Annotated in this window: 44 protein-coding genes, 1 tRNA gene and 1 pseudogene; 20 read left to right on the top strand and 26 right to left on the bottom strand. The window is 72.3% G+C overall.

Annotated features, from left to right (window positions below; genetic code table 11):
• Positions 1–125: 125 nt before the first annotated feature.
• Positions 126–383 carry an antitoxin gene (locus IE207_RS23335; RefSeq protein ID WP_190186228.1) on the top strand — a complete coding sequence of 86 codons (258 nt, stop codon included), beginning with the start codon at positions 126–128 and terminating at the stop codon, positions 381–383.
• A gap of 71 nt (positions 384–454) precedes the next feature.
• Here IE207_RS23335 and IE207_RS23340 read toward each other — a convergent pair whose 3' ends face one another.
• Positions 455–1,165 carry a class III extradiol ring-cleavage dioxygenase family protein gene (locus IE207_RS23340; RefSeq protein WP_190186229.1) on the bottom strand — a complete coding sequence of 237 codons (711 nt, stop codon included), beginning with the start codon at positions 1,163–1,165 and terminating at the stop codon, positions 455–457.
• A 90-nt stretch (positions 1,166–1,255) separates the two neighbouring features.
• Positions 1,256–2,776, bottom strand: a complete 1,521-nt coding sequence (gene miaB / locus IE207_RS23345) for a tRNA (N6-isopentenyl adenosine(37)-C2)-methylthiotransferase MiaB (RefSeq protein WP_190186230.1) — start codon at positions 2,774–2,776, stop codon at positions 1,256–1,258.
• Positions 2,777–2,896: 120 nt separating this feature from the next.
• Between miaB and IE207_RS23350 the strand changes: the two genes are divergently transcribed.
• The gene (locus IE207_RS23350; protein WP_190186231.1) at positions 2,897–3,892 is read left to right on the top strand and encodes a TAXI family TRAP transporter solute-binding subunit; all 996 of its coding nucleotides are present in this window, start codon (positions 2,897–2,899) and stop codon (positions 3,890–3,892) included.
• On the opposite strand, the gene IE207_RS23355 is transcribed toward IE207_RS23350, so the two are convergent.
• Together IE207_RS23355 and IE207_RS23360 are read right to left on the bottom strand one after the other, a co-directional pair.
• Positions 3,882–4,895, bottom strand: coding sequence for an ROK family protein (locus IE207_RS23355; RefSeq protein WP_373304757.1), 1,014 nt, complete (start codon positions 4,893–4,895; stop codon positions 3,882–3,884). The genes IE207_RS23350 and IE207_RS23355 overlap by 11 nt on opposite strands.
• 27 nt (positions 4,896–4,922) lie before the next feature.
• The gene (locus tag IE207_RS23360; protein WP_190186232.1) at positions 4,923–6,062 is read right to left on the bottom strand and encodes a LacI family DNA-binding transcriptional regulator; all 1,140 of its coding nucleotides are present in this window, start codon (positions 6,060–6,062) and stop codon (positions 4,923–4,925) included.
• Between the two features lie 301 nt (positions 6,063–6,363).
• Between IE207_RS23360 and IE207_RS23365 the strand changes: the two genes are divergently transcribed.
• Together IE207_RS23365 and IE207_RS23370 are read left to right on the top strand one after the other, a co-directional pair.
• Positions 6,364–7,650: a glycoside hydrolase 5 family protein gene (locus tag IE207_RS23365; RefSeq protein WP_190186233.1), complete on the top strand. Its 1,287-nt coding sequence runs from the start codon at positions 6,364–6,366 to the stop codon at positions 7,648–7,650.
• Positions 7,651–7,852: 202 nt separating this feature from the next.
• On the top strand, positions 7,853–9,919 hold the full coding sequence (locus IE207_RS23370) for an endo-beta-N-acetylglucosaminidase (protein WP_190186234.1): 2,067 nt from the start codon (positions 7,853–7,855) through the stop codon (positions 9,917–9,919).
• Between the two features lie 3 nt (positions 9,920–9,922).
• On the opposite strand, the gene IE207_RS23375 is transcribed toward IE207_RS23370, so the two are convergent.
• Positions 9,923–11,335 (bottom strand): sensor histidine kinase, encoded by a 1,413-nt coding sequence (locus tag IE207_RS23375; protein ID WP_190186235.1) that lies wholly within the window; start codon positions 11,333–11,335, stop codon positions 9,923–9,925.
• A gap of 13 nt (positions 11,336–11,348) precedes the next feature.
• Positions 11,349–12,065, bottom strand: a complete 717-nt coding sequence (locus tag IE207_RS23380) for a response regulator transcription factor (protein ID WP_190186236.1) — start codon at positions 12,063–12,065, stop codon at positions 11,349–11,351.
• A 279-nt stretch (positions 12,066–12,344) separates the two neighbouring features.
• Here IE207_RS23380 and IE207_RS23385 point away from each other — a divergent pair, with 279 nt between their 5' ends.
• From IE207_RS23385 to IE207_RS23415, 8 genes are all read left to right on the top strand, one after another.
• Complete coding sequence (locus IE207_RS23385) at positions 12,345–13,130, top strand: amino acid ABC transporter ATP-binding protein (RefSeq protein ID WP_190186237.1); 786 nt, start codon at positions 12,345–12,347, stop codon at positions 13,128–13,130.
• 87 nt (positions 13,131–13,217) lie between these two features.
• The gene (locus IE207_RS23390) at positions 13,218–14,069 is read left to right on the top strand and encodes a glutamate ABC transporter substrate-binding protein (protein WP_190186238.1); all 852 of its coding nucleotides are present in this window, start codon (positions 13,218–13,220) and stop codon (positions 14,067–14,069) included.
• Positions 14,070–14,152: 83 nt separating this feature from the next.
• Complete coding sequence (locus IE207_RS23395) at positions 14,153–14,827, top strand: amino acid ABC transporter permease (protein WP_190186239.1); 675 nt, start codon at positions 14,153–14,155, stop codon at positions 14,825–14,827.
• A complete protein-coding gene (locus IE207_RS23400) occupies positions 14,824–15,708 on the top strand; it encodes an amino acid ABC transporter permease (RefSeq protein WP_190186240.1) in 885 nt (294 codons plus the stop codon). Before IE207_RS23395 ends, IE207_RS23400 begins: the two co-directional genes overlap by 4 nt.
• A 199-nt stretch (positions 15,709–15,907) precedes the next feature.
• The gene (locus IE207_RS23405) at positions 15,908–17,518 is read left to right on the top strand and encodes an FAD-dependent oxidoreductase (protein ID WP_190186241.1); all 1,611 of its coding nucleotides are present in this window, start codon (positions 15,908–15,910) and stop codon (positions 17,516–17,518) included.
• A 32-nt stretch (positions 17,519–17,550) separates the two neighbouring features.
• A complete protein-coding gene (locus IE207_RS34180) occupies positions 17,551–17,637 on the top strand; it encodes a putative leader peptide (RefSeq protein ID WP_324610027.1) in 87 nt (28 codons plus the stop codon).
• A gap of 97 nt (positions 17,638–17,734) precedes the next feature.
• Positions 17,735–18,277, top strand: a complete 543-nt coding sequence (locus IE207_RS23410; protein ID WP_190186242.1) for a cupin domain-containing protein — start codon at positions 17,735–17,737, stop codon at positions 18,275–18,277.
• Positions 18,274–18,684 (top strand): rhodanese-like domain-containing protein, encoded by a 411-nt coding sequence (locus tag IE207_RS23415; RefSeq protein ID WP_190186243.1) that lies wholly within the window; start codon positions 18,274–18,276, stop codon positions 18,682–18,684. The genes IE207_RS23410 and IE207_RS23415 overlap by 4 nt, the downstream gene beginning before the upstream one ends.
• 38 nt (positions 18,685–18,722) lie before the next feature.
• Here IE207_RS23415 and recX read toward each other — a convergent pair whose 3' ends face one another.
• The 5 genes from recX to IE207_RS23440 form a co-directional block, all read right to left on the bottom strand.
• Complete coding sequence (gene recX / locus IE207_RS23420) at positions 18,723–19,304, bottom strand: recombination regulator RecX (RefSeq protein ID WP_190186244.1); 582 nt, start codon at positions 19,302–19,304, stop codon at positions 18,723–18,725.
• Between the two features lie 3 nt (positions 19,305–19,307).
• The gene (gene recA, locus IE207_RS23425) at positions 19,308–20,414 is read right to left on the bottom strand and encodes a recombinase RecA (protein WP_190186245.1); all 1,107 of its coding nucleotides are present in this window, start codon (positions 20,412–20,414) and stop codon (positions 19,308–19,310) included.
• Between the two features lie 159 nt (positions 20,415–20,573).
• The gene (locus IE207_RS23430) at positions 20,574–21,011 is read right to left on the bottom strand and encodes a hypothetical protein (protein WP_190186246.1); all 438 of its coding nucleotides are present in this window, start codon (positions 21,009–21,011) and stop codon (positions 20,574–20,576) included.
• 216 nt (positions 21,012–21,227) lie between these two features.
• The gene (locus IE207_RS23435; RefSeq protein WP_190186247.1) at positions 21,228–21,764 is read right to left on the bottom strand and encodes a hypothetical protein; all 537 of its coding nucleotides are present in this window, start codon (positions 21,762–21,764) and stop codon (positions 21,228–21,230) included.
• A 151-nt stretch (positions 21,765–21,915) separates the two neighbouring features.
• Positions 21,916–22,785, bottom strand: coding sequence for a S1 family peptidase (locus tag IE207_RS23440; protein WP_190186248.1), 870 nt, complete (start codon positions 22,783–22,785; stop codon positions 21,916–21,918).
• Positions 22,786–23,122: 337 nt separating this feature from the next.
• On the opposite strand from IE207_RS23440, the gene IE207_RS23445 reads away from it, so the two are divergent.
• On the top strand, positions 23,123–23,548 hold the full coding sequence (locus IE207_RS23445) for a hypothetical protein (RefSeq protein WP_190186249.1): 426 nt from the start codon (positions 23,123–23,125) through the stop codon (positions 23,546–23,548).
• 109 nt (positions 23,549–23,657) lie between these two features.
• Positions 23,658–24,431 (top strand): Clp protease N-terminal domain-containing protein, encoded by a 774-nt coding sequence (locus IE207_RS23450; protein ID WP_190186250.1) that lies wholly within the window; start codon positions 23,658–23,660, stop codon positions 24,429–24,431.
• Here the strand turns inward: IE207_RS23450 and IE207_RS23455 are convergent.
• Complete coding sequence (locus IE207_RS23455; protein ID WP_190186282.1) at positions 24,385–25,512, bottom strand: AI-2E family transporter; 1,128 nt, start codon at positions 25,510–25,512, stop codon at positions 24,385–24,387. The two genes, IE207_RS23450 and IE207_RS23455, sit on opposite strands and share 47 nt — an antisense overlap.
• A 189-nt stretch (positions 25,513–25,701) precedes the next feature.
• Positions 25,702–25,896, bottom strand: a complete 195-nt coding sequence (locus IE207_RS23460) for a DUF3046 domain-containing protein (RefSeq protein ID WP_190186251.1) — start codon at positions 25,894–25,896, stop codon at positions 25,702–25,704.
• Positions 25,897–25,977: 81 nt separating this feature from the next.
• Between IE207_RS23460 and IE207_RS23465 the strand changes: the two genes are divergently transcribed.
• Positions 25,978–26,925, top strand: coding sequence for a hypothetical protein (locus IE207_RS23465; RefSeq protein ID WP_190186252.1), 948 nt, complete (start codon positions 25,978–25,980; stop codon positions 26,923–26,925).
• Here IE207_RS23465 and IE207_RS23470 read toward each other — a convergent pair.
• From IE207_RS23470 to IE207_RS23480, 3 genes are all read right to left on the bottom strand, one after another.
• Positions 26,894–27,202 carry an AzlD domain-containing protein gene (locus tag IE207_RS23470; RefSeq protein WP_190186253.1) on the bottom strand — a complete coding sequence of 103 codons (309 nt, stop codon included), beginning with the start codon at positions 27,200–27,202 and terminating at the stop codon, positions 26,894–26,896. The two genes, IE207_RS23465 and IE207_RS23470, sit on opposite strands and share 32 nt — an antisense overlap.
• Positions 27,199–27,897, bottom strand: a complete 699-nt coding sequence (locus IE207_RS23475) for an AzlC family ABC transporter permease (protein ID WP_190186254.1) — start codon at positions 27,895–27,897, stop codon at positions 27,199–27,201. The genes IE207_RS23470 and IE207_RS23475 overlap by 4 nt, the downstream gene beginning before the upstream one ends.
• A gap of 220 nt (positions 27,898–28,117) precedes the next feature.
• Positions 28,118–28,957 carry an AraC family transcriptional regulator gene (locus tag IE207_RS23480; protein WP_190186255.1) on the bottom strand — a complete coding sequence of 280 codons (840 nt, stop codon included), beginning with the start codon at positions 28,955–28,957 and terminating at the stop codon, positions 28,118–28,120.
• 80 nt (positions 28,958–29,037) lie between these two features.
• Here IE207_RS23480 and IE207_RS23485 point away from each other — a divergent pair, with 80 nt between their 5' ends.
• The 4 genes from IE207_RS23485 to IE207_RS23500 all read left to right on the top strand — a co-directional run bounded on the left by IE207_RS23485 (position 29,038) and on the right by IE207_RS23500 (position 36,162).
• Positions 29,038–33,630 (top strand): ATP-dependent helicase, encoded by a 4,593-nt coding sequence (locus tag IE207_RS23485; protein ID WP_190186256.1) that lies wholly within the window; start codon positions 29,038–29,040, stop codon positions 33,628–33,630.
• Positions 33,631–33,798: 168 nt separating this feature from the next.
• Positions 33,799–34,479, top strand: a complete 681-nt coding sequence (locus IE207_RS23490) for a hypothetical protein (protein WP_190186257.1) — start codon at positions 33,799–33,801, stop codon at positions 34,477–34,479.
• Between the two features lie 78 nt (positions 34,480–34,557).
• Complete coding sequence (locus tag IE207_RS23495) at positions 34,558–35,361, top strand: DNA-formamidopyrimidine glycosylase family protein (RefSeq protein ID WP_190186258.1); 804 nt, start codon at positions 34,558–34,560, stop codon at positions 35,359–35,361.
• Between the two features lie 36 nt (positions 35,362–35,397).
• The gene (locus IE207_RS23500) at positions 35,398–36,162 is read left to right on the top strand and encodes an SDR family NAD(P)-dependent oxidoreductase (protein ID WP_190186259.1); all 765 of its coding nucleotides are present in this window, start codon (positions 35,398–35,400) and stop codon (positions 36,160–36,162) included.
• 391 nt (positions 36,163–36,553) lie between these two features.
• Here the strand turns inward: IE207_RS23500 and IE207_RS23505 are convergent, their stop codons facing one another.
• The 8 genes from IE207_RS23505 to IE207_RS23540 form a co-directional block, all read right to left on the bottom strand.
• The gene (locus tag IE207_RS23505) at positions 36,554–36,934 is read right to left on the bottom strand and encodes a helix-turn-helix domain-containing protein (protein ID WP_190186260.1); all 381 of its coding nucleotides are present in this window, start codon (positions 36,932–36,934) and stop codon (positions 36,554–36,556) included.
• Between the two features lie 109 nt (positions 36,935–37,043).
• Positions 37,044–37,553: a CinA family protein gene (locus IE207_RS23510; RefSeq protein WP_190186283.1), complete on the bottom strand. Its 510-nt coding sequence runs from the start codon at positions 37,551–37,553 to the stop codon at positions 37,044–37,046.
• A gap of 65 nt (positions 37,554–37,618) precedes the next feature.
• Positions 37,619–38,275, bottom strand: a complete 657-nt coding sequence (gene pgsA / locus IE207_RS23515) for a CDP-diacylglycerol--glycerol-3-phosphate 3-phosphatidyltransferase (protein ID WP_190186261.1) — start codon at positions 38,273–38,275, stop codon at positions 37,619–37,621.
• Positions 38,272–39,768 (bottom strand): 30S ribosomal protein S12 methylthiotransferase RimO, encoded by a 1,497-nt coding sequence (gene rimO / locus IE207_RS23520; protein WP_190186262.1) that lies wholly within the window; start codon positions 39,766–39,768, stop codon positions 38,272–38,274. Before rimO ends, pgsA begins: the two co-directional genes overlap by 4 nt.
• Before the next feature lie 113 nt (positions 39,769–39,881).
• Positions 39,882–40,772 (bottom strand): helix-turn-helix domain-containing protein, encoded by an 891-nt coding sequence (locus IE207_RS23525; protein WP_190186263.1) that lies wholly within the window; start codon positions 40,770–40,772, stop codon positions 39,882–39,884.
• Between the two features lie 220 nt (positions 40,773–40,992).
• Complete coding sequence (locus tag IE207_RS23530; protein ID WP_190186264.1) at positions 40,993–43,758, bottom strand: FtsK/SpoIIIE family DNA translocase; 2,766 nt, start codon at positions 43,756–43,758, stop codon at positions 40,993–40,995.
• 154 nt (positions 43,759–43,912) lie between these two features.
• Positions 43,913–44,596, bottom strand: coding sequence for a response regulator (locus IE207_RS23535; RefSeq protein WP_190186265.1), 684 nt, complete (start codon positions 44,594–44,596; stop codon positions 43,913–43,915).
• 274 nt (positions 44,597–44,870) lie between these two features.
• On the bottom strand, positions 44,871–50,411 hold the full coding sequence (locus IE207_RS23540; RefSeq protein ID WP_190186266.1) for a hybrid sensor histidine kinase/response regulator: 5,541 nt from the start codon (positions 50,409–50,411) through the stop codon (positions 44,871–44,873).
• 168 nt (positions 50,412–50,579) lie between these two features.
• Here IE207_RS23540 and IE207_RS23545 point away from each other — a divergent pair, with 168 nt between their 5' ends.
• Positions 50,580–53,162, top strand: a complete 2,583-nt coding sequence (locus tag IE207_RS23545) for a SpoIIE family protein phosphatase (protein ID WP_229873916.1) — start codon at positions 50,580–50,582, stop codon at positions 53,160–53,162.
• Positions 53,163–53,192: 30 nt separating this feature from the next.
• Here the strand turns inward: IE207_RS23545 and IE207_RS23550 are convergent.
• Together IE207_RS23550 and IE207_RS23555 are read right to left on the bottom strand one after the other, a co-directional pair.
• Positions 53,193–53,830, bottom strand: a pseudogene (locus IE207_RS23550) (HdeD family acid-resistance protein).
• A 148-nt stretch (positions 53,831–53,978) separates the two neighbouring features.
• Positions 53,979–54,054, bottom strand: a tRNA-Thr gene (locus tag IE207_RS23555).
• Between the last annotated feature and the right edge of the window lie 65 nt (positions 54,055–54,119).

The raw sequence follows: 54,119 nt of genomic DNA on the forward strand, positions 1-54,119 counted from the left end.
GCTGAGGCGGAGGGTCCGGCGGCGGAAGCCGTGGAGATCCCGAAGCAGCAGTCGGTGGAGGCCGCCGCGGACAGCGAGACCGGCGAGGGCGCCCGTACGTAGCCCCCGGCAATGGAAGGTGACCCATGGGCCTCTTTGACAATCTGAAAGCCAAGCTCGGGCCGGCCAAGGACAAGGTCGGCGACCTCGCGCAGCAGCACGAGGGCAAGATCGGCGAGGGTCTGGACAAGGTGGCCAAGGTCGTGGACTCCAAGACCAAGGGCAAGTACAGCGACCAGATCACGACCGGCACGAGCAAGGCGAAGGGTGCTCTGGGCAAGATCGCCCACAAGGACGATCCCGGTCACGGTCCCGGCGGGCCGACGCCGCCGGCGACCGGCTGAGCCGTCCGCGAAGGGGTGCGGTGGAGGTGCGGTGGACCCCGCGCCCCTTCGGCATGACGCCGTCGGGCGGATCAGGACCAGGCGGCGACGAAGTAACCCACCCCGTACGGGGCGTCCTCGTACAGCAGCCGGCCGCCGAGTCCCGCACCCTCCGCGGCGCCCGCGAGGACCTGCCAGGGCGCCCGGCCGGCGGCCTGGAGTTCGGCGGCGAGCGTGAGGTCGAGCGCGGCGAGGGCGGCCGTGTCGGCGGTGGCGAGGGCCGAAGCGGCCGCGGCGTCGAAGGCTTCGGCCCGCTCGTCGAGGTAGCCGGGCGCCTTCAGGGTCCGGCAGGCGCTGCCGTCGCCCATGACGAGCAGGGCGACCCGCTCGTCCCGTACGGCGAGGTCGCGGCCCGTGCGCAGGGCCTCCCCGGTCGCCAGGGTCTGGTCCACCGCGAGCCCCTCGACGGGCGCGGCCCCCCAGCGCGCGTGCTCCAGCAGCCAGGCGCCGACGGCCAGGGTGAGCGGCAGCGGCCGCGCGCCGGCGTCCGGTCCGTCACCGAGCCGTACGCCGGAGTCGACCCCGAAGCCGTGGAAGCCGCCCCGGGAGCCCTGGGGGTACGGGCCGTCCTGCCCGGACCCGGCGGCGCCCACCACGACCAGCAAGCCGGGGCGGGAGGCCGCGAGCACGGCGATGGCGTCGGAGCAGGCGGTGCGGGCACCGTCCAGTTCGGCGGCGGCCCCTGCGGCGACCTCCGGCACGAGGAGCGGCGGGGCGGGACAGACGGCAGCGGCTACGAGCATGATCCGCAGCCTAGCCGGGCGCGGACCGGCGCGGGGCCCTTGCGGGGAGCCCGGCCGGAGCCCGGCGCGGCGTCGGTCGGCGGCGCGGGATCAGGCGGTCACGGCGCAGCCGGAGCTGGCCGGCGGCAGCGGGGCCGGGACGCCCAGGGTGGGGATGCCGAGCATGACCCCCGCCGGCTGGGCCGGGGCGGCGTTGCGCTTCTCCCACGCGTCGCCGGCGCGGGTGCGCCGCACGGAGCGCGCCGGGCCTTCGGCGAGCAGGTGGTGCGGGGCGGCGTAGGTGATGTCGACGGTCACGACGTCACCGGGGCGGACGTCCTCGTCCGGCTTGGTGAAGTGCACGAGGCGGTTGTCGGGGGCGCGGCCGGAGAGCCGGTGCGTGGCGCCGTCCTTGCGGCCCTCGCCCTCCGCGACCATGACTTCGAGGGTGCGGCCGACCTGCTTCTTGTTCTCCTCCCAGGAGATCTCCTCCTGGAGGGCGACCAGGCGCATGTACCGCTCCTGGACGACTTCCTTGGGGATCTGTCCCTCCATGTCCGCGGCGGGCGTGCCGGGGCGCTTGGAGTACTGGAAGGTGAAGGCGTTCGCGAAGCGGGCCTCGCGCACCGTGTGCATCGTCTGCTGGAAGTCCTCCTCGGTCTCGCCGGGGAAGCCGACGATGATGTCGGTGGAGATCGCCGCGTGCGGGATCGCGGCGCGCACCTTCTCGATGATGCCGAGGAAGCGCTCCTGCCGGTACGAGCGGCGCATGGCCTTGAGGATCGGGTCCGAGCCGGACTGGAGCGGCATGTGCAGCTGCGGCATCACGTTCGGGGTCTCGGCCATCGCCGCGATCACGTCGTCGGTGAAGTCGCGCGGGTGCGGGGAGGTGAACCGGACCCGCTCGAGGCCGTCGATCTGTCCGCACGCACGCAGCAGCTTCGAGAAGGCCTCGCGGTCACCGAGGTCGGAGCCGTAGGCGTTGACGTTCTGGCCGAGCAGGGTGATCTCCGAGACGCCCTCGGCGACCAGGGCCTCCACCTCCGCCAGGATGTCGCCGGGCCGGCGGTCCTCCTCCTTGCCGCGCAGCGCGGGGACGATGCAGAAGGTGCAGGTGTTGTTGCAGCCGACGGAGATCGAGACCCAGGCGGCGTAGGCGGACTCGCGGCGGGTCGGCAGCGTCGAGGGGAAGGCCTCCAACGACTCGGCGATCTCGACCTGTGCCTCTTCCTGGACGCGGGCGCGCTCCAGCAGGACGGGCAGCTTGCCGATGTTGTGGGTGCCGAAGACGACGTCGACCCACGGGGCCCGCCGGACGATCGTGTCGCGGTCCTTCTGCGCGAGGCAGCCGCCGACGGCGATCTGCATGCCGGGGCGCTTGTTCTTCATCGGGGCGAGCCGGCCGAGGTTGCCGTACAGCTTGTTGTCGGCGTTCTCTCGCACGGCGCAGGTGTTGAACACGACGACGTCGGCGTCGCCGTCCGAGCCCTCGGGCGCCCGCGTGTAGCCGGCGTCCTCCAGCAGACCGGAAAGCCGCTCGGAGTCGTGCACGTTCATCTGGCACCCGTAGGTGCGCACCTCGTAAGTTCCCTTGACGTCCACTGCCGTGCTCCGGTCGCTGCTGCTGGTCATGGAACAAGGGTAGGCGCTCCCCGGAAGCCCTCCGGCCCGCAGGGCCGCGGGGCGGAGGGTCCCCGTGGGGGGGCGGCCGGGCCGTGACAGGACGCCGGGCGGGGTGGCAGGATCGCCGGCGTGCACCTCGTACCGCCCCGCGTGAGCCGGCGTCGCGCCCTGTGGGGCCTGGCGGCGCTGCTTGCCGTGGCCGGGCTGCTGGTGTGGTGGCTGAGGCCCTTCGGGGCGCCCGAGCCCAGCGGGAGCCTCACGTTCAGCACGGGCGTCCGTACCGGCGTCTACCACCGCTACGGCGAACTGCTGGAGCAGGCGCTCGCGACGGACATGCCCCGCGTGAAGGTGCGGCTGGAGCCCAGCGAGGGCTCCCAGCAGAACCTCCAGCGGGTGGCCGCCGGGGAGGCCGGCTTCACCATCGCGACGGCGGACGCGGTCGCCAAGTACCGGCTCGACGGCAAACCGGGGGCCGAGCGGCTGCGGGGCGTCGCACGGCTCTACGACGACTACGTGCAGCTGGTGGTGCCCGCCGGGTCACCGGTGCAGTCGGCGCGTGACCTCAAGGGGAAGCGGGTCGCGGTCGGCCAGGCCGGGTCCGGGGTGCGGCTGATCTCCGACCGGCTGCTGGCGGCGGCCGATCTGGACCCGGCGCGGGACATCACCCCGGTGTCGATAGGCATCGACACCATGCCCGCGGAACTGGAGGCCGGGCGGATCGACGCGTTCTTCTGGTCCGGCGGCCTGCCGACCAACGCGGTACGGGAACTGTCCGAGCGCTACGAGATCCGGCTCGTGCAGCTGGGCGACCTCGTCGAACGGCTCCAGGGCAGCGGCACCCCGTCCCGCTACTACCGGGCGGCGGTGATGCCGCAGGACGCGTACGCACGGGCCCGCAACACTTCGGCGGTCGCCACGCTGGCGGTGCCGAACCTGCTGGTGACCAGGGACGACAGCAGTCCCGAGCTGACCGAGCGGTTCACCCGGACGGTCATTTCGAGCCGGGACCGGATCGGGCACGAGGTGCACGCCGCGCAGCTGGTGGACCTGCGGACGGCGATCTACACCGATCCGCTGGCGTTGCACGAGGGCGCGGCGCGCTACTACCGCTCGGTCAAGCCGTAGGCGGGGCGGTCCGCCCGTTCAGCAGCATCGTCGCCGCGGCGGCCGCGCCGATCAGGCCCGCGTCGGTCCCGAGGCTCGCGGGGACGACCCGCAGGTCCCGTACGAAGGACAGGGTCGCGTAGGAGGCCAGGTGCCGCCGTACCGGTTCGAAGAGGGTGTCCCCTGAGGCGGCGACACCGCCCCCGATGACCGCGATGCCGGTCTCCACCAGGGTCGCGGTGGCCGCGATGGCGGCGGCGAGGGCCCGGCCCGCCCGGTCGAACGCGGCGACGGCGACGGGCTCCCCTGCCCGGGCGGCGGCGGCCACCCCGGCGGCGGTGGCGTCCTGGTCCCCGGCCGGAGTCCAGCCCTGGGAGCGGGCCCAGCGGGCGATGGCCGTGCCGGAGGCGATGGATTCGACGCATCCCCGGCCGCCGCAGACGCACGGCTCGCCGTCGAAGGCGACGCTGATGTGGCCGATGTGGCCGGCGTTGCCGGTGGGACCGGGGTGGAGCCGGTTGTTCAGGACGAGGCCGCCGCCGACGCCGGTGGAGACCACCATGCACAGGGCGTCGGCATGGCCCCGGGCCGCGCCCAGCCAGTGCTCGGCCGCCGTCATGGCCACGCCGTCACCCGCCAGGACGGCCGGGATCCGCGCTCCGTGGGCCGCCAGCTCCGCCGAGACCCGCGCGAGGACGGGGAACCCGCGCCAGGCGGCGATGTTGACCGGGCTGACGGTGCCGCGCGAGGTGTCGACCGGGCCGGCGCTGCCGACGCCGCAGCGGACCACCGACGGCCACAGCGGGCTCCGCGCGAGGTCGGCGACGACTTCGGCGACGGCGGCCATCACCCCCTCGGCGTCGGTCCCGCGCGGGGTCGGCCGACGGGTGGTGGCCGTCATCGAACCGTCGGGGTGCACCAGCGCGCCGGCGATCTTCGTCCCGCCTATGTCGATCGCCACGCTGAGGCCGTCGGCCGGGCCGGGGCCGCGGTGCGCGGAGGGGGCGGTGGGGGAAGTGGTCACGGCTGCGCTCCTGGAAGGGGTCGGGGTTCAGTATGCGACCGGGGCCTGCGCCGTACTGTCGCGGGGTTCCAGCCGGGGCAGCTCGCTCTCCCGCACCCGCGGCGGGCCCCCGGCCAGGACGGCGAGCAGCTCCTCGGCCGCGAGCCGGCCGAAGCCCGCCGTGTCACGGACGAGGGCGGTCAGCCGGGGATGGGTGACCCGGCACAGGGCCGAGTCGTCCCAGGCCACCAGCGAGAGCCGGGCTGGGACGGGGATCCCGAGCCCGGCGGCGACGGCGGCGCCGGCCACCGCCATCACGTCGTTGTCGTAGACGAGCGCGGTGGGCGGCTCCGGGTCGGCGAGGACCCGCCGGGTGGCGGCGGCGCCCTCGGCGTCGGAGTAGTCGGTCACCACCGACCGGACCTGGGCGGGGTCCAGGCCGTGCCGCTCCGACCAGGCACGCAGCGAGGCCATCCGGCGGGCGGTGTGGGCGAGGGCGGGCAGACCCGCGACGTGCGTGATCCGGCGGTGTCCGAGCCGGTGGAGGTGGTCCAGTACCTGTGCCATGGCTCCGGCGTCGTCCGCCCAGATGGTGGACAGGGTGGCGGGCGGCTGCGCCCGGCCGTCGGGGCCGTCCGGTCCCGACGCCGCCGCCACGGCGGGCACCGTGGCCGCCGTGGCCGCCGTGGCCGTTTGCGCCGCCGTCTGCGTCGTCTGCGTCTGCGTCGTGCCGACCATCACGGCCGGGAGGCCGAGTCCGGTCAGGAGTTCCGGCCGGGGATCCTGCGTACGCGGGTCCACGACGATGACTCCGTCCACGCGCCGTTCCGCCCACCAGCGCCGGTAGACCGCGCACTCCGCGTCGATGTCCTCCACCACCTGGAACAGGAGCGCGATCCGCCCGGCCGCCAGCACCTCCTGTATGCCGGAGACGAGTTGGAGGAAGAACGACTCCACCCCGAGGGTGTGCGCGGGCCGGGCCAGGACCAGCCCGACCACGCCGGCGCGCGCCCCGGACAGGGCGCGCGCCGCGCTGTTGGGCTGCCAGCCGAGCTCTTCGGCGACGCGCCGGATCCTGGCCCGGGTGTCCTGGGAGACACCCGGCCGGCCGTTGAGGGCGAAGGAGACGGCGCTCTGCGACACCTCGGCCCGGCGGGCGATGTCCTTGATGGTGGGTCTGCGGGCCATGACCGGCTCATCCTCCTGCGGTGGCGCGAACTGCGATGGCCGGACCGTACGCGATCCGGCCCGGACAGACCGCCTCCCCCGCAGTTCCCCTCCGATTTCGAACTGCACGCGCCGTCAGGGCAGTTCGTCCCGGAGCGCCACGCACCGAGTGGACCGGGCACGTACACGTCCCGATGCGGACGAGGCCGTCGTCCAGCAGACCGGACCGGCCCTTCCGGCGTGAATCGCCCTGTTGACTTGCCCCTGAACTCCCGGCAGTTTTCCCGGGGTCCGGTGAATTCCTCCGAACTCCGGGACCCTCATGCCCGACGGCCTTCCCCTCCCGCGTCCCAGCCGCCCCCCGCGCTTCGGCGTCAACTACACGCCCGCGCGGGGCTGGTTCCACCACTGGCTGGACTTCGACCTCGGCGACGTACGCGCCGACCTCGACTCCATCGCCGCCCTCGGCCTGGACCACGTCCGCGTCTTCCCGCTCTGGCCGGTGTTCCAGCCGAACCGCACGCTGATCCGGCCGCGCGCGGTCGAGCAGCTGGTCGCGCTCGCCGACGCGGCCGCCGAGCGAGGGCTGGACGTCGCCGTGGACGGCCTGCAAGGGCACCTGTCGAGCTTCGACTTCCTGCCCGCGTGGACCGGAACCTGGCACCGGCGCAACATCTTCCGCGACCCCGATGTGGTCGCCGCCCAGGAGGAGTACCTGACCACGCTGGCCGCCGCCCTCGCGGACCGGTCCAACTTCCTCGGCATGACCGTGGGCAACGAGATCAACCAGTTCGCCGGCGCCCCGCACCCCGACCCCGACCGCATCGACGCCGCCCAGGCCGCGCGCTGGCTGGAGCGGATGCTGGCCGCCTGCGACAAGGGCGCTCCCGGGCGGTTCCACGTGCACGCCGAGTACGACGCCGCCTGGTACCAGGACGGGCACCCCTTCACCCCGGCCCAGGCGGCCCGGCTGGGCGCGGCCACCACCGTGCACTCCTGGGTGTTCAACGGCACGGCGCAGCGCCACGGGGCCGCCGGGACGGCGACCGAGCACCACGCCGCGTACCTGATCGAGCTCGCCAAGGCGTGGGCGCTGGACCCGTACCGGCCGGTGTGGCTCCAGGAAGTGGGGGCCCCGGCCCCGCTGGTCCCTCCCGAGGGGGCGGCGCGCTTCACCGAGGCCACCGTGGCGAACGCGCTGGACTGCCCGGACGTGTGGGGCGTGACCTGGTGGTGCTCGCACGACGTGTCCCGGGAGCTGGCGGACTTCCCGGCGCTGGAGTACGACCTCGGCCTGCTCACCAACGACCACCGGGTCAAGCCCGCCGGAGCCGCGCTGGCCCGGATCGCCGCCTCGTGGCGGGGGCGCGCGCACCGGCCGCCGCCCCGCTCGACCGCGCTCGCGCTCGACGTCGGCGGGGCGGAGGCCGCGCCGGGCAGGTCGGTGTGCGGGCCGGGCGGGGCGTTCTTCGAGGCCTGGGCGGCGCTGACCGCCCGGGGGCAGCGCCCGGCGGTGGTCCTGGCCGAGCTGGCCCGGGACCCGGCGCACCTTTCGGCGCGCGGCATCACCGAGGTACTGCACGTGCACGACGTGACCGGCACCGCCTGACCCTGCCCCGCGACGCACCGCCCGAGGAGCCCCCGTGCCCGAGCCCGGCAGCAGCGCCGAACCCTTTGCACCCGAACCCGGCACACCCCGAGCCGGCACACTTGAACCCGGCACACCCGCACCCCGTACACCCCAACCCGGCACCCCCGCACCCGGTACGGCCGACGCCCGAGCCCCCCGCGCACGGCCGGCCCGGCGGGAGGTGCTCACCGCAGGGGCCGCCGCGGGCGCGGCCGCCCTCCTCGGCGCGGGCACCCCGGCCCGAGCCGCCGCCGCACCCGCCACACCGGCCCTGCCCGTCACTGCGGCCACCCCCACCCTGGCCCCGTACGCCTCCTACTGGTTCCCGGACTCGCTCCCCCCGGGCGTCCCCGGTCCCGGGATCACCTGGCGCTCCCTCACACAGTGGACGCCCGAATCGGACCCCGACCTGGCCCACAACACCGCGAGCGTCCCCCTCGCACCCCGCTTCGCCCCGGTGCCGCCGAATCCGGGCGCCCGCGCCGGCCAGGCCCGTATCGCCGCGCTGGTCTCCTTCGCGCCGACCGCGGCGAACCCCTCCCAGGGTTCCGCGACCGCCGACCACTACGCCCTCACCCACTGGGCGTACCTCGACGAGCTGGTGTTCTGGGGCGGCTCCGCCGGCGAGGGCATCGTGCTCGCGCCGAACGCACCCGTCGTCGACGCCGCCCACCGCAACGGCGTCCCGGTCCTGGGCAACGTGTTCCTGCCGCCCGTCGCGTACGGCGGCGACCTCCAGTGGACCCGGGACCTCGTCCAACGGGACCCGCTGGGCCGTTTCCCGGTCGCGGACAAGCTCGTCGCGGTGGCGCGGGCCTATGGCTTCGACGGCTGGTTCGTCAACGCCGAGACCGACGGCGGGGACAGCGCCCTCGCCACCCGCATGCGGGAGTTCCTGCGCGCGCTGCGCGCCGCGGGCGAGCCGCACGGCCTGCGGATCACCTGGTACGACGCGATGAACAGCACCGGCCGGGTCGGCTGGCAGGGCGAACTGAACGCCCTCAACCAGGAGTTCTTCGAGGACCGGGCCGGCCCGGTCGCGGACGCGGTGTTCGTGGACTTCCGCTGGGACGCGCGCTCCTTGGCGGCCTCCGGCGCGCTCGCCGAGCGGCTGGGCCGCAGCCGCCACGAGTTGTGGGCGGCCGTGGACACCGAGTCCCGGGGCTGGGACGCGCCCGTCGACTGGGACGCCATCGTCCCGCGCGGGCGCGACCACGTCGTCAGCTACGGCTTCTACCGGCCCGAGTGGACGCTCGGCCACCTCACCGACCGCTCCCCCGGCGCCTTCCACGAGGCCGACGACCGCTTCTGGACGGGCGCCTCCCTCGACCCGGCCCGCCCCGCGCCCGAAGCCGGCTGGAGGGCTCCGGCGACCGCCGTGGCGGACCGCTCGACCGTCGTCGCGCTGCCCTTCGCCTGCGCCTTCAACACCGGGCACGGGCTGCGCTGGTACGAGGACGGGAAGGTCACCTCGGACGCGCCGTGGAACCACCTCGGGCTCCAGGACCGGCTCCCGGGCCGCCGCTGGGTGGTGGACACAGCAGGGCAACGCCCCGCCGTGACGCTGGACTTCGCCGGAGCCTGGCGCGGCGGCTCCAGCCTGCTCGTGGCGGGCGGGCTGAGCGCCCCGGCCGTGATCGGCCTGCACTGCACCCGCCTGCCGCTGTCCGGCCGCACCGTCGTGGAACTGGTCCATGCCACCGAGTCGGGGACGGTGGCGGTGGAGGTCGGGATCGCGCTGCGCGAGCCCGCCGCCCCGGGCGAGCCGCTCCCCTACCGCTGGCTCAAGGCCGCGACCCGCAGCGCCGGGTACGGCTGGCTGCGCGCCCGGGCCGTGCTCGACGCGCCGCGCGGGACGACCGCGTACGCGATCGCCGTACGGATCACCCCGCGCGGGACGATGCCGGTGCGCTGGCGGCTCGGGGCCCTGTCGGTGCGCGACACCGCAGCGCAGCGGCCCCCGGCCGCCCCGAGTGCCCTGGGAGTGGACGCCTCGGCCCAGCGGGACGGCACGGCCTGGCTCCGCCTCTCCTGGCACCGGGCAGCCGGGCCGGTCCGCCACTACGAGGTGCACCGGCGCCTGCCCGACGGCGCCCGGCGCTTCCTCGGCGGCACCTGCGGCACAGCCCTGTACCTGCCCGCCGTCACCCGCTCCGGCGCGGAGCCCGCGGCGGCGTTCGAGGTCCGGGCCGTGGACGAGCTGTACGCCGTCTCCGGCGCGGCCCGCACCACCCTGCGGTGGGCCTGAGCGTCAGGAGGCGTGGGGGGCGGTGCGCGGGACCGTGACCGTCACGCGCAGCCCGTGGGGCGGGTTCGTCGCATACGAGAGGGACCCGCCGCCCGAGGCGAGCAGCGCCCGGGAGATGGACAGTCCGAGGCCGGAGCCCTTGACGTTCTGGTGGCGTCCGCTGCGCCAGAAGCGGTCGCCGATCCGCTGGAGTTCCTCCTCGGTGAGGCCGGGGCCGCGGTCGGCGACGACCACGTGGACCGAGCGGTCCTGCGCGGTGACCGACACCTCGACCTCCTCTCCCTCGGGGGTGAACTTGAGGGCGTTGTCGATGACGGCGTCCAGGGCGCTGGACAGCGCGATGGGATCGGCCCACCCGGTGACGGCGGAGGGCCCGGTCTCCGTCAGCCGTACGCCCTTCTCCTCGGCGTAGGGACGCCAGGCGGCGACCCGTTCGGCGGTGAGGGCGCCGATGTCGGTCAGGCTGATCTCGGCGGTGGCGTGCTCGGCCAGCGCCAGGTCCAGCAGGTCGTCCAGGACCTGCGTCAGGCGTTTGCCCTCGGTGCGTACGGAGGCGATCTCCGCGTTGCCCTCGGGCAGTTCGAGGGCGAGCAGCTCGATCCGCAGGAGCAGCGCGGCGAGCGGGTTGCGCAGCTGGTGGGAGGCGTCGGCGACGAACGCCCGCTGCTGCTCCAGTACGTCTTCCACGTTGTCGGCCATCTCGTTGAACGAGTGGGCCAGGCGCTGGAGTTCCGGCGGGCCGCCGGCGGCGGCGACGCGGGAGTTCATCCGTCCGGTGGCGATGCCGTGGGCGGCGGCGTCCAGGGTCCGGACGGGCTTGAGGACCCAGCTGGTGAGCCGCAGGGCGGCCCCGAACGCCAGCAGCATGGCGGCGGCGAGACCGCCCGCGATCAGCAGCCAGCCCTGCAGGATCCGCCCCCGCAGCTGGCCGGTGGGCGATTCGGTGGCTACCACGGCGACGACGTCCCCGTCGAGGACGACCGGGGAGGCGACGAGGAGTTTCCCCTGGGTCTGCCAGGGCCACACCTGGCCCGGGTCGTGGCTCCGGCGTCCGGCCAGGGCTTCCTCGAAGGCCCGGCGGCCCTCGCCGGACTCCGGGAGCTGCCACCAGCCGGGGGCGCGGACCATGGCGTTGTCGTCGCGGTAGAAGATGCCGACGCGGATGCCGTACAGCTCCTGGTAGCGGGCCAGTTCCAGCTGGAGGGTCTCGCGGCGCTGGCCCGCGCCGGGGGCGGCCGAGCCCTCGGAGTCGATGACGAACTGGGCGAGGGCGGCGAAGCGGGCGCTGTCGTCGATCCGGTCGACGACCACCTTCTGCTGCTGGCCCGCGGCCAGGCTGACGGCGAGCGGGAAGCCGAGCGCGAGCAGGACGCCCGCCATGAGGACGATGAGCAGGGGGAGCAGTCGGGCGCGCACGACGGGATTTCCGCTAGGGGGCGGCCGGGGCGACGAGCCGGTAGCCCACCCCGCGGACGGTTTCGATGAGGGCCGGCATGCGCAGCTTGGAGCGCAGCGAGGCGACGTGGACTTCGAGGGTCCGCCCGGTGCCCTCCCAACTGGTGCGCCACACCTCGCTGATGATCTGCTCGCGCCGGAAGACGACCCCGGGGCGCTGGGCGAGCAGCGCGAGCAGGTCGAACTCCTTGCGGGTGAGGGGGACGTCGGCGCCGTCCACGGTGACGCGGCGGGTGGGCAGCTCGATGGCGACGGGGCCGAGCCGGACCACGGACGGGGCGCCGGTCCCGGTGGCGGCTGCCTCTTCGGAGGCGCCGGTGCGGCGGGCGACGGCATGGATGCGGGCGAGGAGCTCGCCGGTGTCGTAGGGCTTGACCACGTAGTCGTCGGCGCCCATGTTCAGGCCGTGGATGCGGGAGCGTACGTCGCCGCGCGCGGTCACCATGATCACGGGCGTGGCGGTGCGCTTGCGGATCTTGCCGCACACCTCGTAGCCGTCCTGGTCGGGCAGGCCGAGGTCGAGCAGGATCACACCGTAGGGCGGGGCGGAGGGCTGGGCACCGGGCGGCAGCAGGGCGTGGAGGGCCTCCTCGCCGCTGCGGGCATGGGTGACCTGGAAGCCGTGCCGGGCGAGGATCGCGGACAGCGCGGCGGCGACGTGGTCGTCGTCCTCGACGAGCAGCAGTCTCACGGGGCCCCTTCCTCTGTTGGTCCGTGGCGCACGGCGTGGCCACCCTGCATCCACGCCGATGCAGACTCCCACGTCAAGAGGGTTCCGGTCTTGCGAGTCTTCCGTTATGCACCCGGTACGCGTAAGAAGAGGCGCGCAAGGGAGCGGATCGCGGTCGCCCACGGAGCGTATCCGGGCGAGGCCGGATCGTTATGCTCAATTCTCCCTCAGATGTGATGACGGTGTGAGTTCCCCGTCACTACTGTCCTCCCAACCGACGGAGGACGGAGCAAGAAGCCGATGAGCGGAGTATCAGTGACCAAGGACGTGCAGGACGCGGCCGGTGCCGCGGACGACCTGGTCGTACTGAGCAACGTCAACAAGCACTTCGGCGCGCTGCACGTGCTTCAGAACATCGATCTGAGCATTGCCCGCGGTGAGGTCGTCGTGGTGATCGGTCCCTCGGGATCGGGCAAGTCCACGCTGTGCCGGACCATCAACCGGCTGGAGACGATCGATTCGGGGACCATCACGGTCGACGGCAAGGAACTGCCTTCCGAGGGCAGGGAGTTGGCGCGGCTGCGGGCCGATGTCGGCATGGTCTTCCAGTCCTTCAACCTGTTCGCGCACAAGACGGTGCTGCAGAACGTGATGCTGGGACAGCTCAAGGTCCGCAAGACGGACCAGGCGGCGGCGCTGGAGAAGGCGAAGTCGCTGCTGGACCGGGTGGGGGTCGGCTCGCAGGCGGACAAGTACCCGGCGCAGCTCTCCGGTGGCCAGCAGCAGCGCGTGGCGATCGCCCGGGCGCTGGCGATGGACCCGAAGGTGATGCTGTTCGACGAGCCGACCTCGGCTCTCGACCCGGAGATGATCAACGAGGTGCTGGAGGTCATGCAGCAGCTCGCCCGGGAGGGCATGACGATGGTGGTCGTCACGCACGAGATGGGCTTCGCCCGCTCCGCGGCCAACCGGGTCGTCTTCATGGCGGACGGGAAGATCGTCGAAGAGGCCGCGCCGGAGCAGTTCTTCGCCAACCCGCGCAGCGACCGTGCCAAGGACTTCCTGTCGAAGATCCTGCACCACTGACGGTCCTTGTCTGGTAGTGATCCGGTGGCGGCCCGGATCCACGTGTCGCTCGCCGTCCAACAACGTCTGATCCGAGGGAAGTTCACGATGAAGCTTTACAAGGCCGGTGCGGCCGTGGCCGCGGCCGTCGCTCTCGCCCTGACCGCGACCGCCTGCGGCGGCGGCAGCAGCGACAAGTCCTCCGGCGGCGACTCGGCCGGTGGTGGCAAGGGCAAGATCGTCATCGGCATCAAGTTCGACCAGCCGGGTGTGGGTCTCAAGACCCCGGACGGCAAGTTCACCGGGTTCGACGTCGACGTCGCGACGTACGTGGCCAAGGAACTCGGCTACGAGGCCAACCAGATCGAGTTCAAGCAGGCCGTCAGCTCCGAGCGCGAGAACCTGATCGCCAACGGCGACGTCAAGCTGGTCGTCGCGAGCTACTCGATCAACGACAAGCGCAAGGAGAAGGTCGACTTCGCCGGCCCGTACTTCCTCGCCCACCAGGACCTGCTGGTCCGCGCCGACGAGACCTCGATCACCAAGGCCGAGGACCTCAACAAGAAGAAGCTCTGCTCCGTCACCGGCTCCACCTCGGCGCAGAACGTCAAGACCAAGCTCGCTCCCGAGGCGGACCTCCAGCAGTTCCCCGGCTACTCCGAGTGCCTCACCGGCCTGGAGAACAAGGCCGTGGACGCCCTGACCACGGACAACTCGATCCTCGCGGGCTACGCCGCGCAGGAGAAGAACAAGGGCAAGTTCAAGCTGGCCGGGCTGAGCCTGAGCAACGAGAACTACGGCATCGGCCTCAAGAAGGGCGACAAGGACCTGCAGACCAAGGTCAACGCCGCCCTCAAGAAGATGGTCACCGACGGTGCCTGGGACGCGGCCGTGAAGAAGAACTTCGGGCCGGCCGACTACAAGAACGAGCCTGCCCCGCAGATCACCGAAGGCAGCTGATTCCCCGGTGGGGAGCGTCGCCGCCCGCCTGCCGCGGGCGTCGGCGCACCCCACCGGCCATCCTGGGGAGAGCGCAGGGCAACGTGTTCGACTTTCTTGATTCCGGGCAGTACGACCTGCTCGGAGCCTTCTGGGTGACGGTTCAGCTCACCCTCTACTCGGCGGCGGGCTCCCTCATATGGGGCACCGTCCTGGCCGGGATACGGGTCAGCCCGGTCCCGCTGATGCGCGGCTTCGCCGCCGTGTACGTCAACGTGGTGCGCAACACGCCGCTGACCGCGCTGATCCTCGGCTGCTCACTGGGCCTCAGCCAGACCCTGGGCATCACGCTCGGCGGTGACACCTTCAAGGAGACCGGCTTCCGGCTGGCCGTCCTCGGCCTGACCGCCTACACCGGCACCTTCGTCTGCGAGGCGCTGCGCTCCGGCATCAACACCGTGCCCGTCGGGCAGGCCGAGGCCGCCCGCGCGCTGGGTCTGAGCTTCTTCCAGGTGCTCACGCTGATCGTGCTCCCCCAGGCCTTCCGGGCGGTCATCGCCCCCCTCGCGAACGTGCTGATCGCCCTCACCAAGAACACCACGGTGGCGGCGGCCATCGGCGTGGCCGAAGCGGCCCTGCTGATGAAGGAAATGATCGAGAACGAGGCGCAGGCGCTCTTCGAGGTCTTCGCGGTGTTCGCCTTCGGCTTCGTCGTACTCACCCTCCCCACCGGCCTGCTGCTCGGCTGGGCGGCCAAGCGAATGGCGGTGAAGCGATGAGCACCGTGCTGTACGACACCCCCGGCCCGAAGGCCAAGGTCCGCAACTGGATCTACTCCGCCGTGTTCATCGTGCTGCTGGGCCTCGCCCTGTGGTGGGCGCTGGGCCTGATGGCGGACAAGCACCAGCTCGACGGCGACAAGTGGAGCCCGTTCGTCACCGACGGGCAGGTCTGGACGACGTTCCTGATCCCCGGCCTGCTGGAGACGCTGAAGGCCGGTGTGATCGCCATGGTGATCGCGCTTCCGCTCGGCGCGCTGTTCGGGATCGGCCGGCTCTCCGACCACGCCTGGGTGCGCGTCCCGGTCGGGGCGGTCGTGGAGTTCTTCCGCGCCATCCCGGTCCTGATGCTGATGCTGTTCGGCAGCGCCCTGTACGTGCAGTACTCCAGCGTCGAGTCCGAGATCCGGCCGCTGTACGCGGTGGTCACGGGCCTGGTCCTGTACAACGCCTCGGTCATCGCGGAGATCGTCCGCGCCGGCATCCAGTCGCTGCCGCGCGGACAGACGGACGCGGCCAAGGCGATCGGCATGCGCAAGGGCCAGACGATGGCCTACGTCCTGCTCCCGCAGGCCGTGACGGCCATGCTGCCGGCGCTGGTGAGCCAGCTCGTGGTGATCCTCAAGGACACCGCGCTCGGTGGCGCGGTCCTGGGTTACGGGGAGCTGCTGTCGATGAGCCGGCAGATCTCGGCGAACTACAGCAACACCATCCCGAGCCTGATCGTGATCGCGGCGCTGTTCGTCGCGGTGAACTACGGCCTCGCCTCGTCCGCCTCCTGGCTGGAGGGCCGGCTGCGGCAGTCGAAGAAGAGCACCGGCGCGGTCGTCGGTGTGGCGGAGGCCAGCGACCTGGCAACCGGCAACAACAGCGTGGGGTGACTCCCGGCCGACGCGGACCGAGTGCCCGCTGACGGTAAGTCCGCTGATGCGAAGTCAGTCATAGTGCGTAGCCTGTGTGGTGCGGCGGAATCCTCCGCCGCACCACACAGTGCTGTCCGGACCGGTGTCACTTGACGCAGGCACTTCCAGTCGGTTGCATACGTTGTGTGATCACATACCGGACATCGGGAGCCGCATCATGGACCCGGTGATCGTCGTCGGCGCGGGGCCCGTCGGGCTGTCCCTGTCCCTCGCCCTGGCCGGCCAGGGCGTGCCCTCCGTCGTACTGGACGAAGGGCCCGGCAAGGACGAGCCCCGGCCGGCCCGTTCCGTCGTCCTGCACGCCGACACCGCCTCCATGGCCCACCGGCTCGGCTGTACGACGCTGCGCGACGAAGGGGCGTACTACGCGGCCTGGCGCACGATGCGGCGGGGCCGCGACGCCCGGCGGATCACCTTCGAGGACCACCCGGCGCCGCTGCACCTGCCGCAGCACGCCCTGACGCGCGGACTGCGGGACGCCGCCGCCATCCACCCGCTGGTCCGGCTGATCACCGACACCCGGCTGGACGCCCTGGAGCAGGACGGCCGCGGGGTGACCGCCCACACCCAGGGCGCCGAGACCACCTGGTGGCGCGGAAGCCACCTCGTGGGCTGCGACGGGGCCCGCTCGACCGTACGCAAGCTGCTCGGCATCCGCTTCCCCGGCCGGACCGCCGTCGAGCGGCACGCCGTGGCCGCGCTGCGCACCGAACTCCCCTGGCCCGGCGAGGCCTTGCTGCAGCGCGGCGCGACGGGCGAGGTCACCGCCCGGCCGCTGCCCGACGGGGTGTGGCGGCTGGACTGGCTGCTCCCGCCGCGCGGAGGGCTCGTCACCCCCGACGCGCTCGTGACCCTGATCCGGGACACCCTGGCGGCGTGGTGCGGGGGCACGACTCCCCCGTACGACCTGATCGACACCGGTGTGCACACCCTGCACCACCGGCTCGCCCGGCGCTGGCGCGACGGCCGGGCCTTCCTCGCCGGGGACGCGGCGCACCTGCTGGGCGCGCTCGGCACCCAGGGGGTCGAGGAGGGGCTGCGGGACGCCGAGAACCTGGCCTGGAAGCTGGCGCTGGACTGGCACCAGGGGGCCTCCGAGGCACTGCTGGACAGCTACGAGGACGAGCGGCGCCGGGCGGTCGCGGCCCGGCTGCGCGTCGCCGACCAGGCACTGCCCGCCCTGCGCGGCGGGGGCGGACTGCGCGGCGGGGGCGGACTGCGCACCTACCTTCCCGGAGCGGCGCGTTCCGCCGAGAGCCTGCTCACCGACGGCCACCTCGGCCGGGGTGCGCTGGGCGGGGAACCGGCGTACGCCCCGCCGGTGGCCGTACGGGAAGTGCCGACCGCCACCGAACCCGGCGCTCCGGTGGCGAACGTACCGGTGACCGCGCCCGACGGGTCGACGGTGCCGCTGCGGGACCTGCTGGGGCGGGGCCGGCTGCTGGTGCTCCTGGTCGCACCCGGCACCGGGGTGTGGGACCGGCGGCACTGGCTGGGCGCCGGGCTGATGCCCCGGCTCGCGGCGGCCGTCAGCGCCCTGCCCGTCCGGGCGGAACTCCTGGTGGCCGACGGCTACCCGGGCGCTGCGGCACACACCGTGCTGCTGGTCCGTCCCGACGGCCATCTCGCGGCGACCTTCGCCGGGGTGCGTCCGGCGGAACTGTACGAGGCGGCCGACGCCGTCCGCTGCGGCGCCCCGGCCGCGGCGCAGGACGCCGCGCCCCCGCTCAAGGAGACCTCCGTCACCCCCACGGGCGTGATCGATTGACCCCGTGCCCGTCTCGTGCTTCACTCGCGGGCATGACCGGCATCGACGTACGCCTGTGGCGGAGGGTCCACATGGACCTGCTCCGCTACGCGGGCTGCGTGTGTCGCCCTTCCTGCTGATTCGCCCCTTCCTCCGCGCCGCCCCCAGACCCTGGTCCCGTGTCCTTCCGGGACCGGCGGCGCGCACCTTCGCGAACTCCCAGGACGGTCATTCCTCATGTCTGCGCCCACGCACGCGCCTGCCCCTGTCAGTGCCCCCGCTGCTGCCTCACCGACGACGGCGGAGCTGCTCGCCTTCGTACTGCGCACCGCGGCCGACCCCGAACTCGTCGCCTCGCTCCCCCTGGACCCGGAAGGACGCACGTGGATCCGGCTGGACGGTCCCGGCGGCAGCGAGGCCTGGCTGATCGGCTGGCCGCCAGGCACCGGCACGGGCTGGCACGACCACGCCGAGTCGCGGGGCGCGTTCGCCACCGCCCGCGGGAAGCTCACCGAACGCTCGCTGGCCGTGCGCCTGCCGTCGGAGGGCTGGCGGAGCCTGGAGCTGGCGCCGGACGTGGACCGGGGCCGCGGCGTTCCGGCGGGCGCGGGGCGGGGTTTCGGTGAGCACCACGTGCACGAGGTGCTCAACGAGTCGCGGACCGAGCACGCCGTCTCGGTGCACGCGTACTACCCGCCGCTCCCGCTGATCCGCCGCTACAGCCGCACCGGTCCGGTGCTCCGGCTGGAGCACGTCGAGCGTCCGGCGGATTGGCAGTGAGCGCCGCACCGCAGGGCATCGACGCCCTCGTCGACCGGCTCCGTACGACCTACACGCGCCTCTCGCCGGACGAGGCACACGCCGCTTCGCGGGGAGAAGCACTCCTGGTCGACATCCGCTACCAGGCACTGCGCGAGCGGGACGGGCTGATCCCGGGCGCCGTGGTCGTCGAGCGCAACGAGCTGGAGTGGCGGCTCGACCCCCAGGGCTCCCACCGCCTTCCCGAGGCCACCGGACACGACCTGCGGGTGGTGGTGATCTGCAACGAGGGCTACGCCTCGACGCTGGCCGCGGCCTCCCTGCACGCACTGGGCCTCCACCGCGCGACCGACCTGACGGGCGGCTTCCAGGCCTGGAAGTCGGCCGGCCTCCCCGTCACCCCGGCGAAGGACGCCGCGCGGGCCTGACTTCGGGGCCCGGCCGGGCAACCGGCTGCCCCGGGGGTTCAGCCCCCGGGGCGTTCTTCCCCGTCCATGCCCTCGCCGTCCGCACCGTTCTCGTTCTCGGTTTCCAGCGCGCGGCGGACCACCCGCAGGGCCATGCCTTCCGGGTATCCCTTGCGCGCCAGCATCCCGGCGAGGCGCCGGATCCGTTTGTCCCGCTCAAGGCCCCGGGTCGCCCGGAGCTTGCGCTCCACGAGCTCCCGGGCCGTCTGCTCCTCCTGCGCGGAGTCCAGCTGTTCCAGGGCTTCCTGGACGAGGGTGGCGTGCACCCCCTTGGTCCGCAGCTCCTGGGCGAGCGCCCGGCGGGCCAGTCCCCGGCCGCGGTGGCGGGACTCGACCCACGCTCCGGCGAAGGCGGCGTCATCGATCAGGCCCACCTCCTCGTACCGGGAGAGGACCTCCTGCGACACCTCCTCGGGGATGCCCCGCTTCTCCAGGGCGTCCGCGAGCTGCCGCCGGGTACGCGGCATCCCGGTGAGCAGGCGCAAGCAGATCGCCCGCGCCTGCTCTTCGGGACTCTGGGGCGGCAGCTCCTGGCGGCCCTCCCGGCCGCCCTCCCCGCCGCCCCTTTCCTGCTCCCGCACGGATCAGCTCTTGGCCACGGCGGCCTTGGCCGTCGTCTTGGCCTTCGCCGCCGGGGCGGGCACGGCCGAGGCGTCGGCGGGCGCCTGCGCACCGGCTTCCGCGTCGGCGTCCTTGCGCACGCCGACGCCCAGCTTCTCCTTGATCTTCCGCTCGATCTCGTTGGCGAGATCGGGGTTGTCCTTGAGGAAGTTGCGGGCGTTCTCCTTGCCCTGGCCCAGCTGGTCGCCCTCGTACGTGTACCAGGCACCGGCCTTGCGCACGAAGCCGTGCTCCACGCCCATGTCGATCAGACCGCCCTCGCGGCTGATGCCCTGGCCGTAGAGGATGTCGAACTCGGCCTGCTTGAAGGGCGGCGCGACCTTGTTCTTGACGACCTTGACGCGGGTACGGTTGCCGACCGCGTCGGTGCCGTCCTTGAGGGTCTCGATGCGGCGGATGTCGAGGCGCACGGAGGCGTAGAACTTGAGCGCGCGGCCACCGGTGGTGGTCTCGGGCGAGCCGAACATCACACCGATCTTCTCGCGGAGCTGGTTGATGAAGATCGCGGTGGTCTTCGACTGGTTGAGAGCACCGGTGATCTTGCGCAGCGCCTGGCTCATCAGACGGGCCTGGAGACCCACGTGCGAGTCACCCATCTCACCCTCGATCTCCGCACGGGGCACGAGCGCCGCGACGGAGTCGATGACGATCAGGTCGAGCGCGCCGGAGCGGACCAGCATGTCCACGATCTCCAGCGCCTGCTCGCCGGTGTCCGGCTGCGACAGGATGAGGTTGTCGGTGTCGACGCCGAGCGCCTTCGCGTACTCGGGGTCGAGCGCGTGCTCGGCGTCGACGAAGGCGACGGTGCCGCCGGCCTTCTGCGCGTTGGCGACGGCGTGGAGAGTCAGGGTGGTCTTACCGGAGGACTCCGGTCCGTACACCTCGATCACACGGCCGCGGGGCAGCCCGCCGACGCCGAGCGCGATGTCCAGCGCGGTCGACCCGGTGGGGATGACCTCGATGGGGTCGTTCGGCTTGTCGCCGAGGCGCATGACCGCACCCTTGCCGAATTGCCGTTCAATCTGTGCGAGCGCGGCGTCGAGAGCCTTCTCGCGGTCGGTGCCTGCCATGGGTTCCACCCGGTTTGCTTGAGTCGATCGCTTCACGCCATTGACGCTAACGCCTGCCACTGACAATGCGCTCCCACGCCCGGTTCGGCTGTGGATAACCCATGAGAATGCGTGTTCGATTTTCCTGTCAAGCCGACCGGGCCGCCGACCCGGCCCGGGTCACTTCACTTCTGCCGCGACCTTCCACGGCACGATGACGAGGGGGCAGGCGCGACCGGGGTCGGGGCGGCAGTGGCGCACCGCGGTGATCGTGCTGATGCCGGGGCCCGCGGCGTGGAAGACGGCGCTCGCACCGCCGCTCGGCGTCGTGCCGCCAGCGGTCCGCCGCAGCACCAGGGGGACGGCGGCCACCGGAACGTCCCAGGAGTAGTTGAGCCCGCCGCTGCGGTAGCCGGTGAGCCTGACCTCCACGTCGTCACCGGGATTCAGGACCACGTTCCGGCCGTCGTCCACGTTCGTCAGCGTCACCCGCGTGGCCATCGCGGCCGGACCCGCCGAGGACGGACGGGACTGGGCGGCGGCCGGCACGGAAGCCGTGACCGCGGCCAGGAGCACGCCCAGGCCCAGCGGGACAACGGCGCACTTCGACGTCTTCATGATCTCCCCGAGGGCAGTCGGACCGGGCGGAGCGGTCTCCGCCCGCGAGAGCCATGCTCACCCGCGGACAGGGGAAGAACCGTGGACAACACCCCCGAACAGCCTGATCGGGTGACTCCGTCAGGGAGCCGGCGATCGGCCGGGCTGTCCGGCCGGGCCGGCGGTGAGGACGTTGCCCGCCCGCCGGAGCGTCGTGCCGGCCGCCCGCCGTCGACGTCAGTCCTGGTCCGCGCCGGCCAGGGCCTGCGTGATCACACGCGTGGCGAAGTCGCGGTCGTCGGTGAGCCGGTTGATGTGCTCCGCGAGCAGCAGGGCCGTGGCCTCCAGGGCGTTCATCTCGTCCCCGGTCCAGTCTCCGTACTGCTTGCGCCACAGGTTGGGGCTCAGGCCGGTGGCGGCCGCGACGACCAGGCCGGTCATGGTGGGCACGACCTCCGGGCGGACGCTCTTGGGCATCATCCGCATCGAGGCGACGAAGCCGGGAACCACGTACTCGATGACGTCCCTGTCGTGCTTCTCGTAAGCCATCCGCAGCCACTGCGTGAACATGTAGATCAACGTGCAAGTGCCGTCCACCAGGTCATCGGCTTCCTTGCGGCCCAACGACGCGGTGAACTGGTCGATCAGCCGCCGCTGTTCGGGGTCGGCACCGTCCTTGCCCCCGTAGACGGTTCTGAGCCGCGAGTCGATCACCATCAGCGCCGTGCCCACATCGCCGGCGGGAGCGTACTGGGCGTCGCAGGGCGATGGCACAGGATTCCTCCTCGGGTGACCGTGGGCAACGCGGCGTGTCCGTACAGTAGCCCGCCGAGGAGGAGGCGGGCTGCCGAATGCCGACGCCGGCCCCCGGCACGGCGCGGCGCCGCCCCCGCCGCGGGAGGGCGGCGGGGGCGGCGGGCAGCGGTTACGGCTTGGGGAGGGTGCAGCCGGGGCGGGTGAGGTCGATCTTGTTGCCGGCGCCTATGCAGGGGACGATGATGTACGTCTCCTGGGCGTAGTTGATGCCCTGGCGGACCGTGACCACGCCGTTCTGGTCCACCTCGCACGGGTTGTTGTCCGTGCAGCGCTCGCCGTCCTCGTTGCCGGTGTTGTTCACGGCGACGACCTTGCCGGTCGTGGTGTCGATCACCGGCGAACCGGAGGTGCCGCCGATGGTGTTGCACGACGGGGTGTAGCGGACCGAGTCCTTCCAGGTCCAGGAACCTTCCTTGAGGCGGTAGGCGAACCCGTCGACGTTGCAGCTGTAGGTCCGCTTCCAGTAGCCCGAGACGACCTTGATCGGCGTCCCCTGTACCGGGTGGGCGTCGTTGAGGGTCAGCGCGCTGATGCCGTACTGGCTCTGGATCTGCGCGTACGTCGAGGTCAGCTGGTAGATCGAGATGTCGGTGTCGGTCATCGTCGCGTACGCGACCTTGTTCGCCCGCAGCGTCGCCACCCTGCCGCCGCTCGCGCCCAGCAGCGAGAACGAGCGGGTGGACGACTGGTCCTTGATGACCTGGCCCGGCTGGGGGAAGCCCGTTTCCAGGCAGTGCCCGTTGGACAGGACGAGCGCGGGGTCGTTCGGCTGCGAGCCGGGGGCGCGCACGACGGAGCCGGAGCAGTTGCTGAGCGCGACCGTTCCCGCGTAGTTGACCGTGACGGCCTGCGCCGCCCGGTCCTGCGAGAAGGCCGGTGCCTGCGGGGCCGCGTCCCGGGGTACGGAGGCCACGGCCGGTGCCGCTCCCGCTCCGATCAGCAGCAGGGAGAGCACGGCGCCGGCGAGAGGCTTGTTCATGTGGGGGTTCCCCTCTGGTGACGATGCAACCGAAGATCCTTCGGTTGTCATGCGCATTGTTGGGACCTCGCGCCCAACCCACAAGAGGGCATGGCCCGTTGGGGAAACCCGCTATCACCGGGGCAGTTGGCCACCCGCTGGCCGAAACCACACCCCGACCGTCCCCCACACCACCCCCAACTGCCCCAAGGGGCCCATCCGGTGACGAACACGGGTGGGTGCGGCATACCCGCCCCCATGGGGCCGCGGCCGGACCCGGTCCCGGACTCCCCCACACCCATCGGTACTCTGCGGTGCCCCCGATGACCGAGGGCGCTCATTCCGCTTTGGAGGAACCATGGCCATCAAGAAGGCCACGATCCAGCAGCAGGTGGCCGAGGCCATCGCCCAGATCAACCCGGCCGACCGGCCCATCGTCACGATCCAGGCCATCGCCGGCCCCAGCGTCTGGCTGATGAGCATGCTGGGCCTGATCGGCCAGATGTTCCTCACCTACTACTTCGTCACGGTGACCGAGCAGGCCGTGGTCCTCCACAAGGCGAGCCGGATGAGCAACCGGCCGCAGGAGATCGTCTTCGCCATACCGCCGGCCCAGGCCGTCGGCGCGGTCACCGAAGTCAAGCGCAACGCCGTCTGGAGCTCGTTCCGCTTCCAGCTCCCCGGTCAGGAGCGGCCGACCCGGATGAACGTGCACCGGCTCTGGCGCAACGAGATGGACCAGCTGATCGGGCTGCTGACGGGGCAGAGCCAGCCGGTCGCCTGACCGGCCGTGGCGGTGGCCGGATCCCGCCGGATCCGGCCACCGAAAAACGCACTCACCGAGTGACAACCCAAGGTTGACAGTCCTTCGACTGTCAACCTACGGTTGCATCATGACGAACCCTCCCGTGGAACCAGTTCGCATGACCAGCCCGGTACGCCTCGACGACCTGATCGAGGCCATCAAGAAGGTCCACCCCGACACCCTGGAGCAACTCAGCGGAGCCGTCGTCGCCGCCGAGCACCTCGGTGACGTCGCGGACCACCTCATCGGCCACTTCGTGGACCAGGCCCGCCGCTCCGGCGCCTCCTGGACCGACATCGGCCGCAGCATGGGCGTCACCCGCCAGGCCGCACAGAAACGCTTCGTCCCCAAGGCCGACAAGGCGGGGGACGGGGGCGAGGGAACCGAGGCCGACGCCGGCCAGGGTTTCGCCCGCTTCACCCCGCGCGCCCGCGGGGTCGTCGTGGCCTCGCAGAACGAGGCCCGCGCCACCGGCAGCACCGAGATCCGCACCGAACACCTGGTGCTCGGCCTGCTCGCCGAGCCCGAGGGGATCGCCGCGCTCGTCCTGAGCGGGCAGCACGTGACCGAGGACGCCGTACGCGCCGCCGTCACCCCGCTCCTGCCCGAACCCGTCGACCCGGCCGAACTGCCGGCCCTGACCCCCTTCGACGCCGGCGCGAAGAAAGCCCTGGAGCTGACCTTCCGCGAGGCCCTGCGCCTCGGCCACCCCTACGTCGGCACCGAGCACATCCTGCTCGCGCTCCTCGAACTGGAGAACGGGCAGGGCGTGCTCAGCGGCCTCGGCCTGGAGAAGAGCGCCGTCGAGGCGGCCGTCACCGACGCCCTGGAAGCCGTCGTCGGAGGGACGCAGGAGGAGTAGCGGCGGAGTCGGCGCCGGCTCCCCGTCGCCCGCCGTCGGGGGTGTCGGCGCCCTCCGTCACCTCGTAGCGCTTCACGTACGCGCCGAGGAAGGCCTGGAGCGTGGCGACGGCCGGGATCGCGATGAGCGCCCCGACCGCTCCCAGCAGTGCGGTGCCCGCTATGACCGAGCCGAAGGCGACCGCCGGATGGATGTCCACCGTCTTCGCGGTGAGCTTGGGCTGGAGCACGTAGTTCTCGAACTGCTGGTAGACCACCACGAATCCCAGCACGTACAGCGCGTACCAGGGCTCGACCGTGAAGGCGATCAGCATGGGCAGCGCGCCCGCCAGGTAGGTGCCGATGGTGGGGACGAACTGCGACACCAGGCCGACCCACACCGCGAGCGCCGGCGCGTACGGCACCTGGAGGACGGCGAACACCACGTAGTGGGCGATGCCGGAGATCAGTGCCATCAGCCCGCGCGAGTAGAGGTACCCGCCCGTCTTCGCGACGGCGATCTCCCACGCGCGCAGCACCTCGGACTGCTTGGCGGGCGGCAGTACGGAGCACAGCGCGCGCCGCAGCCGCGGCCCGTCGGCGGCGAAGTAGAAGGAGAACAGCCCGACGGTCAGCAGCTTGAACAGGCCGCCGAGCACGGTGGCGGACACGTCGAGCACTCCGCTCGCGCTGTTGCGCACGTACTTCTGCAGCCAGTCCGAGTGCAGCAGGCTGTCCTGGATCTCCAGCCGGGACAGATCGGTGTGGAACGTCGTGTTGACCGATCTGATCACGGAGTCGAGGGTGCGGGGGAAGCCCTCCACCATGTCGACGATCTGACCGGCGAGCATCGAGCCGAGCAGCGCCACGAATCCGGCGGCCGCGACGAACACCCCGAGGAAGACCAGGAAGGTGGCGAGTCCGCGGCGCATGCCGCGGGCCGCCATCCGGGACACGGCGGGCTCGACCGCGAGCGCGAGGAAGAAGGCGATCAGGATGTTGACGAGCAGCCCGATCAGCTGGTGGAAGGCCCAGCTGCCGAGCTGGAAACAGGCGACGAGGGCCAGTACGAGGATCACCGCGCGCGGCAGCCAGCGGGGCATCCGGGCCCCGGCCGTCGCCGTGGTCGCCGCTCCCTCGTCCGCCGCCGGCCGGTCGGCCCGGTCCGCGTGCTCGGGGTGATCAGGGTGTTCGCCCGCTTCGGGCCGTCCGGGGGTCGTCGTCTCTTCAGTCGCTGCCACGCACCCCAGTCTGACCCACCCCGCACCCGGACGGCCCGGCCGGGCTCCTGGTCAGCGCAGTGAGGCGGGCACGTCCATCGCCGAACACACCGCGCGCCACACGTCCTTGGCTTCCCAGCCCGCCTCCAGCGCCTGGTGGACGGTGCGTCCGCCGAGCTCCGTCATGACGTGGTCCCGCGCGAAGGAGTCCGCGTAGGCCGCCCCGAAGTACTCGGCCATCCGCTCCCAGAAAATCGTCAACCGCATGCCACCAGTATCCCGCCCCGGAGAGTGCACCGGCCGCGTTCGCACCCCCCGGCCCGCATCCGGCGCCCTACGGTTTCCCGCATGCCTGGAGACGAAGCCGCGCCGGCCGCGACCACCCCGCTGGCCCGCGCCGAGCGGTTCATCTGGCTCACGGCGCGGGTGCTGGAGCAGCGCCGGTTCGCGTTCCACTTCCTCGGCGGCGACGCCGACGGGGTGGACGCCGCCCTCGGGGCGTACCTGGGGGCCGACGGCGGCTACGGGCACGCGCTCGATCCGGATCTGCGCGGACCGCTGAGCCAGCCGCTGCATGCCGCGTACGCCCTGCGGGTGCTGGACGCCCTCGGCCGGTGCGCGGGCCGGCGGGTGGAGCAGCTCTGCGGGCACCTGGCCTCGGTCTCCACCCCGGACGGCGCCCTTCCGGCGGTGCTGCCCGGCCCGGGCGGCCATCCGGCGGCCCCGTACCGCTCGGTGCCCGCGGATCCGCCGGGGGCGCTGCTGACCACCGGCCCCGTCGTCGGCGCGCTGCACCGCAACCGGGTCTGGCACGCGTGGCTGTTCCGGGCCACCGACTTCTGCTGGGAGCGCGTCGAGACACCGCGCCACTGGCACCCGTACGAGGTCCGCAGCGCGGTGGCGTTCCTCGACGGCGTCCCCGACCGCGGCAGGGCGGCGGCGGCCGCGGACCGGCTGGGGCGGCTGGTGCGCGAGCGGCGCCTGGTGGTGCTGGATCCGGCGCGCCGGACCGGCGACGGGCCGGGCGGGGAGCTGTTCCCCCACGACTTCGCCCGCCGCCCGGAGTCGTGCGCGCGCGGCTGGTTCACGGACGCCGAGATGAGCCGGTCCCTGGACTTCCTCGCCGCCCGGCAGCGACCGGACGGGGGCTGGCCCGCGCTGCGCCCGGCCCGGGCGCCGGGCAGCTGCCTGGAGCGGCGCCCGATCGCCACCTTGGAGGCGCTCCTGACGCTCCGCGCCTACGGTCGCGCGCTCACCCGGCCCGTCAGCCCGTCACGGCGCGCAGGCCCGCCGTGACGAGGACCGCGACGCCGACCACCACGAGGAACGGGGCCCGCAGCAGCAGCGCGAGGGCGGCCGCGGCCAGTCCGGCGGCGCGGGCGTCGAGGACGAGTTCGTGCCCGGTGCTGAACGTCTGCTGGGCGGTGAGGGCGGCGAGCAGGGCCACGGGCAGCAGCGCGGACAGCTTGCGCACGGCAGGCCGCTCCAGGGCGCCGACGGGCACGAGCAGTCCGGCGAGCTTGACGGCGTAGCAGCCGACGACGGTCAGTCCGATGGCGATCCAGACGTTCACGAGCGGCGTCCCTTCATCCACAGCACCGCGGGAGCGGCCAGCGCGGCGATCAGCACGGGCACCCCGGAGGGCAGTACGGGCAGCAGGCCGAGCCCGAGGACGAGCGCGAGGGCGGCGACGGCCCGCTCGGTGGGGCCCTTCACCATCGGCGCGAGCAGGGCGAGGAAGACGGCCGGACCGGCGGCGTCCAGTCCCCACACGGTGGTGTCGCCGATCGCCTCGGCGCCGAGCGCACCGAGCAGGGTGGTGAGGTTCCACAGCACGTACAGGGTCAGCCCGGTCACGGTGAACCCGAGCCGCGCCGACTTGCGGCCGGGCTGGGCGAGGGCGACGGCGGTCGTCTCGTCGATGACCCAGTGCGCGGCGAGCGGCCGGACGGCCTTGGGGAGGGCGAGCAGCTGGGACAGTCGCAGCCCGTAGAAGGCGTTGCGGGTGCCCAGGAAGAAGGCCCCGGCGGCGGCGGTGAACGGGTTGCCGCCTGCGGCGAGGGCGCCGACCAGCGCGAACTGCGAGGCGCCGGTGAAGACGAGCAGGCTCAGCGCGCAGGCCTGGAGCACGCTGATGCCGGAACCGGCGGCGGTCACCCCGAACGCGAATCCGGACAGGCCGACGGCCACCCCGACGCCGAGCCCGTCCCGTATGACGGCACTGCGCGGCCGCTCGATGACCCCCTGGGGGGTCTCTCGTATCACCATCTGATGTTCTCCCACGCCCCGACGCTATGCGGGGGGCCGGGGAGCGGTCTTGTACGTTCTTGCACGGCGGTCCGCGGCGCCTCAGGGGCCGGCGGCCCGGGACGCCGCGGAGCCGGCCGGCCAGGTGGGGCCGGGCCCGGGGGGGGCAGCCGGGGTCGGCCGGGCCGGGCTGGATTGGGACGCCCGGGCCCCGGGCCCGGGCGGGGTCGGCCGGGCCGGGTCAGGAGCGGGGTCTGCGTTCCCGCCGGTATGCGCCCGGGGGGACCCCGACGATGCGGGTGAAGTGACGGTTCAGGTGTGGCTGGTCGGTGAAGCCGACGGCGACGGCGGCCTCCGCCGGTGCGGTGCCCGCGTCCAGCAGCCGGCGGGCGCGCCGCACCCGGGCGTCGGTCAGCCAGGTGTGCGGCGGCATCCCGTACCGCTCCCGGAAGGCCCGCAGCAGGGCGAACGGGCTCGTCCCGAGCTCCACCGCGAGCTGCTCCAGCGACGGCGGTCGCGCGATCCGTTCCTCCAGTACGGCCCTGGCCCGCTCCGCGTCCGCACCGCCCGCGCGCCCCACCGTACGGGCCGGCAGAGGTCCGGCGTGCCGGATCAGCATCCGCGCCACCACCCCGCGCAGCAGCGTGTCGGCGGCCAGCGCGTTCCCGGCCTCGGCGGCGCGGTGCACCTCGGAGATCACCCGCGAGGCCTGCGGGTCGGGGACCATGTCGACGGTGAAGCCGGGGGTCCCGCGCAGCGTGCCGATCTCGGCGGCGACCTCGGTGATCAGCGCGCGGGACGGGTAGAGCGTGGCGTACGCCCAGCCCTCGGGAACCCCGGCGCGCGCGGTGTGCGCCACCTCCGGGTTGATCAGGACCACGCTGCCCGGCCCGGCCCGCAGGGTTCCGGCGGGCAGGCCGATCTCCTCGACGCCGCCGGTGACGGCCGCGATGACGTAACCGTCGTGGGCGTGGCGCGGGAAGGTGTGCCGTACGTAGTGGGCGCGCAGCAGATCGAGGCCGGGCAGTTCCGGGTACTGCCAGTGCCGCGCCCACTCCCGGCGCCCGTCGTCCGTCCCCATCCCCCCATTCTGCGCCCCGGCCCGTCGGCGCGTTTACGCAGGTCCGGCCGGTTGTCAGTGGCCGGGTGCACGATGGGGGCATGTCCGGTAGCGCGCTCGACTCGTTCTCCCCCGCGACCCGCTCGTGGTTCTCGGGGGCCTTCGTCATGCCCACCCCCGCCCAGGAAGGGGCCTGGCGGGCGATCGGCGAGGGCTCCGACGTCCTGGTCGTGGCGCCCACCGGCTCCGGCAAGACGCTGGCCGCCTTCCTCGCGGCCCTGGACCAGCTGGCGTCGACCCCGCCCCCGGCCGAGCAGAAGAAGCGCTGCCGGGTGCTGTACGTGTCGCCGCTCAAGGCCCTGGCCGTCGATGTGGAGCGCAACCTGCGCAGCCCGTTGACCGGTATCCGGCAGGAGTCGGTCCGCCTGGGCCTGCCCGAGCCGGAGATCCGCGTCGGCATCCGCTCCGGTGACACCCCGCCCGCCGAACGCCGGGCCCTGGTGACGCGGCCGCCGGACATCCTGATCACCACGCCGGAGTCGCTGTTCCTGATGCTGACGTCGGCGGCGCGCGACGCCCTCTGCGGGGTGGAGACGGTGATCCTGGACGAGGTGCACGCCGTCGCGGGCACCAAGCGCGGCGCGCACCTGGCGCTGTCGCTGGAGCGGCTGGACGAGCTGCTGCCCCGCCCGGCGCGCCGGATCGGCCTGTCGGCGACGGTCCGGCCGGTGGACGAGGTGGCCCGGTACCTCGCGCCGCGCGGCAAGGTGGAGATCGTCCAGCCGCCGTCGGCGAAGGAGTTCGACCTGTCGGTGGTGGTCCCGGTCGAGGACATGGGCGAGTTGGGCGGCTCTCCCGCCACGGAGGGCCAGGAGGGCGGGGACAAGCCCTCCATCTGGCCGCAGGTGGAGGAGCGGATCGCCGATCTGGTCCAGGCCCACCGGTCCACGATCGTGTTCGCCAACTCCCGGCGCCTCGCGGAGCGCCTGTGCAACCGGCTCAACGAGATCGCTTACGAGCGGGCGATGGGCGAGAAGCTGCCCGAGGGGTCGCCGCCGGCCGAGATCATGGCGCAGTCGGGCGCCGCGCAGGGCGCTCCGCCGCTGCTGGCCCGCGCACACCACGGCTCGGTGTCCAAGGAGCAGCGGGCACTGGTCGAAGAGGACCTGAAAGCGGGCCGGCTGCCCGCCGTGGTCGCCACGTCCAGCCTCGAACTGGGCATCGACATGGGCGCGGTGGACCTGGTGGTGCAGGTGGAGTCGCCGCCCTCGGTGGCGTCGGGGCTCCAGCGCGTCGGCCGGGCGGGCCACCAGGTGGGCGCGGTCTCCACGGGCGTCGTCTTCCCCAAGTACCGGGGGGATCTGGTGCAGGCGGCGGTGGTGACCGAGCGGATGCGTACGGGCTCGATCGAGTCCCTGCGCATCCCCTCCAACCCGCTGGACGTCCTCGCCCAGCAGCTCGTCGCGATGACCGCGATGGACACCTGGCAGCTGGACGACCTGCTCGCCCTGGTGCGGCGGGCCGCGCCCTTCGCGGCGCTGCCGGAGTCGGCGTTCACCTCCGTGCTGGACATGCTGGCGGGCCGCTACCCGTCGGACGCGTTCGCCGAGCTCAGGCCCCGTGTCGTGTGGGACCGGGTGGCGGGCACCATCACCGGGCGGCCGGGGGCGCAGCGCCTCGCGGTGACCTCGGGCGGCACGATCCCGGACCGGGGCCTCTTCGGCGTCTTCCTCGCTGGGGCCGATCCGAAGAAGGGCGGCGGCCGGGTCGGCGAGCTGGACGAGGAGATGGTCTACGAGTCCCGCGTCGGGGACGTGTTCACCCTGGGCACCAGCTCCTGGCGCATCGAGGACATCACCCGCGACCGCGTCCTGGTCTCCCCGGCGCCCGGGGTCCCGGGCCGGTTGCCTTTCTGGAAGGGCGACCAGCTGGGCCGTCCGCTCGAACTGGGCCGGGCGGTCGGCGCGTTCCTGCGCGAACTCGGCGGCCTCACGGACGAGGACGCCCGGCTGCGGCTGCTGGCGGCCGGGCTCGACGCCTGGGCCGCGGAGAACGTCATCGCCTACCTCGCCGAGCAGCGCGAGGCCTGCGGTCACGTGCCGGACGACCGGACGATCGTGGTCGAGCGGTTCCGCGACGAGCTCGGCGACTGGCGCGTCGTCGTCCACTCCCCCTTCGGCGCGCAGGTGCACGCCCCGTGGGCGCTGGCCCTCGGCGCCCGCCTGGCCGAGCGGTACGGGATGGACGCCCAGGTGATGCATGCGGACGACGGCATCGTGCTGCGCCTGCCGGACGCGGACCTGCTGTCCGTGGACCTGCTCGACCACGATCCGGCGGCGCCCGCGCGGTCCTTCGAGTTCGATGACGAGCAGGCCCCGCTGGGCGCGGCGGACGTCGCCTTCGACCACGGCGACGTCCAGCAGATCGTCACCGACCAGGTGGGCGGCTCGGCCCTGTTCGCCTCCCGGTTCCGCGAGTGCGCGGCGCGGGCCCTGCTGTTGCCGCGCCGCAATCCCGGCAAGCGCACGCCGCTGTGGCAGCAGCGCCAGCGTGCGTCCCAACTGCTCCAGGTGGCGTCCGAGTTCGGCTCCTTCCCGATCGTGCTGGAAGCCGTACGCGAATGCCTCCAGGACGTCTTCGACGTGCCGGGCCTGACCGAGCTGATGGGGGACATCGAGGCGCGCCGGGTCCGGCTGGTCGAGGTCACCACGCCGGAGCCGTCGCCGTTCGCGCGGTCGCTGCTGTTCGGTTACGTCGCCCAGTTCCTCTACGAGGGGGACTCGCCGCTGGCCGAGCGCCGGGCGGCCGCGCTCTCGCTGGACTCCCGGCTGCTCGCCGAGCTGCTCGGCCAGGCGGAACTGCGGGAACTGCTGGACGCCTCGGTACTGGAGGAACTGGAGCGCGAACTCCAGTGGCTGACCGAGGACCGCCGGGCCAAGGACGCCGAGTCGGTGGCGGACCTGCTGCGCATGCTGGGCCCGCTGACGGAGGCGGAGCTGTCCGAGCGCGGCGCGCAGCCGTCGTGGGCGGCTGAACTGGCCGCCGCGCGGCGGGCCATCCGGATCCGGATCGGCGGCGCCGACCACTGGGCGGCGATCGAGGACGCGGGCCGGCTGCGGGACGCGCTGGGCACCGCGCTGCCCGTCGGCGTCCCGGAGGCGTTCACGGAACCGGTCAAGGACCCTCTCGGCGACCTCCTGGCCCGATACGCCCGCACCCACGGCCCCTTCACCACCACCGCCGTGGCCGCCCGCTTCGGCCTGGGCACGGCGGTCACCGAAGGCGCGCTGCACCGGCTGGCGGCGGCGGGCCGCGTGGTCCAGGGCGAGTTCCACCCGGCGGGCATCGGGCAGGAGTGGTGCGACGCGGCGGTGCTGCGCAGGCTGCGCCGGCGTTCCCTCGCGGCCCTGCGCCAGGAGCTGGAGCCGGTACCCCCGGCCTCCCTGGCCACCTTCCTGCCGCAGTGGCAGCACCTGGGCGGCGCGCTGCGCGGGATCGACGGCCTGGCCCGGGCGATCGAGCAGCTCCAGGGGGCTCCGGTGCCGGCCTCGGCCCTGGAACGGCTGATCCTGCCGTCACGGGTCGCGGGGTATTCGCCCGCGATGCTGGACGAGCTGACCACCACGGGAGAGGTGGTCTGGGCCGGGGCCGGCGCCCTTCCCGGCAAGGACGGCTGGCTCTCCCTCTACCTCGCGGAGGCGGCGCCGCTGCTGCTGCCCCCGCCCCATCCGCTGGAGACGACCCCGCTGCACCAGGCGATCCTCGACACCCTCTCGGGCGGCTACGGCCTGTTCTTCCGTCAGCTGGTGGAGTCGGTCCGGGCGAAGTGGCCGCAGGCGTCGGACCTCCAGCTGTCCGAGGCGCTCTGGGACCTGGCCTGGTCGGGGCGGCTGACCAACGACACCCTGGCCCCCCTGCGCTCCCTGCTGGGGTCGGGCCGCACGGCCGGCGCCACCGCGCACCGGGCGCGGCGGACCATCCCGCGCGGCCGCTACGGCACCCTCAGCGCGACGACGTCCCGCACCGGGCCGCCCACGGTCTCCGGCCGCTGGTCGCTGCTGCCCGGCCAGGCCCCGGACCCGACGCACCGGGCGCACGCCCTGGCCCGCACCCTGCTGGACCGGCACGGCGTGGTGACCAGGGGTGCGGTGGCGGCGGAAGGGGTGGAGGGCGGGTTCAGCGCGGTCTACCGCGTCCTGTCGGCGTTCGAGGACAGCGGCCAGGCCCGCCGGGGCTACGTGGTCGAGGGGCTCGGCGCGGCCCAGTTCGCGATGGACGGCGCGGTGGACCGGCTGCGGGCTGCGGAGCGGACACCGCCCCCGCTGGCCGCCGTGGTGCTGGCCGCCGCCGACCCGGCGAACGCGTACGGCGCTGCCCTGCCCTGGCCGGAGCCCCCGGCCGGGGCCACGCACAAGCCGGGCCGCAAGGCGGGCTCCCTGGTGGTCCTGGTCGACGGGGAACTCGTCCTCTACCTGGAGCGCGGCGGCAAGACCTTGCTGGCGTGGCCGCCGCCGGAGGATCCCCGCCTGGAGGCGGCCGTCTCGTCCCTGGCCGCGGGCTGCCGCGCGGGCACGGTCCCGCCCCTGACGGTCGAGCGCATCAACGCGGCGGCAGCCCTGACGTCCCCCCTGGGCCGCTCCCTGGAAGCAGCCGGCTTCCACGCCACCCCGCGCGGCCTGCGCCTGCGGCCCTGAGGGTCCGGTTCCGTCTCGACCATCCCACTTACGTTGCACTTATGTCCTGAGCACGTCACGAACGCCGCCGGGGGCGGAGCGACCGGTTCCCGCGCTCCTAAGATCGCCACCACGGCATCGCGATTGACGATGCGCATTCAAACGTACAGTCCATGGGGGACACCAGAAGTGAGCACCACAACCATGCGCAGGACCGCACTCGCCACCGTCGGCCTGGCGGTCACCGCCACCCTCACGCTGAGCGGCTGCAAGAGCGGCAACGAAGAGGCGCCCCCCGCAGCGACCGGCTCGCCGACGGCCGGATCCGCCCAGCCCGGCGGCGCCGGGAGCCCCAGCGCCACCGCGAGCCCGTCGGCCGCCGGCAGTGAGGCGCCCGCGGGCGCCGCGGGCACGGCCAAGCCGGGCCAGAGCTTCAAGATCGGTCAGGCGGCGACGGTCCCCTTCACCTACGGCAGCACCCAGGGCACGATCGCCCTCACCGTCACCTCCATCGAGCAGGGCCAGGCCGCTGACCTCGACCCGCTCAAGCTCGGCGACAAGGTGAAGGGGATGGTGCCCTACTACATCCACTACACCGTCAAGAACGTCGGTACCACCGACCTCGCATACTCCTCGGTCGGCCACGTCAAGGGCCTGCTCCCGGACGGCGGCGAGGCGAACGGCGTGTCGGTCATCGGCACGTTCGAGAAGTGCAAGGACGAGGCGCTGCCCAAGGGCTTCACCAACGGCCAGTCGCAGACCAACTGCGTGATCACCATGGCTCCCTCGGCCCAGGTGAAGATCACCGGAGCCGAGTACTGGGGCGAGCCGTACAGCACGGTGGGCAACAAGGCCCTCACCTGGAAGTAGCCCGCCTCCCGCCCTGCGGGCCCCCGCGCGAGCACCCGCGCGGGGGCCCGGCCCTCCCCACCGGGCGACAATGGGGGCATGCCCGAAGGAGACAGCGTCTGGCGCGCCGCGGCCCGATTGCACGCGGCCCTGGCCGGGCGGGAGATCACCCGCAGCGACCTGCGCGTCCCGCGCCTGGCCACCGTGGACCTCACCGGCCGCACCACCTTGAACGTGGTGCCGCGCGGCAAGCACCTGCTCACCCGCATCGACGGCGACGGCGGCCTGACCCTCCACAGCCACCTGCGCATGGACGGCGCCTGGCACGTTTTCCCCGCCGGGCGGAAGTGGCACGGCGGCCCCCTCCACGAAATCCGCGCCATCCTCGGCACCGCCGGCGACACCGCCGTCGGATACCGCCTCCCGGTCCTGGAACTCCTGCGCACCGCCGACGAGGACACCGTCGTCGGTCACCTCGGCCCCGACCTCCTCGGCCCGGACTGGGACCCCGCCAAGGCCGCGCGGAACCTGCTCGGCGACCCCGAACGCCCCCTCGGCGAGGCCCTGCTCGACCAGCGCAATCTCGCGGGCATCGGCAACGTGTTCATGTGCGAGCTCTGCTTCCTCGCCCAGGTCACCCCCTGGACCCCGGTCGGCGCGCTCCCGGACCCCGAGGTCACCGCCGTCCGCCTGGCCGGCGCCGCCCAGCGCCTCCTCGCGGCCAACCTCGGCACCGGCGAGACCCGCAATACGACCGGCAGCCGCCGCCGGGGCCAGTCCCTCTTCGTCTACGGGCGCGCCCCGCGCGGCTGCCTGCGCTGCGGCACCCCGGTACGCCGCCACGTGAAGGACGACCGCCCCACCTACTGGTGCCCGCGCTGCCAATCCGGCCCCACCCCGTAGTTGACGCTCCGTCAGATGCGGTCGTACCGTCCGGGCATGTCCACAGCCCCGTACGACCTCACCGGCCGCACCGCGCTCGTCACCGGCGCCGCCAGCGGGATCGGCCGCGCCACCTCCGTGCTCCTGGCCCGGGCCGGCGCTGCCGTGCACTGCGCCGACCGCGATGCGAACGGCCTGCGCGAGACCGCCCGCCTGGTCTCCGAAGCCGGCGGCAAGGCCACCGTCCACACCCTCGACGTGACCGACCGCGCCGCGCTGCGGGCCGCCGTCGCGGCCGCGGGCCCGCTCGACATCGCCGCCGCCATCGCCGGGATCATGCACACCAGCAGCGTCCTGGACACCGCCGACGAGGACCTCGACCGGGTCCTGGACGTCAATTTCAAGGGAGTCCTGCGCACCTGCCAGGAGGCCGTTCGCGCCATGATCGCCGCCGGGCGTCCCGGTTCGGTCGTCACCATGGCCTCCGGCGCCGTGGACGCCGCCCAGCCGGGCCTGCTCTGCTACAGCGCCGCCAAGGCCGCCGTCGTCCAGCTGACCAAGACCCTCGCCACCGAGACCGGCCCGCACGGCATCCGCGTCAACGCCGTCGCACCGGGCTGGATCCGCACCCCCATGACCGGCCGCCACAGCGCGGAGGAGCTGGAACGCACCGAGGCGGCGATGATCCGCATGTCACCGCTGCGCCGGGTCGGGGAGCCCGAGGACATCGCCCAGGCGGTGCTCTACCTCGCGTCCGACGCCTCGTCCTTCATGACGGGCCAGATCCTCCGCCCGAACGGGGGGGTATCGATGCCCTGGTGAGCGGTGCCCCGGTGGCCGCCGCCCGCGGGCGCCTGCGCCCCGGCCCGGGCACGCAGTGCACGGGGAGCAGCCCCAGCCCCCATCCGCCGACGGCCACCGCGCCCTCCACGGGCCCGGCGTCCGCGGGCTCCAGCGCCAGCCGCAGCACGGCCCACCACCAGAGCACGCCGGCCGTCAGCACGACGGGTATGAGTAACCACCGCACGGCCGCCTCCCAGGAAGGCCGGAATCCGGACGGGCCCATCCTCCCGCACCGCCCCCGTCGCCGCACCCAGAACGGCAAGGAGCCCCACCAAGGCGGGAAGCCCCGGAACGGCAAGGAGCCCCACCCGGTGCCTCACGCACCGGCCGGGGCTCCGGCCACACTCATACGCGCTTCACGCGCTCGCCTTCACGCGGCTACGACGTTCACCGCTTCCACGGGCGACTTGATGGTCACCCGCTCCGTGGTACCCGTGACCGAAGCCACGGAGACCGAATTGAGCATCGGGCGCACCGGTGCCGGCACCGGTTCGCTTGCCGTGGCCGACTGCGCAAGCTCAGCCAGCGACAGCTCGTCACTGACTTCGCGCATCAGCTCGGACATCCGTACGTCCAACGCGTCGCAGATCGCGGAGAGCAGCTCGGAGGATGCCTCCTTCTGCCCCCGCTCCACCTCGGAGAGATAGCCGAGAGAAACTCGGGCGGACGAGGAGACTTCGCGCAGAGTACGGCCCTGGCGCTGGCGCTGCCGACGCAGCACGTCACCCAGCAGGCGACGGAGCAGAATCATCGGTGGCTCCCTCCTCTGACCGTGTAGCCGTAACCTTCACGCCCCACCGTACCGCCTCGCGCCGCGGCCGTGCGGGGAGCGATGTCGTGTTCACTCAGGGCTGCAAACATCAAATCCCCCCGTTCTGTTCCGTATCCTGCCCCCGCAGATTCTCGCGGAGTTCGCTCGAGAGGAGTTCGAGCACTGTCCGTGCACTCTCCCTACGGATTTCCGTCCGGGAGCCGTTCAACCGCAGACGGGCCGTTTTCCTGCCCTCCGGACCGGCCACGGCGACGAAAACGGTGCCCACGGGCTGCCCGTCCTGCGGGTCCGGACCGGCCACCCCGGTCGTCGCGATCCCCCACGAAGCACCCAGCGCGCGGCGCACCCCGACCGCCATCTCCTGCGCGACCTGCGCGTTCACCGCGCCTTCGGCCGCCAGCAGCTCCGCGTCCACCCCGAGGAGCCGGTGTTTGAGCCCGGTCGCGTACGCGGTCACCGAGCCACGGAAGGATTTTGACGCGCCCGGCACCGCCGTCAGTTCCGCGGCGACCAGACCACCGGTCAGCGACTCCGCCACGGCGAGCGTCTGGTCACTCTGCGCAAGCAGGGCCAGTACGGTCCCGGCCACCTGTGCGATTGCGTCGGGCGCGGCGGCACGTCCCGCGGCGCCACCCGCCTCCGGAAAATCACCCGCCGCGTCCGTCACGTCGCGGCCCGCTCCGCGGCCAGCCCCCTGCGGCGCAGGACGACGGCCTGGCGGATGTAATCCAAACCGGTGACCACGGTCAGCACGACGGCGACCGCCATCACCCAGAACCGCAGGGTCGCCAGCGGGCCGGTGAGGGCCAGCACGTACATGCCGACCGCCGTCCCCTGGGCGAGGGTCTTGAGCTTGCCGCCCCGGCTGGCCGGAATGACTCCGTACCGGATCACCCAGAAGCGCAGGAGCGTGATCCCCAGCTCCCGGCCGAGGATCACCCCGGTCACCCACCAGGGAAGGTCACCGAGCCAGGAAAGACAGATGAGCGCCGAGCCCATGATCGCCTTGTCGGCGATGGGGTCGGCGATCTTCCCGAAGTCGGTGACCAGGTTGTACGTCCGGGCCAGGTGTCCGTCGAAGATGTCCGTGATCATGGCGACAGCGAACGCCGCCCACGCCAGAGCCCGCCAGACGGGGTCGTAGCCCCCGTCGGCGAGCAGCAGCAGGACGAATCCCGGCACGAGCACCAGCCGGATCATCGTCAGGATGTTGGCGATGTTCCACAGACTGGCCTGATTGACGGCCGCGGTCCCGAGCCCCGCGCCGGGCGAGGGCCGGCGGCCGGTCCCGCCCGCCGCAGGTGCCGGGACTCCGGTCATCCGGCCGCCTCCTCAAGATCCAGGCCCAGGGGCTCGGCAACCAGGTCCACACCCAGCGTGCCGACGACCTTCGCGGTCACCATACGGCCGGGCACCAGGCCGGTGCCGTCCGTGAAGACGACCTGGCCGTCGGTCTCGGGCGCCTGGTGCGCGGCGCGCCCGTAGGCACCTTCGCCGTCCTCGGCGTCCTCGCCGATGGCCGTGACCGTCTCGACGAGTACCTCAAGGGTCTCCCCGATCCGCTCTTCCGCACGCTGGGAGGTCAGCTCCTCCGCGAGCCGCTGCATGTGCGCGAGCCGCTCGGCGATGGTCTCGGCGTCCAGCTTGTTCTCGTAGCCGACGGCCTCGGTGCCGTCCTCGTCCGAGTAGCCGAAGACGCCGATGGCGTCGAGCCGCGCGTGGGTGAGGAAACGCTCCAGCTCGGCGAAGTCCGCTTCGCTCTCGCCGGGGAACCCGACGATGAAGTTGGACCGGACGCCGGCCAGCGGGGCCTTGCCGCGGATGGTGTCGAGCAGTTCCAGGAACCGGTCCGTGTCGCCGAAGCGGCGCATGGCGCGCAGCACGTCGGGCGCCGAGTGCTGGAAGGACAGGTCGAAGTAGGGCACGACCTTCGGCGTCGAGGTGAGGACGTCGATCAGGCCGGGCCGCATCTCGGCGGGCTGGAGGTAGCTGACGCGGACGCGCTCGATGCCGTCCACCCCGGCCAGCTCGGGCAGCAGCGTCTCCAGCAGCCGGATGTCGCCGAGGTCCTTGCCGTACGAGGTGTTGTTCTCGGAGACCAGCATGATCTCCTTGACGCCCTGCTCGGCGAGCCAGCGCGTCTCGCCCAGCACGTCGCTGGGGCGGCGGGAGATGAACGAGCCGCGGAAGGACGGGATGGCGCAGAAGGAGCAGCGCCGGTCACAGCCGGAGGCGAGCTTGACCGAGGCGACCGGGCTCTTGTCCAGGCGGCGCCGCAGGGGTGCGCGCGGACCGGAGGCGGGCGCGAGGCCCTCGGGCAGGTCCGCGGGGGCCTCTGCGGGCTCCTGGGCGTGTCCGGGCAGGGCCACCTCGGCGTCCTGGCGGGCGGCCGGGCTGATCGGCAGCAGCTTGCGCCGGTCGCGCGGGGTGTGGGAGGCGTGGATGCCGCCGTTGAGGATGGTCTGGAGGCGGTCGGAGATGTCGGCGTAGTCGTCGAAGCCGAGCACGCCGTCGGCCTCGGGGAGCGCTTCGGCGAGTTCCTTGCCGTAGCGCTCGGCCATACAGCCGACGGCCACGACGGCCTGGGTCTTGCCGTGATCCTTGAGATCGTTGGCTTCGAGGAGGGCGTCGACGGAGTCCTTTTTGGCGGCTTCGACGAAGCCGCAGGTGTTGACGACGGCTACGTCCGCATCGGCGGCGTCCTCGACGAGCTCCCAGCCATCCGCCGCCAAGCGGCCTGCGAGCTCCTCCGAGTCCACCTCGTTACGGGCGCAGCCAAGAGTGACAAGGGCGACGGTACGGCGTTCGGGCATGGACTCAAGACTACTTCGTCCCGGCGTCGGCCCCTGCCCCGCGTCCCCACAGCAAGATCCCCGGGAGGCCGTCGGGGCCTCCCGGGGATCCGGAATTTTGCGGTCCGCGCTGGTCAGCCCGCCTGGGCCTGGCCCTGGCGCGGGTCGTCCTTGGTGTAGGTGAGCCGTTCGACCTGCCCCGGCTGGAACTGGTCCTTGATCTCCTTGCCGTTCACGAACAGCTTGACGACCCCGGCGTCGCCGAGTACGAGGTCGATGGACTCCTTGTCGGTGAACGTCTTGGACTCGCCGAGGGCGAGCGTCCCGTCGAACAGCGACCGGCCGCTGTGGTCCTTCGCGGAGATCCAGCTCTCTCCGTCGTTGGCCGTCAGGACGACCGTGACGAGGTCCTTGGGCGCTGCGGCGATGGCGCTGTCGGAGGGCGCCGGCTTGGGCGCCTTCGGCGGCTGCTGGGGCGCGGCCGGTTTGCCCGCCGGCTTGGGCGCGGCCGAGGCGGAGGAACCTTCCGCCAACGGCCGGCTCCCCTTGGTGTCGCCGCCGCCGCCGAAGGCCGTGAAGCCCACGAAGCCGATGACGGCGACGATCGCGGCGACCATGGCCGCCGTCCAGTTCGGCCGCTGCCGCTCGGGACGGATGCGTTCGGCTTCGAACATCGGCGCGGGGGGCGTGGGTGCCGGCCGGCCGCCGTGGGCCGCGTCGTAGGCCTCGACCAGGGGTGCCGGATCGAGGTGGACGGCGCGGGCCAGCGTACGGATGTGACCGCGGGCGTAGACGTCGCCGCCGCACCGCGTGAAATCGTCTTCTTCGATCGCGTGCACGATCGGGATGCGCACGCGGGTGGTGGAACTGACCTCGTCGACAGTGAGCCCGGCGGCGATCCGGGCCTTCTTGAGGGCCGTCCCGATGGACGGTCCTTCGACGGTACGTTCGACGAGGCGGTCCTCGGACCGGTCGTCGGTCGAAGGCCGCTCTTCTTCGGGGGAGTTGGCGTTGCCGATGGACACGAGGGCGCCTTTCGAGCGTGTAGCCACCTGCTGGATTCCCAGTCTAGGGGGGTGACGAAAGGGTGGAGCAACCGGAGGGGTGGCGTCCCTAGGCCATACGAATGGCTATCGGGTCTGCGGGTGGTGCGGACGCGGTTCGGCGGCCCCGCGCCGCAGCGCGGTGTCCGCCGCTTCCCTCAACTTGACGCTCGGCCCGGGGAAACGGTTGCCCGGGAAATGCTTACGGCTGATCCTCCCCGCGGATGACTGCCAGTACCCCGTCCAGCTCGTCCGGCTTCACCAGCACGTCACGCGCCTTCGAACCTTCGCTCGGGCCGACGACTCCGCGCGATTCCATCAGGTCCATGAGACGGCCGGCCTTCGCGAAGCCGACGCGCAGCTTGCGCTGGAGCATCGATGTGGAGCCGAACTGGGTGGTGACCACCAGTTCCGCCGCCTGGCACAACAGGTCCAGGTCGTCGCCGATCTCCTCGTCGATCTCCTTCTTCTGCTTCTGCCCGACCGTGACGTCATCGCGGAAGACGGGCGCCATCTGGTCCTTGCAGTGCTGCACGATCCCGGCGATCTCCTCCTCGGTGACGAACGCGCCCTGGAGTCGGACCGGCTTGTTCGCGCCCATCGGGAGGAACAGCCCGTCACCCTTGCCGATCAGCTTCTCGGCCCCGGGCTGGTCGAGGATGACCCGGCTGTCGGCGAGCGAGGAGGTGGCGAACGCGAGCCGCGAGGGCACGTTCGCCTTGATCAGACCGGTGACCACGTCCACCGAGGGCCGCTGGGTGGCGAGCACCAGGTGGATGCCGGCCGCACGGGCCAGCTGGGTGATGCGCACGATCGAGTCCTCGACGTCGCGCGGGGCCACCATCATCAGGTCGGCGAGCTCGTCGACGATCACCAACAGGTACGGGTACGGGCTCAGCTCCCGCTCGCTGCCCGGCGGCAGCGTGATCTTGCCGTCCCGGATCGCCTGGTTGAAGTCGTCGATGTGCCGGTACCCGAAGGCCGCGAGGTCGTCGTAGCGCAGGTCCATCTCCCGCACGACCCACTGGAGGGCCTCGGCGGCCCGCTTGGGGTTGGTGATGATCGGGGTGATCAGGTGCGGGATGCCCTCGTAGGCCGTCAGCTCGACCCGCTTGGGGTCGACCAGGACCATCCGCACGTCCTCCGGGGTGGCCCGGACCATCACCGAGGTGATCAGGCAGTTGATGCAGGAGGACTTGCCGGATCCCGTGGCGCCGGCGACCAGCACGTGCGGCATCTTCGCGAGGTTGGCCATGACGTAGCCGCCCTCGACGTCCTTGCCGAGCGCCACCAGCATCGGGTGGTCGTCCTCGGCGGCGTCCGCGAGGCGCAGGACGTCACCGAGGTTGACCATCTCCCGGTCGGTGTTGGGGATCTCGATGCCGACCGCCGACTTGCCCGGGATGGGGCTGATGATCCGCACGTCCGGCGAGGCGACGGCGTACGCGATGTTCTTGGCCAGGGCGGTGATGCGCTCGACCTTCACGGCGGCGCCGAGCGTCACCTCGTAGCGGGTGACCGTCGGGCCGCGGGTGAAGCCGGTGACCTGCGCGTCGACCTTGAACTCGGTGAACACGTTCGTCAGCGAGGCCACCACCGCGTCGTTGGCGGCGCTGCGGGTCTTGCCGGGGCCGCCGCGCTCCAGCAGGTCCAGCGAGGGCAGTGCGTACGTGATGTCCCCGCGCAGCTGGAGCTGCTCGGCGCGCGGCGGCAGGGGTTCGCTGCGCGGCGGGGTCTTGGTGAGGTCCGGTACCGACAGGGTGCCGGACGCCGCGGCGGTGCTGTCGTGCGGCCCGGCGGGCTCGGCGGCGGCCGGCGGCTGTTCCTCCCGCGCGGGCGGCACCGGGGTCGTGGGCTCCGCCGCCCCGGGTCCGCGCTGGGCAGTGATCCCCTGGGTGAGATCGGCGACCACCGGGGAGGGCGGCAGCCCGCCGTAGACGACCCCGTCCAGCGCGGCGGCGGCCGCGGCGGCCACGTCGACGGCGTCCATCTCCCGGTCCATGGCGGGCCGGGACGCGCTGGGGCGCGGCTTGCGCCGCCGGGCGAGCGCCTCCTCCTCGGCGGCGCCGGCCGGGTCCCCGGTCGCGGCCCGGGCCTGCCAGCGTGCCGGGTCGTGGCGGCCCGGCCGGTCCTGCGGAACCGCGCCCCCGGGCTGCCCGAAGCCCTCGTCGTACTCGTTCGGCTGGATCAGCCCGAGCCGGATCCCGAGCCGCCGCAGCCGCTGCGGGATGGCGTTGACGGGCGTGGCGGTGACCACCAGCAGCCCGAAGACGGTGAGGAGGACCAGCATCGGTACGGCCAGCGGCGCGCCCATGGTGAAGATCAGCGGCTTCGAGGCGGACCAGCCGATGAGCCCGCCCGCGTCCTGCATCGCGGTGGTGCCCTCGCCGCGGCCGGGTGCCCCGCAGGCGATGTGTACGAGTCCCAGCACGCCGATGACCAGGGCGGACAGGCCGATGCCGATCCGGCCGTTGGCGTCGGTCTGCTCGGGATGACGGATGAAGCGCACCGCCATCACACCGAGCAGTATCGGCACGAGCAGGTCGAGGCGCCCGAACGCACCCGTGACCAGCATGGTGACCAGGTCACCGACGGGTCCGCTCAGGTTCGACCAGGTTCCGGCGGCGACGATCAGCGCGAGCGCGAGCAGCAGCAGCGCGACGCCGTCCTTGCGGTGGGCGGGGTCGAGGTTCTTGGCGCCCCGGCCGACGCTACGGAAGACGGAGCCGACCGCATGGGCGATCCCGAGCCACACGAAGCGCACCAGCCGCACCACGCCCCCGGTCGGGGACGGTGCGGGTTTGGCGGCGGCCTTCTTGACGGGCGGGCGCCTGGCCGCCGCGGCCTTCCTCGCCACGGGCTTGCGCGCGGGGGCCGCTTTCTTCGCCGGCGCGGCCGTACGCCCGGTGCGGCTCTTCGCGGCACCCGCCGCGCTCTGGGAACCCTTGCCGGACGTACTTGAGGCCATGCGCCCGAGGTTACCGGTGCGCACGCCGGTGGACACGCGTGCCCACCCCTTCACCCGTTCGTGTCGCCCGGCGGCGGTGACGGTCCGCCAGACCTGACGTACCGCCAGCGGGGCCGCCACGGGCGGCCCTACGCAGGGGACCGGCCCGGGGTGCTCAGCCCTGGAGCGGCAGCACGGCCGCCCCGCCGCCGGCCCCGGGTTCCAGCGCGTCCAGCGCCCTGCGCAGGCCGGTGAGCTTGCGCTCCAGGTGGGCCGCGGTCGCCACGACCGACGCGTCGGCCGCCTCCTCGCCGAGTTGCTTGGTCAGCGCCTCCGCCTGCTCCTCCACCGCCGCGAGCCGTGCGGACAGCTCGGCCAGCAGCCCGGGCGTTTCCTTGCCGGCGTCCACGCCGCCCGAACCGCCGCCCTCCAGTTGGAGCCGCAGCAGCGACGCCTGCTCGCGCAGCTGACAGTTCTTCGTGTAGAGCTCGACGAAGACCGAGACCTTGGCGCGCAGCACCCAGGGGTCGAACGGTTTCGAGATGTAGTCCACCGCGCCCGCCGCGTAACCGCGGAAGGTGTGGTGCGGACCGTGGTTGATCGCGGTGAGGAAGATGATCGGGATGTCCCGGGTCCGTTCCCGCCGCTTGATGTGTGCGGCGGTCTCGAAACCGTCCATGCCCGGCATCTGGACATCCAGCAGGATGACCGCGAAATCGTCCGTCAGCAGCGCCTTGAGCGCTTCCTCTCCCGACGACGCCCTGACCAGTGTCTGATCGAGCGCGGAGAGGATGGCCTCCAGCGCCAGCAGATTCTCCGGCCTGTCGTCGACCAGGAGGATCTTGGCCTTCTGCACCATGCCCTGTCCTCCTCGCCCCGGCATGGGGCCTCCCCGGCTCCTGGCACCGGCCTGTTCGCCGGGCCCCGCCCCAGAGGACGGCATCCTTGCGCCGTCCGTCCTTGTGCCGGTCATCGTAGCCCCAGTCCCGAGATCGCCACACCCTGTCACCAAGATGTCACTGTGCACGAAGCAGAAACGGTGTGGGGGAGCAGAAGGTTCCCCGTATGCCGCCCTTCCACACCGTTTCCGCCACACTGAGTCAGCAATCGGTGTCAGCAGCCCCCCTCATTGATCATTTCCCGCGCATCCACTGTTCCATCACGGACAGCAGATAATCGGGTTCCACCGGCTTGGTGACGTAATCGGAAGCACCGGAGTCGATCGCCTTCTCCCGGTCCCCCTGCATCGCCTTCGCCGTCAGCGCGATGATCGGCAGCCCCGCGAACTGCGGCATCCGCCGGATCGCCGAGGTCGTCGCGTACCCGTCCATCTCCGGCATCATGATGTCCATCAGCACGACCGTCACATCGTCGTGCTGCTCGAGGACTTCGATGCCCTCCCGCCCGTTCTCCGCGTACAGCACGGCCAGTCCGTGCTGCTCCAGCACACTGGTCAGCGCGAAGACGTTGCGGACGTCGTCGTCGACGATGAGCACCTTCTCGCCGTGGAAGTCGTACGTCCGCGGCACCGGGGGAAGCTCCTCCAGCTCGCCGCCCCAACCGCTCCCGTCGCCCTGCGCGTCGGACTGCCCCGGCACCGCCGTCCGCGGCTCCAGGTCGCTCAGCGACTTGCGCCGCCGCCGGAACAGCGCGGCGGGCCCGCCCTGCGCCTGCGCGGCCCGGCCGCCGTCGGCCGCGGGCAGCGCCGGACGCCGCTCCCCCGGCTCGACCGCCGGTACGGGCACGGCCGCCGCCGCGTCCGCCGCAGCCTCGCGCCGCGCCTCCTCGGCCGCCGGCCTGCGGTACTCACCGCGCGCACCACCGGGCGTCGGCGGGGCGTACCCCTGCGGCGGCAACTCGCTCGGGTGCAGCGGCAGGTACAGCGTGAAGGTCGAACCCCGGCCGGGCTCGCTGGCCGCGTGGATCTCCCCGCCGAGCAGCCGGGCGATCTCCCGGCTGATGGACAGGCCGAGTCCCGTACCGCCGTACTTCCTGCTCGTGGTCCCGTCCGCCTGCTTGAACGCCTCGAAGATCACCAGCATCTTGCTCGCCGCGATCCCGATCCCGGTGTCCGTGACCGAGAACGCGATCAGATCCGCGTCGGCCTCCCGCAGCGAACCCGCCTCCAGCAGCTGCTCCCGGATCGCGGAGGGCACGTCCGCCCCGGCCGGGCGGATCACCAGCTCCACGGCGCCGCCGTCGGTGAACTTCACCGCGTTCGACAGCAGGTTGCGCAGCACCTGCAACAGCCGCTGCTCATCGGTGTGCAGGGTGGCCGGCAGCTCCGGCGACACCCGGACCGAGAAGTCCAGGCCCTTCTCCGCGGTCAGCGGCCGGAAGGTCGCCTCCACGTAGTCCACCAGCTGCACCAGCGCGATCCGCGTCGGCGAGACGTCCATCTTGCCCGCCTCGACCTTCGACAGGTCCAGGATGTCGTTGATCAGCTGCAACAGGTCCGAGCCCGCCCCGTGGATGGTCTCGGCGAACTCCACCTGCTTCGGGGACAGGTTCCCGTCCGCATTGTCCGCCAGCAGCTTCGCCAGGATCAGCAGCGAGTTGAGCGGCGTCCGCAGCTCGTGCGACATGTTCGCCAGGAACTCGGACTTGTACCGCATCGACACCGCGAGCTGCTCGGCACGCTCCTCCAGGACCTGCCGGGCCTCCTCGATCTCGGTGTTCTTGACCTCGATGTCCCGGTTCTGACGGGCCAGCAGCTCCGCCTTCTCCTCCAGCTCCGCGTTGGCGGCCTGGAGCGCCTTCTGCCGGTTCTCCAGCTCGTCGGAGCGCTCGCGCAGCTGCTCGGTCATCTCCTGCGACTGCTTGAGCAGCACCTCCGTCTTGGAGTTGACGCTGATGGTGTTGACGCTCGTACCGATCATCTCGGCGATCTGGCTGAGGAAGTCCTTCTGGATCTGCGTGAAGGGAGTGAAGGACGCCAGCTCGATGACGCCGAGCACCTTCCCCTCGAAGAGCACCGGCAGCACGATCACGTGCGCCGGAGGCGCCTCGCCGAGCCCGGAGGAGATCTTGAGGTAGCCGGGCGGGGTGTTCTCCACCAGGATCGTGCGCTTCTCCTCGGCGACCGTCCCGATCAGCCCCTCGCCGGGCCGGAAGGAGATCGGCATCTGTCCGCCCGCGTACGCGTAACTGCCGCGCATCCGCAGCTCGTACGAGCCGTCCCCGCCGCCGTCCGTCCCGATCTCGGTGCTGCCCCCGGTCGGCAGGGCCAGGAAGAAGGCGCCGTGCTGCGCGGAGACCACCGGGGTCAGCTCGCTCATGATCAGCGAAGCCACGTCGTCCAGCTCGCGCCGGCCCTGCATCAGGGCGGAGATGCGGGCCAGGTTGCCCTTGAGCCAGTCCTGCTCCTTGTTGGCCAAGGTGGTGTCGCGCAGGTTGGCGATCATCGTGTTGATGTTGTCCTGGAGGACCTGGATCTCGCCCGCCGCGTCCACGTCGATCTTGAGGTTCAGGTCGCCGCGGGTCACCGCGGTGGCCACCGCCGCGATCGCGCGCACCTGCCGGGTCAGGTTCCCGGCCATCTCGTTCACCGACTCGGTCAGGTCCCGCCAGGTGCCGTCGACGTCACGGACGCGGGCCTGGCCGCCCAGGATGCCTTCCGTGCCCACCTCGCGTGCGACGCGGGTCACCTGGTCGGCGAACGACGACAGCTGGTCGACCATCGTGTTGATGGTGGTCTTGAGCTCCAGGATCTCGCCGCGCGCGTCGATGTCGATCTTCTTGGTCATGTCGCCCTTGGCGATGGCGGTCGTGACCATGGCGATCTGCCGCACCTGACCGGTGAGGTTGGAGGCCATGAAGTTCACCGAGTCGGTGAGGTCCTTCCACGTCCCGGACACGCCCGGCACGTGCGCCTGACCGCCCAGGCGCCCCTCCGTACCCACCTCACGGGCCACGCGCGTGACCTCGTCCGCGAAGGACGAAAGGGTCTTCACCATCGTGTTGACGGTGTCCGCGAGCTGCGCCACCTCACCGCGCGCCTCGACGGTGACCTTCTTCGTCAGGTCACCGTTGGCGACGGCCGCCGAGACCTGCGAGATGTTGCGCACCTGCGAGGTCAGGTTGTTGGCCATCAGGTTGACGTTGTCGGTGAGGTCCTTCCAGATGCCCGTGACACCGCGCACCCGGGCCTGCCCGCCGAGGATGCCCTCGGAGCCCACCTCGCGGGCCACCCGGGTCACCTGCTCCGCGAAGGACGACAGCTGGTCCACCATCGTGTTGACCGTGGTGACCAGCTCCAGGATCTCGCCCTTGGCGTCCACCGTGATCTTCTTGGAGAGGTCGCCCATGGCGACCGCCGTCGTCACCTCGGCGATGTTGCGCACCTGCGAGGTCAGGTTGTTGGCCATGAAGTTGACGGACTGCGTGAGGTCCTTCCAGGTGCCGGAGACGCCCTTGACCTCCGCCTGACCGCCCAGGATGCCCTCGGTGCCCACCTCGCGGGCCACCCGGGTCACCTGCTCGGCGAAGTTCGACAGCTGGTCGACCATCGTGTTCAGGGTGTTCTTGAGCTCCAGGATCTCGCCCCGGGCGTCCACGTCGATCTTCTGCGACAGGTCACCGCGCGCCACCGCCGTCGCGACCTGCGCGATGTTGCGCACCTGCGAGGTCAGGTTCCCGGCCATGCCGTTGACGGAGTCCGTCAGGTCACGCCACACGCCGGCCACCCCGGGCACCTGCGCCTGACCGCCCAGACGGCCCTCGGTACCCACGTCGCGGGCGACGCGGGTCACCTGCTCGGCGAACGCGGAGAGCTGGTCGACCATCGTGTTGATGGTGTTCTTGAGCTCCAGGATCTCGCCCCGGGCGTCCACGTCGATCTTCTGCGACAGGTCACCGCGCGCCACCGCCGTCGTCACCTGGGCGATCTGGCGTACCTGGGACGTCAGGTTCCCGGCCATGAAGTTGACGGAGTCGGTGAGCTCCTTCCAGGTGCCGGACACCCCCTCGACCCGGGCCTGGCCGCCCAGGCGGCCCTCCGTACCGACGTCCCGCGCCATCCGGGTGACCTGGTCCGCGAAGGAGGACAGCTGGTCCACCATCGTGTTCACGGTGTTCTTGAGCTGGAGCATCTCACCGGAGACGTCCACCGTGACCTTCTGCGACAGGTCGCCGTTGGCCACCGCCGTGGTCACCTGCGCGATGTTGCGCACCTGGCCGGTGAGGTTGCGGAAGGCGGTGTTCACCGAATCGGTGAGGTCCTTCCAGGTACCGGCCGCCCCGGGCACCTGCGCCTGACCGCCCAGCTCTCCCTCCACACCGACCTCACGGGCCACGCGGGTCACCTCGGCACCGAACGACTGGAGCTGGTCCACCATCGTGTTGACGGTGTTCTTGAGCTCCAGCATCTCGCCGGCCACATCGACCGTGACCTTCTGCGACAGGTCGCCGTTGGCCACCGCCGTGGTCACCTGCGCGATGTCACGCACCTGCGTCGTCAGGTTCCGGAAGACCGTGTTCACCGAATCGGTGAGGTCCTTCCACGTACCGGCCGCCCCGGGCACCTGCGCCTGACCGCCCAGCAGACCCTTGGCACCGACCTCGCTGGCCACGCGCGTGACCTCGTCCGCGAAGGTCCGCAGGGTCTCCGTCATCTGGTTGATCGTCTCGGCCAGCTGCGCGACCTCGCCGCGCGCGCTCACGCGTACCTTCTGCGACAGGTCACCATTGGCGACGGCCGTCGTGACCTGCGCGATCCCCCGGACCTGGGCCGTCAGGTTCCCGGCCATCGTGTTGACGGAGTCGGTCAGGTCCTTCCACACGCCCGCGACCCCGGGCACCTTCGCCTGGCCGCCCAGCTCACCCTCCGTACCCACCTCACGGGCGACCCTCGTCACCTCGGAGGAGAAGGAGGACAGCTGGTCCACCATCGTGTTCACGGTGTTCTTGAGCTGGAGCATCTCACCGGCCACGTGCACCGTGACCTTGCGCGAGAGATCGCCCTTGGCGACCGCCGTCGTCACGAGGGCGATGTCACGCACCTGGGCGGTGAGCCGGTACGCCATCGTGTTGACGGAGTCGGTCAGGTCCTTCCAGGAACCGGACATGCCCCGCACCTGCGCCTGGCCACCGAGCTTGCCCTCGGTACCCACCTCCAGCGCCACCCGCGTCACCTCGTCGGTGAACGCCGACAGCTGGTCGACCAGGTTGTTGACCGTCCGCCCGACCTTGAGGAACTCCCCGCGCAGCGGATGCCCTGCCCCGTCGGCCGTCTGCGTCCGCAGGTCCATCCGCTGGTCCAGGTCACCCTCGGCGACCGCCGACAGCACCCGGCCCACCTCGGACACCGGCCGGGCCAGATCGTCCACGAGCTGGTTCGAGGCATCGATCGCGGCCGCCCAGGACCCCTCACAGGCACCTGTTTCCAGCCGCTCGCTCAGCTTGCCCTCGCGGCCCACCATCCGCCGCACCCGCGACAGCTCCCCCGTCAGGTGCAGATTTCGGTCGGCGACCTCGTTGTAGACGGCGGCCACCTCCGCCATCACACCCTCGCCGGACACCGTCAGCCGCTTGCGGAAATTGCCGTCCCGCATCGACACCAGGGCCGTGAGCAGACGGTTCAGAGCGGCGGTATCGACCTCCGTCGTACCGTTCCGCCGGGACCGCCCGCCCTTCGCGCGCGTCCCCGTACGCCGCACCGCTGCGCCAGACTCCACCGTGTCCCTCCCGAAAGGGTCGACCACTGTTCCACCGAAACCCGGCGAGTCAAACGCCCGGCTAGACCATCCTGCCCAGTGTTTCACCCTGGCCGAACCCGGCCATAACACTTCGGCACCATTGCACACCGCCCGCACTCCCCGGGTGGAATCCCCGACGACGGCACCATGCGGACCGCGAAGGTAAGTAACCTGGCACCCGATGTCCAACCGCGTCGAAGGAGACTTGTGATCACGGCACGGGCGGCTGCCAGTTTCGATCCCCTAGGACGCTCGGTGGCCGCGGCCCGCGCGTTCGTCCGCGACACCCTGCAGGGCTGGGGCTTCGCGGACATCATCGACGACGCCGTCGTGCTCACCAGCGAGCTCGTCACCAACGCCGTGGTACACGCCGGAACCCGCGCAGAGGTGCTGTGCCTGCGCACCGAGGACGGCGTACGCATCGAGGTGGCCGACCGGTACCCGGAACGCGAGCTCCCGCTCCGGCACCCCGGCGAACGACCCTACGCCGACCCCGACCGGGAGAACGGCCGCGGACTCATGCTCTGCGCCGCGCTCGCCACCCGCTGGGGAGTCGAGTACACCGCCACCAACAAACACGTGTGGTTCCGGCTCGACGTCCCGGACCGTCCGGTCGGTACCCGCTCGGCCGGGCCCGTCGTCCCCGACCAGCTGCTCCCCCTCGCCGACAGCCGGGTCCGCGTCGCCGTCATCCAGATCGACGCCTCCGACAGCGTCTGCGCCTGGAACGAGGACGCCGAGCACATCTTCGGCCACACCGCCGAGAAGGTCCTCGGCCGCCCGCTCGCCGAACTCGCGGCCTGGCCCCAGACCCCCGGCACCGGTACCGGCATCGCCGAAGCGCTCCGGCTGTCCCGCTGGGAAGGCAGCTACGGCATCCGCGGCGCCGACGGCCGCGTCATCCCCGTTTACGCCTCGCACCTGCGGGTACGCGACGCCCACGGCGAGCCGTCCATCGTCTGCCTCCTGGTCCACGACGACGAACGCGCCCTCCTCCAGACGCCCGCCCGCATCCCCTCCGACGCCGGCCAGCTCACCGAAGCCCGCCCCGCGGACCCCTTCGAGGTGTTCATCGGCTCCCCCGCCCCCGACGACCTGGACGGACTGCTCCAGCGCACCGTCGAGCGGGCCCGCGACATGCTCGACGCCGACGCGGCCTTCCTGCTGCTCGCCACCGACGACGAGACCGAACTCGAAGTCCGCGCCACCACCGGCCTGCCCTCCACCCGCCAGCGCTTCGCCCGCGTCCCCGTCGAAGCCGGCACCAACCGGTACGGCTCGGCCCGCATGCCCGCCGTACACGACGACCTCCTTGCCGTCCCCGGAGCCGTCCCCCTCCTGGAATCCACCGGCATGCGCTCCGTGGTCACCGTCCCCCTCAAGGTGGAAGGCCGCCTCACCGGCTCCCTCGGCGTCTCCGCCGAGAACCCCGGCCGCTACACCAACGAAGACGCCCTGCGGCTGCAGTTCGCCGCCGACCGCATCGCGCTCGCCGTCGAATCCGCCCGGCTGGGCGAGCTGGAACGCCTGCGCCGCGGCTCCCTCTCCTTCCTCGTCGAAGCCTCCGACCTGCTCGCCGGCACCCTCGACCGGGACCAGACCCTGGCCCTGATGGCCCAGATGACCGTCCCCACCCTGGCCACCTGGTGCGCCGTCTACACCATCGCCGACCAGACCTCCGACCCCTACCTCTCCTACGTGCTGCACGAGGACGAGGAACGCATCGACGGGCTCAAGGCCCTGCTCTCACAGGTCAGCCCGCCCGAACCGCTCCGCGAGGCCGGCGCCCGCCCCTGGCCGGAATCCGCCCTCGCCGTCGGCGGCGAGACCGTCGTCCTCCCCCTCCTGGCACGCAACCGCGTCATCGGCATGCTGACACTCGGCAAACCGTCCGAGGAGCACTTCCGCCAGGAGATCCTGGAACTCGCGGACGACCTCTCCCGCCGGGCCGCCCTGGCCCTGGACAACGCCCGCCTCTACTCCGAGCGCACCGCCATCAGCCGCTCCCTCCAGCGCAGCCTCCTGCCGCCCGGCTCCCCCGCCATCCCCGGCATCGAGGTCGAGGTCATCTACCGCGCGGCCGGCGAGGGCAACGAGGTCGGCGGCGACTTCTACGACGTCTTCCCCATCCGGCCCGGCGTCTACGGCTTCGCCATCGGCGACGTGTGCGGTACGGGCCCCGAGGCGGCCGCGGTCACCGGCCTCGCCCGGCACGCCCTGCGCCTGCTGGCCCGCGAAGGCCTCGGCGGCCCGGCGGTACTGGAACGCCTCAACGCCGCGATCCTCGACGAGGGCGCCCGCAGCCGCTTCCTCACCCTCCTGTACGGCGAGCTCCACCCCCAACCGGACGGTAGCGCCCTCATGAAGGTCGTCTGCGCCGGCCACCCGCTCCCGCTGCGCCTGCGCCCGGACGGCGAGGTCATCCCCGCCGCCGAGCCTCAGCCGCTGCTCGGCGTCATGGAGGACCTCGACCTCTACGAGCAGACCCTCACCCTGGACCCGGGCGACGTCCTTCTCTGCGTCACGGACGGCGTGACCGAACGCCGCGAAGGCACGCGCATGCTCGGCGACGACGGCCTCGCGGAAGTCCTCACCACCTGTACGGGCCTCACGGCCGGCGCCGTCGCCGCCCGCATCCTGCGCGCGGTGGAACGCTTCGCGGCCGAACCCGCCTCGGACGACATGGCGATCCTGGCCTTCCGCGTGCCCCAGCCGCGCGAGGGCGCCTAGCCGCGCACGGCCGGTGGTTCACACCGGGGTTCACGTCGGGGGTTCACGCCGGGGCTCGCTCCGGGGCGCGGATCTGATGCTGCGGGTGGAGGACCGCAGGGCGAAGGCCACCACCACTTCGAAGACGCCGAGCAGGACGAGCCACAGCCCCAGCAGCCGAGTGAGGGCGACCGCGGAGTCGACCGGGAAGCAGAGCACGACTATGCCCGCGACGGTGCCGAGAACGCCCAGGCCGAAGAGCAGGCCCCGGTGGGCGAGGCCCCGATCGGCGATGGCGACGTACGCCGTGAGCACTCCGGTGATCAGCCAGAACACCCCGAGGATCAGGGACAGCGCACCGATCGTCTGCATCGGGTGCCGCAGTACGAGAACGCCCGCCAGCAACGCCAGCAACGCGACCAGCACGCTCGCCAGCCGGCCACCGCCGTCCTGGCTGTGCGAAAAGGCCGTGACGAAGCGGAAGACTCCTGCGACGAGGAGCTGGAGACCGATGATGACGGCCAGGATGTGCAGCGTCTCATCGGGCCATACGAGGACCAGAATGCCCGGGATCAGGGTCACGAGGGCGAGCCGAACGCCCAGCGCCACGAGGCTCCGACTTGCTTGAGGACGTCTTCCGGGTCGCTCTGCGTGTGCCGCGGTGCCGCCGCGTCGGGGGGAAAGGTCATCACGCCTCCCAGGCAGGCCGGACGAGCCCCAGGACACGTCGAAGCCGCCGATCGCACCTGTTTTACCCTTCGAAACCACCATAACCAGGGCCGGTGCAACCCGCCAACGCAAAAAGGCCCCCGCCAAATGGCGGGGGCCTTTTCTGTTTGGAGCCCTTTAACGGAATCGAACCGTTGACCTTCTCCTTACCATGGAGACGCTCTACCGACTGAGCTAAAAGGGCGGGTTGTTCGGCGGCGTCCTACTCTCCCACAGGGTCCCCCCTGCAGTACCATCGGCGCTGAAAGG

Origin of the sequence: Streptomyces cirratus (assembly GCF_014650775.1) — a bacterium.
In the GTDB taxonomy this organism is placed as follows: Bacteria; Actinomycetota; Actinomycetes; order Streptomycetales; family Streptomycetaceae; genus Streptomyces; species Streptomyces cirratus.

Bases quoted from the DNA above. Each gene is read 5' to 3' on its own strand.
- IE207_RS23495 (WP_190186258.1), top strand. From the start codon at position 34,558: ATGCCCGAAGGAGACAGCGTCTGGCGCGCCGCGGCCCGATTGCACGCG.
- recA (WP_190186245.1), bottom strand. From the start codon at position 20,414: ATGGCAGGCACCGACCGCGAGAAGGCTCTCGACGCCGCGCTCGCACAG.
- IE207_RS23430 (WP_190186246.1), bottom strand. From the start codon at position 21,011: ATGAAGACGTCGAAGTGCGCCGTTGTCCCGCTGGGCCTGGGCGTGCTC.
- IE207_RS23485 (WP_190186256.1), top strand. From the start codon at position 29,038: ATGTCCGGTAGCGCGCTCGACTCGTTCTCCCCCGCGACCCGCTCGTGG.
- IE207_RS23455 (WP_190186282.1), bottom strand. From the start codon at position 25,512: ATGCCCCGCTGGCTGCCGCGCGCGGTGATCCTCGTACTGGCCCTCGTC.
- rimO (WP_190186262.1), bottom strand. From the start codon at position 39,768: ATGCCCGAACGCCGTACCGTCGCCCTTGTCACTCTTGGCTGCGCCCGT.
- IE207_RS23545 (WP_229873916.1), top strand. From the start codon at position 50,580: ATGCGGACCGCGAAGGTAAGTAACCTGGCACCCGATGTCCAACCGCGT.
- IE207_RS23405 (WP_190186241.1), top strand. From the start codon at position 15,908: ATGGACCCGGTGATCGTCGTCGGCGCGGGGCCCGTCGGGCTGTCCCTG.
- IE207_RS23440 (WP_190186248.1), bottom strand. From the start codon at position 22,785: ATGAACAAGCCTCTCGCCGGCGCCGTGCTCTCCCTGCTGCTGATCGGA.
- IE207_RS23340 (WP_190186229.1), bottom strand. From the start codon at position 1,165: ATGCTCGTAGCCGCTGCCGTCTGTCCCGCCCCGCCGCTCCTCGTGCCG.
- pgsA (WP_190186261.1), bottom strand. From the start codon at position 38,275: ATGACCGGAGTCCCGGCACCTGCGGCGGGCGGGACCGGCCGCCGGCCC.
- IE207_RS23445 (WP_190186249.1), top strand. From the start codon at position 23,123: ATGGCCATCAAGAAGGCCACGATCCAGCAGCAGGTGGCCGAGGCCATC.
- IE207_RS23480 (WP_190186255.1), bottom strand. From the start codon at position 28,957: ATGGGGACGGACGACGGGCGCCGGGAGTGGGCGCGGCACTGGCAGTAC.
- IE207_RS23535 (WP_190186265.1), bottom strand. From the start codon at position 44,596: ATGGTGCAGAAGGCCAAGATCCTCCTGGTCGACGACAGGCCGGAGAAT.
- IE207_RS23530 (WP_190186264.1), bottom strand. From the start codon at position 43,758: ATGGCCTCAAGTACGTCCGGCAAGGGTTCCCAGAGCGCGGCGGGTGCC.
- IE207_RS23400 (WP_190186240.1), top strand. From the start codon at position 14,824: ATGAGCACCGTGCTGTACGACACCCCCGGCCCGAAGGCCAAGGTCCGC.
- IE207_RS23475 (WP_190186254.1), bottom strand. From the start codon at position 27,897: ATGGTGATACGAGAGACCCCCCAGGGGGTCATCGAGCGGCCGCGCAGT.
- IE207_RS23505 (WP_190186260.1), bottom strand. From the start codon at position 36,934: ATGATTCTGCTCCGTCGCCTGCTGGGTGACGTGCTGCGTCGGCAGCGC.
- IE207_RS23465 (WP_190186252.1), top strand. From the start codon at position 25,978: ATGCCTGGAGACGAAGCCGCGCCGGCCGCGACCACCCCGCTGGCCCGC.
- IE207_RS23410 (WP_190186242.1), top strand. From the start codon at position 17,735: ATGTCTGCGCCCACGCACGCGCCTGCCCCTGTCAGTGCCCCCGCTGCT.
- IE207_RS23365 (WP_190186233.1), top strand. From the start codon at position 6,364: ATGCCCGACGGCCTTCCCCTCCCGCGTCCCAGCCGCCCCCCGCGCTTC.
- IE207_RS23385 (WP_190186237.1), top strand. From the start codon at position 12,345: ATGAGCGGAGTATCAGTGACCAAGGACGTGCAGGACGCGGCCGGTGCC.
- IE207_RS23390 (WP_190186238.1), top strand. From the start codon at position 13,218: ATGAAGCTTTACAAGGCCGGTGCGGCCGTGGCCGCGGCCGTCGCTCTC.
- IE207_RS23460 (WP_190186251.1), bottom strand. From the start codon at position 25,896: ATGCGGTTGACGATTTTCTGGGAGCGGATGGCCGAGTACTTCGGGGCG.
- IE207_RS23335 (WP_190186228.1), top strand. From the start codon at position 126: ATGGGCCTCTTTGACAATCTGAAAGCCAAGCTCGGGCCGGCCAAGGAC.
- IE207_RS23500 (WP_190186259.1), top strand. From the start codon at position 35,398: ATGTCCACAGCCCCGTACGACCTCACCGGCCGCACCGCGCTCGTCACC.
- IE207_RS23360 (WP_190186232.1), bottom strand. From the start codon at position 6,062: ATGGCCCGCAGACCCACCATCAAGGACATCGCCCGCCGGGCCGAGGTG.
- IE207_RS23450 (WP_190186250.1), top strand. From the start codon at position 23,658: ATGACGAACCCTCCCGTGGAACCAGTTCGCATGACCAGCCCGGTACGC.
- miaB (WP_190186230.1), bottom strand. From the start codon at position 2,776: ATGACCAGCAGCAGCGACCGGAGCACGGCAGTGGACGTCAAGGGAACT.
- IE207_RS34180 (WP_324610027.1), top strand. From the start codon at position 17,551: ATGACCGGCATCGACGTACGCCTGTGGCGGAGGGTCCACATGGACCTG.